Source organism: Rhodococcoides fascians NBRC 12155 = LMG 3623, assembly GCF_001894785.1.
Classification (GTDB): Bacteria; Actinomycetota; Actinomycetes; order Mycobacteriales; family Mycobacteriaceae; genus Rhodococcoides; species Rhodococcoides fascians.
This window is the reverse complement of the sequence record NZ_BCWW01000003.1, coordinates 627231-681378: the sequence shown is the minus strand read 5'-3', so window position 1 is coordinate 681378 and position 54148 is coordinate 627231. Positions and strand designations below refer to the sequence as shown.

The following is a 54148-nucleotide window of genomic DNA, read 5'->3' as shown; positions in this document are numbered from 1 at the left end:
TCTCCGCCGGCGCAGAACGCGCGCGGTGAACTGCTCGTCACCAGAACCGAACCGACGGTGTCGTCGTCCCGCCACGCATCGAGTGCCGCGCGAATGCCGTGGATCATGGCCTCGTTCAACGAGTTCAGGGCCTCCGGCCGGTTCAGGACGATATGCCCGACACCACCGACTACCTCGGCTTCGACTACGGCCACTGCGGACTCCCTTTCACCTGCTTCGATCGACGCGTAACAGTAGCGCTATTCGCGTGATTCGATCGAGCGCGGCCGCGCGTCGGAAGGGATGTCGGCGGGACGGCACTCGCGCTCCTCCGCGGTGAACCACCCGCGATACAGGAACAACTGGCCGAGCACCGGGCTCTTGACTTCGATCTCGATGCGGTGCCGTTCCTCTGCCGCGTCCCACCATTCCCGGCCGATCGTGACCGCAGAGGCCACCTTCGGCAACTTCGGCGCAATGGGACCGAGCAGAAACCGCGGCACCTCGCTCTCGAGCACCAACCCACCGTCGGAGTCGACCGCACACGTGGTGTGCACCACCATGTCCGACGAGAACCCCAGGTAGTCGAGCGCATATGCGTCGGATTCTGCCGACGACACCATCACCGAATTCATCCCCTGCGGACGCGCGGCGAACGCGAAGCGACGCACGAAAGACATTGTCTCGCGGCCCAATTCGTCGACGTACGCATAGTTGGCGATGGTGAAGGGCACATCCTTGCCCACGCCAGCAGGAAACAGGCCTCGCTTACGACCGGCCCACAGCAGCGGCGGAGGAACGAGACGAGAGTGAGTCATCTCCTCCATCACACCGACCCCGAACTGAGCCCGACGATCCGAGGACTGCAAACCGAAACGCCATTGGACCTTGGGATGCAGACGAGCGAAATCCGAACCCATCACTTCTGCGACGACCGATGCCATGACCACAGTATGCGCTGCGCGCATGTGCGCGAAACTTCGTAGCAGGTCACGAGTTACCACTCACATGGCGCAGGCTCTACTCAACCACTCACATGGGCGAAGCCCTCTACTCCAACTCGGCGGCCAATTCCATCCAGCGTTCCTCGGCGACGTCCTTGTCGGCGAGGACCTGCTTGAGTTCGGTGTCGAGGGCCACGAGCTTGTCCGGCGCAGTGGCAGCCTCGGCGAGTTCGGCGTGCAGTTCGGTCTCCCGCTTGGACAGGCGAATGACGAGCTTCTCGAGCTTGCTGAGTTCCTTACGGGCCGCGCGCTCCGAAGCCGCATCACGGGTTGCCTTCCGCGGCACCCCGCCGGTGGTCAACGAGTCCGGCGTCGCGTCGGCGGCGAGGACGGCCCGCCTGCGCAGGTAATCCTCGATGCCGCCGGGCAGGTTGGTGAGCTTGCCGTCACCGAACAGTGCCCACGTCGAGTCACAGATGCGCTCGATCAGGTACCGGTCGTGACTGATGACGACGAGCGTGCCCGCCCAGCCGTCCAGGATGTCCTCGAGCTGTTGCAGGGTGTCGATGTCCAGGTCGTTGGTCGGCTCGTCGAGCAACAGCACGTTCGGCTCGGCCATCAGGACTCGCGTCAACTGCAGGCGACGGCGTTCGCCACCGGACAGATCTCCGACCGGCGTGCGCTGGCGAGCGGGAGTGAAGCCCAGCCTTTCCGCGAGCTGCCCGGCAGAAATCTCCTTGTCGCCCAACGTGATCCGCTCGGCCACCTCCTTGACCGCGTCGAGGACACGCAGCTTCTTGGGTAGGTCGTCCAATTCCTGCTTCAGCCACCCGATCTTGACGGTCTGGCCCTGGATGCGCTTGCCCGAAGCGGGCTGCAGTTCACCGGCGAGCGTACGCAGCATCGTCGTCTTACCCGAGCCGTTGACGCCGACGAGACCGACGCGCTCGCCGGGAGCCAGACGCCACGTGAAGTCCTTGACCAGCTCACGGCCGTCGGGAGTTTCCAGGCGCGCGTCCTCGAGTTCGATGACGACCTTGCCCAGACGGCGCTGCGCAAAGGAGGACAGCGCGACGGAGTCACGAGGCGGCGGTACGTCGGCAATCAATGCCTCGGCGGCCTCGATGCGGTATTTGGGCTTGGACGTTCGCGCGGGAGCACCGCGGCGCAGCCATGCGAGTTCCTTGCGGGCGAGGTTGCGACGCCGCTCCTCGGATGCGTCGGCCTGACGGGAGCGCTCTGCACGCGCGAAGACCCAATCGTTGTAGCCACCCTCGTAGGTTTCGATACCACCCCCGACGACCTCCCACGTCTGATTGGCGACGGTGTCGAGGAACCACCGATCGTGCGTGACGACCAGTAGCGCGCTCCGACGGCTCACCAGGTGCGCGGCCAGCCACTGCACCCCCTCGACGTCGAGGTGGTTGGTGGGCTCGTCGAGCACCAACAGATCCAGATCCTGAACGAGGGCTGCTGCCAAGGCGACTCGTCGACGCTCACCACCGGAGAGGTTGTCGATCGGCGCGTCCAGTCCGGAGCTACCGGCCGGACCCAGGTCGGCAATACCGATGCCGGTCAAAATGTTTCGTACCCGGGAATCACCGGCCCACTCGTGCTCGGCCATCCCGAGCGGATCGAGCACCACCTGACCGACCGTCGACCCGGGCGGCAACACACCACGCTGAGTGACGACGGCCATCCGCAGTCCGTTGACGCGGCTGACGCGTCCCGAATCGGGGGGTTCGATGCCGGCGAGAACCTCGAGGGTGGTGGTCTTGCCACCGCCGTTGAGGCCGACCATGCCGATGCGTTCGCCCTCCTGCACACCGAGGGAGACGCCGTCGAGCAGAGGCTTGACGCCGAAGGACTTACTGACGTTTTCGAGATTGACGAGATTGACCATCAGGAAAAACCATTCGATTCACTAGTGACCACACGAGCACCGGGAACCGGTCCACTCGCAACACGGACGGTGCGGCACACGCCTGCACCGGACAATTCAGCGCTCACCGACACCGCCGCATCGGCGTCGGCGCACAGGAACGCACACGTGGGGCCCGAGCCGGACACGATGCCCGCCAACGCACCCGCAGTGACACCCGCTCTCAGTGTGCGACGCAACTGCGGCATCAGCGAGACCGCAGCGGCTTGCAGATCGTTGCCCAACAGCGGGGCGAGGGCCCGCGCATCACCCGACGCGAGGGCATGCATCAGATCCTCGGTGCCGCCGAGCCTGGGCGGATCGCCCTTGGCCCGCAACTGATCGAGCTCGCCGTACACGGCAGGGGTCTGCAGACCACCCTTCGCCAGAGCCAGAACCCAATGAAAGTTGTTACGCGAGAGCACCGGAAGCAACTTCTCACCGCGGCCGGTACCGACGGCAGTCCCACCGTGCAACGAGAACGGCACATCGCTACCGAGTTCGGCCGCCACCTCGTCGAGCTCGTCACGCGAGAGTTCGAGATGCCACATCGCGTTGAGCGCAACCAACGTCGCGGCAGCATCGGCACTACCGCCCGCCATGCCGCCGGCGACCGGAATGCCCTTGTCGATGGTGATCTCCACCGACGGCTCGCGCCCGACCCGACGGCCCAACAACTCGGCGGCCTTCCAGACCAGGTTCCGCGAATCCGTCGGAACGACCTTCGCGTCGTCGCCGCGCACCCGAACCGACAACGCCTTCGCCGGAACGACCGACAACTCGTCGGAGAGAGACAGCGCCTGGAAAACCGTCGTCAACTCGTGAAAGCCGTCGGGACGCAGGTCACCGACCGAAAGATGCAGATTCACCTTCGACGGGGCCCGAACGACAACGGGCGTGGGAACGACAGACAGCACGTTTAACCACAGTAGTGGAGAAACAGGGGCCGGGTTCACCATCAGGCGGCCCACCTGGGGGTACTCAATGTCACGTTCGGTGGACTTTTCGGGGGTCAATGTCACGTTGAGTGGACTTCGGTGGCGGCAAGAGAGAGTAAAGAGGACCGAAGGTGTCCGCATTCGGTGGCATTGTGTGGATATGAAGGAAACCTCGGCCCGGCTGTTGCGGCTGTTGTCGCTTCTGCAGACCCGGCGCGATTGGGCGGGTGCAGAGCTGGCGGAACGGCTCGACGTGACGCCTCGCACGCTGCGGCGCGATGTCGACAAGTTGCGCGATATCGGTTATCCGGTCAATGCGACGCCGGGCGTCGGCGGCGGCTATCAGTTGGGGCCTGGTGCCGAGATGCCCCCGCTACTGCTCGACGACGACGAGGCGTTGGCGGTGGCGTTCGGTTTGCAGTCGGCGGCCGGTGGGTCGGTGGCGGGGATCGGCGAGGCGTCGTTGCGTGCGTTGACGAAGCTGCGGCAGGTGATGCCGTCGCGCATCCGGCATCGGCTCGACGCCCTCCGTATCGACGTGGTGGAGCACACCCCGCGGTCTGCGGTGGATGCGGCGGTGTTGTCGACGGTGGCTGCGGTGTGCCACGGTCACGAGCGACTGAGATTCGACTACCGCAAGCACGACGGTTCGGAGTCTCGGCGCGAGGTGGAGCCCTACAGCTTGGTTCGGGCGGGAGCGCGGTGGTATCTGCTGGGTTGGGATGTGCTGCGCCAGGATTGGCGATCGTATCGAGTGGATCGCCTGATTCCGAAGATCCCGACGGGTCCTCGGTTTACCCCGCGAGAGTTGCCTGCAGGCGGGGCGGCGGCGTTCGTCTCGAAGGGAATCGATCGCGCGTTCACCCAGGTTCAGGCGCGCATTCGTTTGCATGCGCCGATCGAGACGATCGCCCCGATGGTCGACGAGCACTGGGGAACAATCGAATCCATCGACGACACCTCGTGTGCGGTGGTGCTCTCGGGAGACTCACTGCCGTCGATCGCCCGCTGGCTGGCGGCCTTCGACACCGACTTCACCGTGCTCGACCCGCCGGAACTGAAAGAGGAATGCCGCGTGGTCGCCGCGCGTCATGCGGCCCTCGAACGGCGATACCTCGCCGCGGTTCACCCTCCGGTAACCGACGCGTGAGTCAATGGGTCCATGACGACCCCACTCGGTTTCGACCCGACCTTCCTGGCCGACATCGACGTTCCGCTGCCGGGTCGAGCAGGCCTGGTGGTTCTTCCGTACACGCATTTCTCGGTGTCCATGGATCCTGCCCGACGCCTCGCCGCGGTCACCGGCGTGAACATCGACGGCTCGAGTCTGAAAGACCTGGAGCGAGGCGATGATTGGCGTCTGGACGAGCGGCTTCCGGCAGCGCAGCAGGCGGGGAACGAGTTGTACTCGAACAACGACCTCGACCGTGGGCATCTCGTTCGCCGACGAGATCCGGTGTGGGGCGAGCTGTCGGTCGCGACGCGCGCCAATGCGGATACCTTCCACTACACGGTGTGCGCTCCGCAGACGGCCACTCTGAACCAATCGAAAACTCTGTGGCTGGGGCTCGAGGATTACGTACTGGGCCATGCCGAGCAGTACGGGCAACGACTCTCGGTGTTCAGTGGCTGCATCTTCGCCGACGACGATCCGATCTACCGAGGCATTGCCATTCCGCGTCGCTTCTTCAAGATTGCCGCGTGGTCCCAGGATTTGGCACCGGCGTGCACCGGATACGTGCTCGATCAGTCGCCGTCACTCGACCCGATTCTCGACAAGCCGCTTCGGGTCGAGACCGATCCCTCACCGCTCGGCCCGTACCGCACGTATCAGGTTCCGGTAGCAGACATCGCGTCGGCGACCGGCTTGGAGCTGGGAAGTCTCACCGAGGCCGACCGGTACGCACCTGTTGCAGCGGCACGCGCCGAGGCGTCGAAGTGGACCGAACTGACGCGACTGTCGGACATTCACCTGTAAGGACGAGACGTCAGGCCTCGGTAGCCGCCAGGCGAACGAACGCAGCCGCGTCGATGGTTTCGCCGCGGGCCGTGGGATCGATTCCGGCCTCACGGAGTCTGCGCTCCGCGGCGACGGGTGATCCGGCCCACCCTGCGAGGGCTGCTCGTAAAGTCTTGCGGCGCTGGGCGAATGAGGCGTCGATGACGGCGAATACCGACTTCCGGTGTGCAGTGTCGGTCGGCCACGGCGGCTCGGCGTATCGATCGATGCGCACCAGCCCCGATTCCACTTTGGGAACCGGCCAGAACACCGAACGGCCTACTGCCCCGGCCCGTTTGACGTCACCGAAGAATCGGGCCTTGACGCTGGGAATGCCGTAGATCTTGCTTCCCGGTACCGCGGCGAGGCGATCGGCAACCTCGGCCTGGACCATCACCACGGCCACCCGCAGGCTGGGTAGCTCCGAAAACAGGTGAATGAGCACAGGCACCGCGACGTTGTACGGCAGGTTCGCCACCAATGCCGTCGGGTGTCCGGGAATGTCCTCGGCCCGTACGCGCAACGCGTCGGCTTCGATGACCGTCAACCGTTCGGCGAGGGTGGGGGCGCGGTCGGCCACCGTGATGGGCAGCCGGGTCGCGAGCTTGGGGTCGATCTCGACCGCGACAACGGCGTCGGCCACATCGAGCAGAGCGAGAGTCAACGATCCGAGGCCGGGACCGACTTCGAGGACGGTGTCCTGAGGTCCGACACCGGCGGAAGCGACGATGCGTCGCACGGTGTTGGCGTCGTGCACGAAGTTCTGGCCGAGTTGTTTGGTGGGACGCACGTCGAGCTCGGCAGCGAGAGAGCGGACTTCGGCAGGACCGAGCAGAGCCGCAGCTCCCCTCACATGTTCGGACACGGTGCGAACTCTACGGGCGGGCAGGTGATCAGCGGTAACCCAGACGCGAGGTGCATGCCGGCCATGCGCCCCAGCCCTGCGACTTCTGCGTCACCGATGCGATGGCGATCTGTTCTTCGCGGGTGGCGAGGTCGGCGCGCGGTGCGTATTTGAGGCCGCCCTGGCGTTCCCAGGTGTTCTGGTCGAATTGCACGCCGCCGTAGAAACCGTTGCCGGTGTTGATGGCCCAGTTGCCGGTTGCCTCGCATTGAGCAAGCGCGTCCCAGATCGCACCGTTCTCCACGGGTGGGACCTCGGTGCCGGGCTTGGCTCCGACTCGAACGGTCTTCGGCTGCGCCGGCACCTTGACCACTTCGTCGATCTTCTCGCGTCCGGCCTCGACCCCGTTGACCATGTTGATCTTCCAGGTGATGTCGGAGACGCCGGGAGCGCCGGGGTTCTCGACGACGGTCTTGCTCATGTTCATCGTCGGATCTTCGATGCGCTGTTCCGGGGCATCGGTGTCGGTGGTCTCGGTCTTGGTGACGGTCCGGTCGCGCGTGACGACGATCTCGGCACCGTCGGTGACGGCGGCATCCGGATCCGGCGACACGGTGTCGGCCTCTTCCAATGGCTTGCCCGCTGCTTCGAGGAATTCGCGCACGGTCGGAGCGGCGAGCGTCACCGGCGTTGCCGGACTGCCTCCGTCGACCAGCGAGACCTGCTTGGGCAGGGCCACGTCCAGTTCGGTGCCGTCGAGGGGCAACCGCTCGGAGCGAGACGCCGACACGTGGACGTCCTCGGCGAGGCCCGTCTGCTGCAGAGCTTCCTCGACCGTCAACGCGGTGGTCCAGATCTCCTCCGGCTTGCCGTCGACGTTCAGGGTGATCTCGCGAGCGCGGCGCAGCACGACGGTGTCGCCGTCACTCAGCCCGGAGTCGGGCGCGGGAACGACCAGATCCTTGTCCGACGGCGTGTAGCCGGCATCGACGAGAGCGCTGTTGACGTCGGTCTTCATCGTGCTCAGCGAAATCATGTCGCCGTCGACGTCGATGGTCACGGTTTTGTGACGGCTCACCGCCATCACGCCCCCGGCGACCAGCGTCATCAACAGGGCCGCGATGACCAGGTAGAGCGTGGTCGAACGAGCGGAGTTGAGGCGTCTGATAGTCGACAAGTTTCGTATTCCTGGCGGTTGCAAGCGTGACTTCGGGGTCGAAACGCCCGAGTTCGGTCACGGTACGGTAACGAATTAGTACCTCCGCCGCAACCCAAGGAGCTACAGCCCGTACACCCGCTCGGCATTCGCCGTGGCATGCGCCGCCAGTTCGGCCGGGTCCTGGCCACGAACCTCGGCCAGTGCCCGGGCGGTGTACGGCAGGCAGTACGGCTCGTTGGGTGCACCGCGAAACGGATGCGGCGTGAGAAACGGAGCATCCGTTTCCACCAGCACCAGCTCGTCGGGCACCAGCACTGCGGCCTCACGCAGCGCATGCGCGTTCTTGAAACTGACCGTCCCCGAGAAGCTGAGAACGTAACCGGCGTCGACGCAGGCCTTGGCGGTCTCGGGCCCGCCGGAGAAGCAGTGGAAGATGACCGTCTCCGGAGCGCCCTCGGCGACCAGGACCGCGAGCAGATCCTCGTCGGCCTCGCGGTTGTGGATCATCAGCGGCTTCCCGAGGCGCTTGGCGAGATCGATGTGCCAGCGAAATCCCTCGTGCTGCTCCGCGACCGTCGCACAGTCGTCGAGCTTGCCGGGCCAGTAGTAGTCCAGACCCGTTTCGCCGATAGCGACGACGCGGGGATCGGCCGCGAGTCGTTCGATCTCGGCCTTCGCTGCGTCGTCGAGCACGTTCGCGCGGGTGGGATGGATCGCGACCGCCGCCCACACCCGTGGATCCCAGGATGCAGCGTCGACGGCGAAGCGCGCGGCGTCGAGGTCGTCGGCGATCGTGACAACCCGGGTGACCCCCACCGACTCGGCGCGATCGACGATCGCGGCCACGCTCGCGGCATCGGTCGCTCCGCAGGCATCGAGGTGGGTGTGGGCGTCGACGAGGGTGCCGACGGCATCGGGCAGCGGTGGCGCGGGACGTTCTCTACTCACGCTGGATAGAGTAGGCGCACCATGACTGCGCCAGCTGATGCCTCACGGCCACCCTTCTACGTCACCACGGCAATCGCGTACCCCAACGGAGCACCCCACATCGGGCACGCGTACGAATACATCGCCACCGACACGATCGCGCGCTTTAAGCGCCTCGATGGCTACGACGTGCGTTTTCTGACGGGAACCGACGAGCACGGCCTCAAGATGCAGCAGACCGCGCAGAACGAGGGCATCGACGTCCGCGAGCTCGCGGCGCGCAATTCCGACGCCTTCCAGGCGGCGCACGATCTGCTGCAGAGCTCCTACGGCCGCTTCATCCGCACCACCGATGCCGACCACCATGCCGCCAGCCAGGAACTGTGGCGACGGATGGAGGCGAACGGCGACATCTACCTCGACTCCTACTCCGGCTGGTACTCGGTCCGCGACGAGGCGTTCTACACCGAGGCCGAGACCACCCTGACCGAGGACGGCTCCCGCGTCGCGACCGAGACGAACACGCCCGTCGAGTGGACCGAGGAGTCGTCGTACTTCTTCCGGCTCTCGCAGTACCAGGACAAACTGCTCGAGATGTACGACGCGTCGCCCGATTTCATCGCGCCGAACACGCGCCGCAACGAGATCGTGAACTTCGTCAAGGGCGGTCTGCGCGACCTGTCGATCTCTCGGACCACATTCGACTGGGGTGTGCCGGTACCCGGCGATCCCGCGCACGTGATGTACGTGTGGGTCGACGCGTTGACCAACTACCTCACCGGTGCGGGTTTCCCCGAGACCGACTCGGAGGCGTACCGGAGGTTCTGGCCCGCCGATCTGCACGTCATCGGCAAGGACATCACGAGGTTCCACACCGTCTACTGGCCTGCATTCCTGATGTCCGCAGGCATCGAGCTACCCAAGCGGGTGTTCGTGCACGGGTTCTTGAATGTCAAGGGCGAGAAGATGTCCAAGTCTCTGGGCAACGTGCTGACCCCCGACTCGTTGGTGGAGAACTACGGCCTCGATCCGGTGCGCTTCTTCTTTCTCCGCGAGGTCTCGTTCGGGCAGGACGGCAGCTACAGCCACGAGGCAATCGTCGCCCGCGTCAATGCCGACCTGTCCAACGAACTGGGCAACCTCGCGCAGCGTTCGCTGACGATGGTGGCGAAGAACCTCGAAGGACAGCTCCCGACACCGGGTGCATTCACCGCCGAGGACGAGGCGATGCTGGCCCGCGCGGACGCGCTGCTGGAGATCTGCCGCCGCGAATTCGACGTGCAGGCAATCCATTCCGCACTCGAAGCGATCTGGTCGGTACTCGGCGAGACCAACCGCTACTTCTCGCTGCAGCAGCCATGGGTGCTGCGCAAGACCGACCCCGATCGCATGGCCACCGTGCTGTACGTGACGATCGAGGTGTTGCGCATCGTGAGCATCCTTGCTCAACCCGTCATGCCCGATTCCGCGTCGCGCATCCTCGACCTGCTCGGGGCTTCGAACCGCGAATTCGCCGACATCGCAACACGTTCGGTGCCCGGCACCGCTCTCCCGGCCCCGACGCCGGTGTTCCCCAAGTACGAGGAGAAGTAAGCCCTTGTGAGTGGAACTTCGTAGCCCACTACGAGGTTCCACTCACATGGGGCTACGCCGCCTTTTCGAGCTCCTCCAACGTGTTCTCCAGATGCGTGAGCATCCGCTGCAGGTGCGGCACACTGCGTCGGCAGCCGATGAGCCCGAAGTTCAGCGAATCGCCGTTGCTGGCGACGGTGATGTTGAGCGCCTGCCCGTCGCACACGATGGACGCCGGGTAGATGCCGTCGAGTTTCGCACCGTTCCAGTAGAGGTCTTCTTTGGAACCCGGCACGTTGGAGATGATCACGTTGAACGGCGGCGGGGTGTAGTCGACGAATCCCGGCACCGGCCCGAACAACAACGGGGCCATGGTGATTGCACCGACGGCAAGCGCCTCGAGGGTGTTGAGCTCCCCCATCATCTGCTTGCCTCGGACGGTGGACTCCTTGATGCGTTCGAGGCGAAGCAGTGGATCGGATTCGTCGGTCCCCAGGTTGCACAGAATGGTCGTCACGGAGTTACCGGCGTCCTTGCTGTCACCCTCCTTGCGCAGCGAGACCGGCACCATGGCGATCAGTGGCTCCTCGGGGAGCGCGTTCTGATCGATGAGGTAGGCACGCAACGCTCCGGCGCACATCGCGAGCACCATGTCGTTCAGCGTTGCATCGAGAGCGGTACCGACCTTACGAATACGCTCGATCGACCAGCTCTCCGCCGCGAAGCGTCGAGCGCCGCCGATGGGCACGTTGAACATTGTCCGCGGTGCCCGCAGCGGTAGCTGTGCGCCTTCTTTCTTCAACGCGCGCAACCCTATTCGCGCGGAGGCAGGGGCGAAGTCCACCAGGTCGCCGGCAATCTTGCGTCCCATGGACAGGCCGCTGCCCAGTTGCGCCAGCCGCCCGGGCTCGGCCTTGTCGACCTTCTTTCTGCCGCGACCGAACAACGACGGGTCCCAGGTCGCCACTCCGCTGCGATCCTCGGGGTCCGTCGAGAGTGTGCGCTGCATGAGCTTCAGCGCGCTGACGCCGTCGACCAGCGAGTGATGCACCTTGGTGTACAACGCAACTCGGCCGTCGGCCAGACCCTCGATGATGTGCAGTTCCCACATCGGCCGGTAGCGATCGAGCGGGGCACTGTGATTGAGCGAGAGAAACTGGAACAGCTCGCGGATGCGTCCCGGCGAGGGCAAGACAGCGCGCCTGACGTGGTACTCGAAGTCGACGTCCTGATCGAAAGCCCACGCGAGAGTTCCCATGATCTGCACCGGGCGGGCCGGCCGCTTGCGGAACAGCTCGTGCACTTCACCAGTGGTGAACTTGCGATGCACTTCCTGTGCGAACTCGTGCGGATCGCCGGGCGGTACGAACAACTCCAGTCCGCCCACGTGCATCGGGTGCTCCCGCGATTCGGCGATCAGAAACATCGATTCGGTGATGGGCATGAGTGCCATGAGCTGTCCTTTTTCCATTTGTTTTATGTCACGGTACGGCACCGAATGTGACTCAGAACACGACCTTACGTGCGCTTACGAAATCCCACCCGCTATTGTCCGTTACCAGGGGTTCCAAACAGAACGGGGATCCGACGCACGGCGCACACGCGCCCTGCAACAGCCAACGGGGATGGAGGCGACGGCTATGAATCCGGCGCTCACCGTAGTGAAAACGTCCGACGCGGCAGCCACTGCGCGCCGCCGCGATATCCGCGGAGCAAGCCTGCAGTCGCAGATCCTGTCCAAATACCTGCAGTTCACCGTGCGCCCGTTCCTGACGGTGTGGGCTCAGGCACCGTCGCTGCCGTGGCCGATGGGTTTGGTCGATTACGCGGGTCTGCTCGTCCCCCAGATCAGCGGCACCACCCGCAGTCGCGTCATGCTCTCCGAATGCGAGGCCGAATGGATTCGGGCCGAGGGCAGCGGAACCGATCGTGTCGTTCTGTACATGCACGGCGGCGCCTTCGTGTGCTGTGGACTGCGGACTCATCGGCGGATGACGTCACGCGTCTCCAAGAGCGTCGACGGCGCAGTTCTGTCGGTGAATTACCGCATGATGCCGCGTAACCCGATCGCACACGCCGTCGAGGACGGGGTCGACGCCTACCGCTTCCTCCTCGATTCCGGCTATCGCCCGGACCAGATCATCATGGGCGGGGATTCGGCGGGCGGATATCTCGCTTTCATGGTCACCTTGGCTCTGCGTACCGTCGGCCTTCCGGCACCTGCCGGCATCTTCACGATGTCGCCGCTGACCGACATGGATCCCACCGGCAAGCTGACTCACGAGAACGCCAAGAAGTGTTCGGTGTTTCCGTCCAACGCCGTTCCCGCACTGACCGCCCTCGCCGATCGGGTCGACGCACGGATCGTCATCGAAGGTGAACGCGGCCCTCGGGTCTCACCGGTCGACGGTGATCTCGCCGGCCTGCCGCCGGTGCTGATCCAGGTCGGATCGACCGAAATGGTCTATGCCGACGCCGAACTCATGGCGGAGCGCCTCGCCGTCGCCGGCGTCGACTGCGAACTACAGGTCTTTGAGGATCAGGTGCACGTGTTCCAGGCCGCCGATTTCGTTCCCGAAGCGCGTCGCGCACTACGCGCCATCGGCGAGTTCGCCCGTAACGTCAGCCCCAGTACAGAAAGCTGAGATACCTTCTCCCCATGGCAGTCACAGTGAACAAGTCCGTCGACATCGAGGCGGACGCAGCGAAAATTCTCGACGTCCTCGCCGATGTCGAAGGCATCCCCTCGTGGTCTCCCGTGCACAAGAAGTGCGAGGTGGTCGACCGCTTCGACGACGGTCGGCCGAACCACGTCAAGATGAAGGTCTCGATCATCGGTATCAACGACGAGCAATTGGTCCAGTACACCTGGAGCGAGAACGAGGTGTCGTGGAGCTTGGTGGAGAGCACCCAGCAGAAGGCCCAGGAAGGCCGATACACGTTGACGCCCAAGGGTAACGGGACGCACGTCGAATTCGAGCTGACCGTCGACCCGAAGGCTCCCCTGCCCGGCTTCCTCGTCAAGAAGGGCACCAAGACCATTCTCGAGGCAGCGACCGAAGGGCTACGCCAGCACGTGGTGGGCTGAGCCTCACTGATCCTTGCGGGCAGCGAGAACGGCCTCGTACACCTCGCGCTTGGACACGCCTGCGACGGCCACCTGAGCGCAGGCGTCCTTCAACCGCATGCCCGACGCCACCAGCGATTCCACCTCGGCCACGAGATCCTCGGGTTCCTCGGCGACGGCGACCGCTCCTTCGAGTACGACGGTGATCTCACCGCGCACTCCGTCACGTGCCCAGTCGAGCAGCTCCCCCAGTCCGCCGCGGCGGACCTCCTCGTAGGTCTTGGTGAGCTCTCGGCACACCGCAGCGCGGCGGTCGGGGCCGAGAACGTGCACCGCGTCCTCGAGACACGCGACGAGCCGATGCGGGGCCTCGAAGAAGACGATGGCACGCGGTTCGGCGAGCACCGACTGGAAATACGTGCGCCGCTGTCCCTGCTTGCGCGGGGCGAATCCGTCGAAGCAGAAGCGCTCCACCGGCAGCCCCGACAGTGCGAGGGCGGTCGTGACGGCCGACGGTCCGGGCAGGCAGGTCACCGGCAGGTCGGCGTCGACGCAGGCCGCGACCAACCGGTAGCCCGGATCGCTCACCGACGGCATGCCCGCGTCGGTCACCAGCAGTACGGTCTTTCCCTCGGCGACGGCCTCGACCAGTGCGGGTAGCCGCGCCGTTTCGACCTGGTCGTAGAAACTGACGACCCTGCCCCCGATCGTCACGCCGAGGGAGGACGCCAGTTGTTTGGTGCGTCGGGTGTCTTCGGCGGCCACGACATCGGCACTACCGAGGGCATCACGCAGGCGCTGCGAGGCATCTCCGACGTCTCCCATCGGGGTGGCAGCAAGGATGAGCATGTCTCCAGTGTCTCCCATGCGGTGCAGCGGCCTGCCGCCCACTCCGGAACACCGCCTACGATCGGTACGTGACCTTGCTGACCTCTGAGCGCTCCGGCGACCGGTCGATGGTCAGTCCCGGGCCCACTGTTGCCGCGCGCGACTGGTTCCACGACACCGATGTACGACGCGGCTGGATCGTCACCCTCGTCGTCACCGCCATCTGTGCGATCACCCGCTTCACGATGTTGCGGTACCCCACCGACGCCGGAACGCCGGTGTTCGACGAGAAGCACTACGCACCGCAGGGTTATCAGGTGCTCACCGGCGGCGGGCTCGAGGACAATCCGGCCTACGGACTGGTGGTGCACCCGCCGGTCGGCAAGCAGCTGATCGCCGTCGGCGAGGCGTTGTTCGGCTACAACGGTTGGGGATGGCGTTTTTCGTCCGCGGTCGCCGGAACGCTGTTGGTACTGCTGGTGATTCGCATCGTCCGACGCCTCACCCACTCGACGCTCATCGGTGCGATCGCAGGCATTCTGCTCATCGTCGACGGTGTGACGTTCGTCAGCAGCCGCATCGGCATGCTGGACATCTTTCTGGCCCTGTTCGTCACTGCTGCTCTGGGTTGCCTGGTCGTCGACCGCGACGACGTGCGAAAGAGACTGTGGACGGTCCGAGCCGAGGGCCGCATGGACGTCAGCGATCTCGGCCCTCGAATGGGTGTGCGGTGGTGGCGTTTCGGCGCCGGCGTCATGCTGGGTCTCGCATGTGGCACCAAGTGGTCGGGTCTGTATTTCATCGCGTTCTTCGGCTTGCTGAGCGTGGCGTTCGACCTGGCTGCTCGTCGCTCGTACGGGGTTCGCCGACCGTGGCGGGGAACTGCGGTGCGCGACATCGGACCCGCGCTGTACGCGCTGGTGATCGTTCCGATCGCCGTGTACCTGATGACGTACTGGGCGTGGTTCACCTCCGAGACCGGTGTCGACCGACACGAGGTTGGCAACGGGATCGGATTCGGCGGACCGTTCTCCTTCGTCCCCGGTGCCCTGCGGTCGCTCTGGTACTACAGCGGCAGTGTGCTCGATTTCCATGAGGGACTGACCAATTCGGCAGGTAATCGGCACCCGTGGGAATCCAAGCCGTGGACGTGGCCGATGGGCCTACGCCCCATGCTGTACTACTTCGCCGACGGCGAGAGCGTGTCGGGTTGCTCGGCGTCGTCGTGCGTGAAGGCGATCATGCTGATCGGTACGCCCGCGATGTGGTGGTTGGCTTTGCCGATGCTCGCCTGGACGCTGTGGTCCGTTCTGGTACGACGAGATTGGCGCTACGCCACTGTTCTCGTCGGTTACGGTGCCGCACTGTTGCCCTGGTTCGCGACCCTCGACCGGCAGATGTACTACTTCTATGCGGTGGCGCTCGCGCCGTTCATGGTGATGGGCTTCGCACTGGTACTGGGCGACATCATCGGAAAAGCGAGCGCCTCGGCCGAGAGACGCGGTACCGGACTGCTTCTGGTGTGCCTGTACATCGCGGTGGTGATCGCCAACTTCGTGTGGCTGTGGCCGATCCTCACCGCGATGCCGATCACCCCGCAGATGTGGCAGGAACAATTGTGGTTACCGAGTTGGCGCTGACAGCCCCACCCGGATCGCTACCGACTACTGCAGAATTGCGGTCTTGCCCTTGGTGATTCCGTCGATGCTGATGCGACCGGCACCGAACGCCGCGAGCATCAGTGCGCCGACGCCGAGAGCGACGACGAGCTCGTAGCCGTTCTCGGTGGCGAACACCCCGTGCTCGAAGTGGACGAGGAATGCAGCTCCCAACATGTCGGCGAACAGCAGCAGACCGGCGATCGGGGTGAAGATGCCGAGAACCAATGCGCCGCCGCCGATGAGCTCGACGAACGTTGCGAAGTAGGCAGACGCCGTGGGTACCGGAATGTTCATCGCCTCGAAGCTGGCAGCGGTGCCGTCGAGGCCGAAGGTATTGAGCTTCTGCCACCCGTGGGCGATGAAGACGACTCCCAGGCCGATACGAGCTACGAGGGCGACGGCGTCACGGACGAGTGTTGAGTTCATTGATAGGCATCCTTCTGGCGCGGCTGAATGGGCAGCACCACCCTGACAGAAGGAGGTTGAAGCGTCAACTTACCGGCCGCCTGCCCCTTTCAGAGCAGCTTCGAGGAACGTTCGCGCCTGGTCGTCGTCGAGACCGATAGATCTGACGGCCCGGACGAATTCCGTTGCGGCCCTGGCTGCAATATCTCGTGACGGGTCGCCGCCGGACGCCACGAACGATCCGGACCTACCCCGCGTCTCGATGATTCCCTGCTGTTCGAGCTCCCGGTAGGTCTTCGCCACCGTGTTCGGCGCGATCTTCAGCTCTTCGGCAAGCCCACGTACCGTGGGGATCTTTGTTCCGGCGATGAGATCCCCGGACCGCACCAATCCCAGAATCTGCATCCGCAATTGCTCGAACACCGGGGTCGTGTTCGACGGATCGATGCTTACGCGCACGATCGCCTCATCGAACCGCGTCGACAGCGTCGGCGATGGACGTCGATCCGGATGTGAGCATCAGCGTTTTGCCGATAGCACTGCCGGTGTCGATCAGACGGGCGACGACCGCTGCCACGTCGGCACGGGTCACCTCGCCGGGGTCGAGTGGAGGCTCGGTGAGCGAAACCGAGTCCGTCGCATCCTCGTCGGTCAGCTTGCCGGGGCGAAGAACGGTCCAATCCAAGCCCGTGCGGGACGAAACATCTTCTTCTGCAGCAGTTTTGGCCCGGATGTATGCTTTCCATCCCTCGTCGAGGTCGTCCGCGACCGGCTCACCGGCCCCGAAGGAACTGATCAGCACGTAGCGGCGAACGCCGGCCTTCTCGGCGGCATCGGCCAACAACACCGCACCGGCCCGGTCGACGGTGTCCTTGCGCTCGGGACCGCTGTTGGGACCAGCACCGGCCGCGAACACCACTGCGTCGGCACCGGAGAGAACGTCGGCCAACTCGTCGACGGACGCAGACTCCAGATCGATGACCTGCGGCAGCGCACCGAGGGCCGTGACGGCATCGACGTGATCGCTGTTGCGAATGAGCGACACAGCGCGGTCACCGTGCGCCGTGAGAACCTGCGTGAGATGTTGGGCGATCTGGCCGTGCCCACCTGCAATGACAATGCGCTTGTCGGTCATGCGACTACTCCCGTTCCTGACGTGATCTGTCGCGTTGGCTACCCGCGTGACAGGATTGCAAACATGACCCGGGCCGCAACCATCTATCACAACCCACGCTGCAACACCTCCCGCACCGTTCTGAAGATGATCGAGGATGCGGGCATCGTCCCCCAGGTCGTCAAGTACCTCGAGACGCCGCCGACCGAAGACGAACTCCGCACGCTGCTCGCCGACGCGGGACTCGCACCACGTCAGGCTGTTCGCACCCGCGAGAGCATCTATAAAGAACTCGAACTGGCGGTGGCCGACGACGAGACCTTGATCGCGGCGATGGCGGCGCACCCCATTCTGATCGAACGCCCGATCGTGGTCACCGACAAGGGAACCGTGCTGGCTCGCCCCTCCGACAAGGTCCTTGCCGTCCTGTAGAAACGCCTGTCCGTCAGAGCCTTTCGCGCGACACCGGGCACGACATACACCGAGGGCCACCCCGGCCCGAGCCCAACTCGGACCCGGAGATTCGCAACACCTCGATGCCCGACGCCTCGAGCCGCGCATTGGTCTCGACGTTGCGCTCGTAGGCGACGACCACCCCCGGGGAGATGGCGAGGGTGTTGTTGCCGTCGTCCCATTGCTCGCGTTCGGCGGTCACATGATCGAGTCCGGTGTCGATCAACCGGAGTTTGCCGATTCCCATCGCATCGGCGGCGGCTTCGAGGAACGGGTCGGCACCGCGAATACTGACGCCCGCATCCTCGCGGTGAATCGTGAACGCGGACAACGTGTCCTGAATAGCCGGATACATCACGACCGCGTCGGTGTCGACCATGGTGCAGACGGTGTCCAGATGCATGGACGCACGCTCCTGCGCGATCGGCACCACCAACACGCTGTGCGCCAGATCGTCCTCGAAGAGACTGCGTGCCAACGCTTCTGCGCCCGCAGGGGTGGTGCGCTCCCCCACACCCACCGCGACCACTCCAGGAGCGAGCAGCAACACGTCACCGCCTTCGACCGGAGCGGTACGGGATTCGTACGCACGTCGCACGCCTTTGAACATGGGATGGAATGCGTAGATCAAGTCGGTCAGCGACGTTTCCCGTACTCGCGCAGGCAAGGCCAGGGAGGTGATCGCCACTCGGTTGTCGATCCAGAACGACGAGTCACGGGTGAACAGCAGGTTGGGCAGCGGATCGATGACGAAGTCGCCCCCGTGATGCATGCGGCGAACCAGCGAGGCACCACTGGGCTCGGCCTCACCGGACTCGGCTTCGAGCAACTCGTCGAATGTCATGCCCGCCATCAGGATCTGGGCCAGTTCGGCTGCCGGGATACCGCGCAGGTACTGGGCGAGATCCTCGGCGAGCGCCCGTCCGAGCCGGCGGGCGTCGACGGCAGCCGAGATGCCCTGCATCCGAGCGGCACCGCTGACCGTCATCGCTTCGGTGAGGAGTTCGCCCAGCAGCAGCACCGTCACGCCGCGGCTGCGCAGCAGCTCCGCGAACGCATCGTGCTCGTCCTGTGCCCGGTCCACCCACGGCAATCCGTCGAACAGCAGTTGGTCGTTGTTTCTCGGAGTCAGGCGCCGCAGCTCGTCGCCCGGGCGGTGCAGCATCACAGTGCGGAGCACACCTACCTCGGAATTGGCTCCCAACGGGCCCGCAGCGGAGTCGACGCTCATGAACGAACGGTAAACCCATTCGTCGTTCAGCGCTGGCATCCGGACCTGAAGTAATGTCGAGGTCGTGCCGATGCCCGAGTGGAACGTCCGTGAACTGACTCCAGGCCAGCTGTCGGAGCGCAGCGGCGTCGCCGTGTCCGCGTTGCATTTCTACGAGAAGCAGGGCTTGATCAGCAGTCGACGAACATCGGGCAACCAGCGCAGGTTTCACCGCGAGACTTTGCGCAGAGTGGCGTTCATTCGTATCTCGCAGAAGGTGGGAATCCCTCTCGCGACCATCCGTCAGGCGTTGAGCGAACTTCCGGACGAGCGAACGCCCACCCGCGAGGACTGGGCCAGGCTGTCGACGCGGTGGCATCGCGAACTGGACTCGCGTATCGAGCAGTTGGTTCGCTTACGGGACGATCTGACCGGGTGCATCGGCTGTGGTTGTCTGTCGTTGGCCGGCTGCGCTCTGGCCAACCCGCACGACCGGCTCTCCTACTCCGGCCCCGGTGCCCGCACACTGGACGTCGACTTCGACGCCCCGTCGGTGCGACGCGGCTCGAGCAGTTTGGAGAACTGATCGTTCGCTCGTTGCAGCACGAACTCGTACGGTGGCGCGAACTTTCGCGAGATCCAGTAACCGAAGCGAATGTCGTTGGAGGAGTACACGAGGTACTTGCGTTTGGCGATACCGGCGAGAATCGCATCGGCCACGACCGACGGTTCGACAGCACGCTTCTCGAACCGGTGCTGCAGCTTCTGCACCCGAGGATCGTCTCGATCGATACCGGCGATCTGCAGCGTCTGCACCAGGCCGGTCTTGACCCCACCGGGCACGACGAGGCTGACGCCGATTCCGTGACGTTTGAGGTCGTATCGAAGAACTTCGGACACGCCACGAAGGCCGTACTTGCTGGCGCTGTACGCAGCGTGCCAGGGCAAAGGAATCAATCCCGCCGCGGACGAGACGTTGACCAGATGCCCACCGCGGCCCGCCTCGATCATCGGCGGGAGGAATTTCTCGATGACATGGATGGGACCCATGAGATTGACATCGACCATGGACTTCCAATGCCGATGCTCCAGATTCTCGACGGTGCCCCACGCCGAGATGCCCGCGACGTTCATCACGACGTCGAGGCTGCCGAACTCGGCGTGAATATCGTCCGCGAAGGCGGTGACCGCTTCGAAATCGGAGACGTCGAAGGGCAAGGAGTGGCTGACCGTTCCGCCCGCTCGACCGACCAGGTCCACGGTCTCGGCAAGCCCGGAGGCGTTGATGTCGGTCAGGAACAGTTCAGCTCCCACAGCTGCAGCCGCGATGGCCGTCGCCCGGCCGATTCCGCTGCCCGCTCCCGTGATCAACGTCTTCTTGCCGCGCAGATCGTATGTAGCCATCGAAGCTTGTTCCCCCACCGGTTGCCACGTGTCAGGTCGATTCCGACCCTACGCGGTGACGACCGACAGGGCCGTCACAATCTCTGCGACATCTCGTCTCGGTAATCGGCGACGGTGTTCTCGATACGCGTCGCCTCGTCGTCGGCACCTCGCTTTCGCGCATCGTCCGCGCGGTGCTGCAGAGTGCCGATCGCTTTCCGGAGCTCGTTGTCCGACATCCTGTGTTCCATGTCACACAGTGTGCGCCTCACGTCGGCGTGCAGCAAGCACCCCGGGCGACGAGAACGTCAGACGGTGACCGAGCTCGAATCGATGTTCTCGCGCACGAAGCTCGAGAGGCTGCGAGCTGCGAATTCGCGGAAGTAGGCCAGCTTGTCGGCAGGCACCAACGACGGCAGCACGGTGTTCCACACCTTCTCCATACGCGACGGCGCATCCTCCAGACGCGACTGCGCCTCGGACACCATCAGAACTCCGGCCAGCATTTCGCACACCAGCAGCGCCGCGTTGCCTGCGTCCAGGTGGTCGGCGACGTCGCCGTGCTCGATGGCCCGCTCGAAAAGATGCTCGAAGATGTTGCCCCAGGTGCCGAACACGCTTCCGCGAGCGGTGTCGGACCCGTCGATCTCCATCTGCAACCTGTACATCACACGAACGAGCGGATCCGACGCTGCCAGTTCGAGAACCGAGTACGAGATTCCGATGACGGACTCGAGGGCTGGGCTGCGGCTGTCCACCAGCCCCGCGCAGGCCGTGGACACGCGCTCGTGACCTTCGTCGACGATGGCGCGAGCGAGTTCTTCCTTGGACGCGAAATGGAAGTACAGCGCGCCCTTGGTCACGCCGGACTGCGCCGACACCTGACTCAGCGTGGCATTGGCATGCCCGACGTCGAGGAAGAGATCTGCTGCAGCGCGCAGCGCCGCCGCGCGAGTGGCTTCGGCCCTGAGTTGTCTCACCATGTTGCTACACCCCTGCTCAGTCGATCCTGCGATGACATCGACACCTTGTGGTCCGCGCTGGCTCCCGGGTGCTGAACCCACGAACTCGAATTCACGTTCCCTATACGGGCTTGTCAGCGCTCGCCAATAGTAACCGGTTCGTCGGCGATTTTGTGATTCGAAAGTGACAAATACATGAAGAAGACCTCGTTTACAAAACGATCGAAACGAAAAGTTCCACTTCTCCAGCATTCGTAACGACTTCTACTTCCTCGGCGTAAGCACGGAATAGCGTCCCGGATCGAACGCATTCGTCGACTTGCGCCCAGACGTCTTCGATCGGATCCGCGAGACCACCACTGGGCACGAACACTGCAAACACACCAGTCGGTATGGATACGAACACATCTCCCACAGCGACGTCACTCGGCGAGTCCAGCGGGACACCGACGAGTGCATTGACGGTGCCGTGCGCATCGGGGACATACACGGTGGCCACCTCCGTGGCATCGATGTTCTTCTCGCGCACGCGATCTCGGAGGAATCCCATCCATTCGCTGCAACTGGCCTCGGCACCGGGCTCCACCCGCGGTGCCACCAACCCACCGAACAATTCGGCACTGCGCGCGGTGATCCGAAAGCTCATCACGAACCGCCGGGCTGCGTGATGGCCAAATACAGGTCGACTTTGTAGGCGTGCGGGTAGCACTCGTAATCACCGGTGAACGATCGCACTATCTCCCCGTTCTCCTCGGCGTGATCGATCTGATTCCACAATCGAGTGAGAACGTCGGGAAAATAACCCACCGCGGAGAATCGGGCATATTTTGCAGACGGCACTTTTGCGATCAAATGCCCACGCGTCACCTGCGCGAGCGACGAGCACTGGTAACCGACTATCTGTGTATTGTACGATCCGATTCCAGGGGCGAAGTCCGTGTAGATCGACGCAAGCGGTCCGGCAGTCTCCTGATTGAGCACGGCGGACCACGCCTGGTTGAGGGCAGGATCGTTCAACCGCCCGAGTGCTCGTTTGGGACTGCGAACGGGGAGACCGGCGACCCACGTTTCGGGGAGGTCGACGATCTCGAACGACATTCACACTCCGTATGGAAGTTGCAGGGGCAGATCCAGCGCTCGGATCGTCGGTTCACGATATAACCCGTCAATCTACCGGGCCGACCGGTACGCAGATGATCGTTTGTTCAACAGGATGTGTCACTGGGTCTTGTCCCCGCGCATTGTGACCGACGACGCGACGTCACCGACCGATTGCGTCGAGCACCAATCCCGCCATCGCAGCGCTGCCCAGCGGGGTCGGATGCAAGAACGGTGTCGGACCGAACGTCATCGAGCCCGTGAACCAGCGCTCGGAAATCGGTGCGCATGCGTCGTGGCCGACGGCCGGCCCCGCCACATCGACGAATGTCGCCCCATGCCTGACGGCACTGTCTCGAAGCACGGAATCGAACCGGACGAAGAAGTCCTGCACGAACGCCGCGTCGGCACCGTGCAGATTCGAGTCCGGGAAACAGCCCTGATGGTCGAAGTAACCACCGTGACCGACCAGCACGACGACGGCGAGTGGTGAACGCTGCGTAATGGCGTCGAGGACCCCGTCCAACACCGGCCCCAGCTGCCCGAGCCTCTGATCGATCTCCTGGAGGACCACGGGGTTGTTCCGGCACCGAGGATCTTCCTGCGGCACAGGTTGCAGGCACGGCCCGATCAACTGCGCCCAATTCAGGTCGTTGCCGCCTATCGAGAGGGTCACCAGCGTCGTATGAGGCCGCAGCGCATCGATCTGAACCGGGACACGATGAGGCAGTGGCGTGTACGTGCTCTGCGGCGTGGACACGACGTGTGCGCTCGTCGCCCCGTGCACGCCACGCTGGCGAAGGACACAGGGTGCAGTGCGCTCGCGATCATGGCCGGATACGCCGCGTCGGATCGTCCACAACCGTCTCCGCCGGCATAGGACAACCACGCGGGCCCGGCGGCCCTGGAGTCGCCCAGAGCGACGTAGTGGACGGGGTTGTCGACGACGACGTCCGCCGACGCAGTCCCGACGAGCTGTCCCGTCAGCAGAGACACGGCAAGACCGACGACGAACGTCCGAACATCGAAGCGCACGACACGCCCCCGCCTGCTACACGGCCGCCCGACCGGCCCACCCCGACTCGACTCTCGGATACCCGCGGGTCGAAGAACTACGAGACAGTAACACCGCGTCGGCGATCACGCGGGCCTGTATCGAACCGTGGGGCCGGTTCCGGGGGCGCAGCAGATACAGCGAGTCTATCGGCGCTACCGATCGGACAATCGTCGCGTACCGCTCGAATCAGCCGTGAATTCACTCGGCCGACGCCGTGGTGGCATATTCGCCATCGCGAACAGGTGACGAATATTGTTGCGATGTCACGCCCTCGTTCGAATGCGACACCGGCAGAATTCGCGGCTCGCATCCGGACAAAATTCGAGTCAACGGCCAATGCACGGTATGCAGAATCATGTCCGCGATCAACAGTCGACGCAGCGCCTTGTTCGCCAAATCGTGGTGGGCCCATGTTCGGTAGGAACTGAGCACATAATGACGATATTCGAGGGGCGGAGTCAGCAGCCGCCGACCGGACACCTCGACGCACATCGTTTTGATCAGCGCGATCTGGAGACCGACGCGGTACAGGCACAGCGAGAGATCGATATCCTCGTGCAGGTCGGTACGCAGACTCACGCGGTCGCGGGCGGCTTCCCAAGCGGAGCGGCGAATGGCGAAGTTGTTACCCGAGGCCGCCGAGACCCGTAACTCGTCGGGTTTGCGCTTGGTGGAGTAGTCCACGTACGCGCCGTACGGTGCAGCCCACGGGGAGTCGTACAGGTAGATCGGCCCGGTCACCGCCGCGTAGTCCAGTCTGCGGTCGAAGAAATCCAGAATCGACTCGGCCCAATCCGGAGCTACCCGAGTGTCCGCATCGATACGTCCGATGATGGATCCTTCGGCCCGATCGAAACCGGCGTTGCGCGCATGAACGACGCCTCGCTTCGACTCCCGGACCAGAACTATCTCCGGAAACCGGCGGCTGTAGCTCGCTACCACGCCGGCGGTATCGTCGGTGGAATTGTTGTCCACCACGATTATTTCGTGAATGTGTTCACGTTGCGCCAATAAAGCGTCCAGGCATCCACCCAAATGCGCCTGTTCGTCGAATGCGGGCACAACAACAGAAAGAGTGTTCACAACGCCAACCCCTGACACCTTTTTGGCAATGCGTAGCTCGACAATTTCCGAAGCGAATGCAAAGAGTGCCGAGCCTCTGACGCAGATGATGCTACATCATCAATTCGACGAAATAAGTCGTCCAATTTCGGATCGATAATAGCCTTTTGTCGATATCGACAAGCGCTTTATCGATCGTTCGTCAGAGTATTGCTCTCGAAATCAGGCGTCGCGCCCGCTATGGCTCGCGCGTCGGGTAGATCGTTCAACTCCCGGCGACGAGCGGCTGGACTGCCGACGTACACCGCGTCCGGTTCGCAATCCTTGGTCACCAACGAGTTCGCCCCGATGATGCATCCCTCACCGATGCGGACCCCGGGCATGATCACCACACCGGACCCGATCCACGTGCCTCGCCCGATGGTGACCGACTCGCCCCGCAGCAAGCCTGCCCGTCGCCACGACGGTCCGACGTCATGGGTACTGGTGATGATCCGAACGTGGTCCGCCAGGAACACATCGTCACCGATCACGATGTCGGCAACAGTGTCGAAGTGGCACCCGAAATTCACGAAGACCCCGGTGCCCATCCGTACCGACCCGCGACCCTGGATCATCGCGCCGCCGTATATCAAGCACGGCCCGTCCGTCCGGACTCCCGCCGGCCGCAGCAAGGTCGCCCGCAGTACCGCCGGAACGAACGGCAGGTTCGCCACCGACACGAGGGTTGCCTGACGCATCTGAAAGAGGGCCCACTTGACGTTCGACGAGTCGCTCGCCCAGGTCGGGATCAGGGAGCGCAGGTTCACGCGGCCTCTCGCATCCGTTCGTCGGAGAGCGCACGGTCGTCGACGGGTAGCGCGCGCGAGGGCACCGCCGAGAACATTCTCGAGATGGGCCAGCGCAGCGTGTGCAGGAGCCAATCGATCGCAACGATCCGGGCCAGCTTGGCCGATGCGAGCCCGTGCTCCTTGTAGGAGCGGTAGCCCGCGATCGCGTAGTTCACGTACTTCACCGGAGAGGTAGCCGATCGCCGGCCGGAGACCGCAGCCTTCATACGGCCGTTCTGAGCAAGCGGCAACTTCTTGCCGACCAACGACAAGCACAGATCGATGTCCTCGTGCACGCAGGTCTTGTCGCTGACGACATCCCGAACCTCGTGCCAAGCAGATGCGCGGATTGCGAAATTGTTGCCCGATACCGCCAAGGCGCTGCGCACCGACGGGTCGCGCTGCTCCGCTCGAGCATGTTGCCACGCCAGAGGCCGGGCCCACGGCGACTCGTACAAGTAGGTTCGCCCGCCCGCTGCCGCAACCGTGGAGTGCTCTCCGAAGAATTCGATGATGGAGCGTGCCCACCCGGGCCGGACGCGCGTATCGGCGTCTATGCGGCCGATGATGGACGACTGCACGAGATCGAAGCCTGTGTTCCGGGCATGCACGACGCCCCGATTCGGCTCGTGCACCAACTGCACCTTGTCATTGACCTCGCACAGGGTCTCGACCAGATCGAGCGTCCCGTCGGTCGAGCCGTTGTCCACCACGACGATACGGTCTATGCAGTTTCCCTGATCGAGCAGCAGATTCAAGCATTCGCCGATGTGGTCGACCTCGTCGAGCACCGGAATTACCACACTGAGAGTGTTCATTTCGATCCCCTGATTGAATTCGACACCTACCGAACGCGCAGGCACGCGTATAAAGATACGACATCAGCCACGCGAACACTAAAGTCAGCCGAAGAAGCAGCCCCAGCTCAGAGCGCCGAAAACTGCAGCGTGACGCGATTATCGGCGCTAAGCAATCCAAAAGACCGTTTCGGGTCAATGGTGCTCATAAGACGTTCGAAAGAATTCGATTCCCGTTAATAATCGAATGTTGTTCGAATCCGCCATATTGCCGGAAATGCCTCAGCTCACGCGACGACGTATGAGGCCGATGGATATCGATCGTGCTCGTCGTAAATACGACGCAGCCTGTCGCCAGCGCCGTCGGCGGATCGCCGTGTCTACTGCCGCAACCACACCATCGTCGGTCACGCCTGCCTCTTCCATGGCAGCAAGCCCGTTTCGCAGGTGGTGGCACTGACGGTTCGTCAACGTCAAGGACCTGACCGCATGGAGATCGATGGGTCCTGGAAGGGCAGCACTCTCCGCACCTGCAGCGGCCAACCCGATCTTCGTCCTGATGCACTTGAAGCACACTCCGCAGTTGAATCGACCGTCGCGATTCTCCCAGCACACCCGTAGATGCTTCATCGCCGTCTCGTCCAGGCCTATCCGCCGGAGCTTGCCGAGCCGATTCACCTCCAACTCGTGGTGATCGAACGTGACACTGCTACTCGACCACAGCGGGTCCAGATCGGGATGGGAACCCCACGGCAGCAGATCCCAGCGACTGTTGGACGACGGAATCATGACGGTGCTCACATGCTGCGACAACGCCAGCCCCACGTGAGCCAGGGCGGCTCCGTGAAGGTCGTATCCCCAATCGAGCGGCAATCGGTCTCCGAACGCCGACCTCAACGTGGTCTTGACCTCGATCAGCGGCTTGCCGAGCTCCGCGGCCGCGTCTCGGGCACTGGCCAGTGCCCGAGAGGCCAAATCCTCGTTCCCGGCGGAGATGTCGAAACCGTGAACGAATATCAAATGGGTGATGCGATCGGATTGGGTGATTGCCGAATAGAAGCTGTCCACGCCTCCACTGAAGAAGCAACCCACCCCTCGGCCGTCGGACAGTGCATCGGAAGGTTCAGCCGATACCGATATCCCATGAAACCGTCTGGGATACCAGTCGAGAAACACTTTCTGCGCCTCGGGAGCGCCTCGAAGTGCCGTCGAATCCACCGGGCCGTCGAAAGCGATACTCCACTTCTTTCGCATTCCCGCTACCAGCATCGGAGGAAGCCACGGAGTCGCCGAATGGTCCAACTCGTAATTCGACGCGGTGGTCACCACAGCCTCTTTGCCGAGAGGCGTCACTATCCGGGCCGCAATTCGATGAGCCTCGGTGTGCTCGACATGCACGGTCATCTGGCTGGTCACCGTATGAAGTGTGACACAAGCGCCGGCGACGTAACGCCGCACCGACAACTTACGGAACCGGCTGGTCGGTAGGGTCGGATGTGTGCACACGGTCAGGATCGAGACTGCCCTGTACGACGACGTCGAACTCGTCTATCAGGACGACTCCGTGGCCGGCTACTACCTGTCGACGCCATCCAGCCGCGTCACGTTCGTTCGCACCGGACCGCAGACCGCGGACAGGACTCCCCTAGGCACCCGACGGTCCACAGATATTCGCGCGACGGTCGGCGGTGACCCGATTGCGGTGCACTGGGGTCCGCACGAGTCGTGAAACGCTCGTATCGAGTACGTCTGGCCTACCGAGACCGCGTACTAATGCTTGCCGCGAAAGACCTCGAGTCCAGCGCACTGATCCGCGGCGACACGGACCGCGGCAACGACTCGTTCGGCGACCTCACTCGCGAGTACGACGGCGGAGTGAGCGCGTTCTGGGGCCTACCGTTCACGTTCTTGCGCACGAAGCTCGAACCGCCGACGCCGACGGCGGACGAAGCGTTGGTCGGCATGACCGCCGCAGCGGCATTCGGCACCGGAGGACTGTCCGTCACCACGATCGCAATGAGTGCGCTGAGCTCTGTATTGCCTTGATTCACAACGAAAGCCGCCACTCGAGGTGAGTGGCGGCTTCGTTTCGGGGTGGAGCTGAGGGGAATCGAACCCCTGACCTTCTCGATGCGAACGAGACGCGCTACCAACTGCGCCACAGCCCCGTTTGCCGTCGTCTCGACCGGCTGGGCAACTCTAGCAAAGCCCCTCGGGACCGCTGTTACGCGCCCTGTGCCCGACGGAAATCGCCGTCATCGTCGCGGCGTGCCTGGAACGGCTCCTCGTAATGATCGAGATGCTCGAACTCCGGGTCCTCGTCGTCGATCTCGAGCACCACGGCTCCGGGTCGACGCAGACGCTGCGGCACGAGTTCGAGCTCTTCGTCGGTCTCCGATTCCACACCGAGGCGCGAGCGACCCATGCGGGTGAGTCGTCGTCGACGAATCTCTTCTTCGATCTGCACCTGCCTGCGCAGGTAGTACAGGTATCCGACGAGGACTGCGACGGACAGTCCGCACAGCCACCACACCGTCGGGGAGATGATGAACGCCAGTGCCGCGGTCGTGATGGCGGCGAACACCAGGCCGAGAACCGCGCGCTGACGGAAGGCGTATCGGGCGGCCCGGGCGATGGCGTCGGCCTCGGGATCGAATCCGCCGCGGCCGCGTCGGCGAGGCACGAAGTCGTCGTCGACGACTCCCGGCTCGTGTGCGGGAGAGCTCGCGCGAGGTGCGTCGTGGACCGGTTCGTCGCGTTCGAGGTCGTTTTCTTCTTCTGCGTGAGTGTCCATGGGGTCCTCCGCGGTACCGGGTAGATCGGGTGAGTCCGAACGAATCGACGCGAATTTCGGGCCGAAGATCTCGCTGGCGGGCGCGGAGACCCGCAGGTCGTCCTCCGGCCGCCAGTCGGGATCACTGCGGTGGCCGGTCGCGGGGCCGCGCTGCTTGCGCTTGGTGCCACCCCGATGCAACACGCGCGTGGCGAGTGCTGCGTCCGTGGTCTGCATGATCTGCGGACGCTTGGTCATCAGCATGGGAAGAAGAACGAAGAGCCAGACGGCCACGAGACCGATCCAGATGATCGAGTTCGGCATCGGCGATGTTCTCCTTCCTCAGGCGACAGCGACAGTCGAGACGCCCTCAGGTTATGTGGAGCAGGTGCGAGAACCCCGCAGACGCGCCGACCCGAATTACACTCCTGTCACTTTGACAACATCTGCAACCGAACACCGTGGAGTGAGCGCTATGCCCACGCAGCCCTGCCCGCGCGGACCAATCGATCGACGACCGATCCCTGCACCTCTCCCGAGGTGATCGCGACGAGTTTGTGGTCGCGCCACTCGCCGTCGACGTCGAGGTACTTGTAGAGCAGGCCCTCTTCGCGGAAACCGACGTTGCGCAGCACGGCCTGGCTGGCGAGGTTCTCCGGACGCACCGTTGCCTCGACGCGGTGCAACCCGACCGGTCCGAAACAATGATCGAGTCCGAGCGCCAGCGCCGCGGTGGCGACACCTTTGCCGTTGACTTCCTTGGACACCCAGTACCCGATCCACGCCGACCGGAGCGCGCCCCGCACGATGTTCCCGGTGGTGATCTGCCCGCAGAATTCGCCGTCGACCTCGATCACCATCGGCAGCATGTGCCCCTTGCGTGCCTCGGACTTCAGGCCCGAGCACAGTGTGGGCCACGAGGAGATGTGGTGTCGGGAATTCCAACTGCCCTCACCGCTCGGCTCCCACGGCTCGAGGTGTGCGCGGTCCTGGGTGCGGATTCGACTCCAGGAGGCTGCGTCGCGCATGCGGACGGGCCGAACCGTCACCGTTCCCCCGGCCACTCGCACTGGACCCAATTTCGCCGGCCAACCCGGGTGGCTCGACCACGTTCGCGGCATCAGTCGATCGTATGCGCTGCGCGTGTGAGCGCGTGCGTCAGCCGCGCTGAGCGAGGAACGAGACCTTCACTTCTTCGCCGGTTCGGATCTCGGTGACGTCGGGATCGATGACGACCAGGCAGTTCGCCTCCGCGAGTGTCGCGAGCAGATGAGACGACGAGCCCGGAGCACCGCCGAGAGCCTGGACGAGATATTCGCCGGTGCCCTCGTCGCGCATCAGTTGCCCTCGCAGGAATCCCTTGCGGTCCTCGATCGATGTGATCGGTGCGACGGTCCGCGCGGTGACGGTCCGGCGCAGTGGCTGGCGACGGCCGAGTGCGATGCGAATGAGTGGACGGACCATCACCTCGAACACCACGAGCGCGCTGACGGGGTTGGCAGGCAACAGGAACGTGGGCACCTCGTCGCGTCCGAGCTGGCCGAATCCCTGCACCGAGCCGGGGTGCATGGCAACCCGCTCGACTTCCATGTCCCCGAGTTCGCCCAGCGCCTCACGGACGCCATCGGACGCGCCTCCGCCGACCGCGCCTGCGATGACGACGATCTCGGAGCGGATCAGCTGGCCTTCGACCACTTCACGCAGTCGCTTGGGGTCGGTGCTCACGATGCCGACGCGGTTCACGTCGGCTCCGGCATCGCGTGCTGCAGCAGCGAGGGCGTAGGAGTTGACGTCGTACACCTGGCCGGGCCCGGGGGTCCGATCGGTATCGACCAACTCCCCGCCCACCGAGATGACCGACAACCGCGGACGCGGGTGCACCAGCACCTTGTCGCGTCCGACGGCGGCCAACAGGCCGACCTGCGCGGCACCGATGATCGTTCCCGCCCGCACGGCCACGTCGCCGGGTTGAACGTCGTCGCCGATCTTGCGCACGTAGTCACCCGAGCGAACCGGACGGAACACCTTGACACGGGCGCGGCCGTTGTCGGTGCGATCCAGCGGCAGGACTGCGTCGGCCAACGTGGGCAGCGGCGCGCCGGTATCGACCCGCACGGCCTGACGCGGCTGCAGCCGGATGGGCTGACGCGAACCCGCGGAGACCTCGCCGACGACGGGCAGCGTCAGGTCGATGCGCTCGTCTTCCTCGTTACGCAGGTCGGTACCCGCGGAGGCGACGTCGACACTGCGTACGGCATAACCGTCGATCGCGGCCTGGTCGAAGCCGGGAAGGGGACGCTCGGTGACCACTTCCTCGGCGCAGAGCAGACCCTGCGCTTCCGAGATGGCGACCCGAACAGGCCGTGGAGCCACCGCCGCTGCGGTCACCCTGGTCTGTTGATCTTCGACCGAGCGCATCTGGCCCTTCCTCTATGGCATCGACCCGCGATGCTATTCGTACGTCGTCAGTTCCGGTGCCCAGCTGTCGCTCAAGCGTTCGTTCAGCCATTCACGCAGCGCGGGACCGTAGTCGTCGCGCTGCAAAGCAAAGTCAACCGCAGCGCGTAGGTATCCCCCGGGATTTCCGAGGTCGTGTCTCGATCCACGATGCACCACCACGTGAACGGGATGGCCCTCCTCGATGAGAAGTGCGATGGCGTCGGTCAGCTGCAACTCGCCGCCGGCACCGGGCTCGATGCGTCGCAACGCGTCGAAGATAGCGCGGTCGAGCAGATAGCGGCCCGCGGCAGCCAAGTTGGACGGTGCCTCTTCCTTCTTGGGCTTTTCGACCATGCCGGTGACTTTGAGGACGTTCGGATTGACCGCGTCGGGCACGATTTCGACGGAGAAGACGCCGTAGGACGAGACCTTGTCGTCGGGAACCTCGATGGCGCACAGCACCGAGCCGCCGCGCTTGGCGCGCACCCGGGCCATGACGTCGAGCACACCGCGGGGCATCACCAGATCGTCGGGCAGCAGCACCGCGACCGAATCCTCGTCGTCGTCGAGTGCTTCCTCGGCGCATGCGACGGCGTGACCGAGTCCGAGCGGTTCGTGCTGAATGACCGATTGCACGTCCAGAAGCTTGGGGGCGACGCGTACCTTCTCAAGCATTTCGAGCTTTCCGCTCGCTTCGAGCTTCTTTTCCAGAACGAGGTCCTCGACGAAGTGGGCGACGACGCCGTCCTTGCCGGGAGAGGTGACGATGACCAACCGTTGTGCACCGGAATCTGCCGCTTCTCCGGCGACGAGCTCGATACCGGGAGTGTCGACGACCGGAAGTAGTTCCTTCGGAACGGTTTTCGTGGCCGGCAGGAACCGGGTACCCATGCCTGCGGCGGGGACGATGGCCGTGCGGAAGTGCACAGGCGTGGCGGCGGTCGTCGCTGAAGCGGCTTCTGTCATGGTGCTCACCCTATCCGTGGTTTCTGGAGATTGGCTCGGCGTGTGCCCCGTTCGACCCCCGAGTGCATATCGTTGAACGACAGCACGAGAGGGAGAGTGAACCGTTGTGAGCGTTCCCGAATTTTCGGAGAACACGCCGAAGGATCTGTGGCGGGAGCATGTCCTCGCCGAACGCCGACTGCTCGACGATGCGCAACGCGCGATGGAGTCCTCCGCACTCTGCCATGCCGTCGGCGAATTGGCGGCCGAACACTCGGTCGTGGCGGCGTACGTTCCGATCGGCCGGGAGCCGGGGTCGATCGAGATGCTCGACGCGATGGCCGCGGCCGGAGCCACGGTTCTGCTACCGAGTGCCCATGAGCCGGGGCCGCTGAAGTGGGCGCGTTACGAGGGTCGCGATGCGTTGGTGCGGGCACCGTACGGGCTGCTCGAGCCGTCGGGTCCACTACTCGAGCCCGACGCCGTCGGGCAATGCTCGGTGGTGCTGCTACCTGCGCTGGCCGTCGATCGACGTGGCGTCCGGCTGGGCCGCGGAGCCGGGTTCTACGACCGGACTCTCGACCTGTGCAGTCCCGAGGCCATGCTGGTCGCCATCGTGCGCGACGAGGAGCTGTTCTCCCGGCTACCGGCCGAACCGCACGACCGCCGCGTGACGCACGCGCTGACTCCCGGCGGCGGGCTCGTACGCTTGGGTACGGAATAACGCTACGATTCGATTCGTTGGCACTCCTGACTGTAGAGTGCTAATGCTCTCCCCAGTTTCGACGAACAGACAAGACACCGGCGGTGTTCGGCCTCGGCCAGCAGAGCGCGAACCTCCTCGGTGACCAGCGCGGAGGAAACACGATGCCCACCTACTCATACGCCTGCACCGAGTGCGACAACCGCTTCGACATCGTCCAGTCCTTCACCGACGACACGTTGACGGTATGCCCGGCATGCTCCGGCAAGCTTCGCAAGTTGTTCAATTCGGTCGGCATCGTCTTCAAGGGCAGCGGCTTCTACCGCACCGACAGTCGGGGCAACTCCGGCACCGCCAGCGAAGGCGCGAGCGAGAAGAAGTCCGACGCCGCGGCCACGAAGTCGGAGACCAAGAGCGACTCGAAGCCGGCCGAGAAGAAGTCGTCGGATTCGTCCTCGTCGAGCAGCTCCTCCTCGTCCTCCACCACGAAAGCTGCTGCCAGCCAGTAGTTATCGGATCCATCCACAGGCCGGTCTGTTATCCACAGGCCGGCCTTTTCGGTCTCTTCAGGCCAGTTGGGACCGCTACCGTTCCGGTCATGGCTGCCCGCAAGAACCGACTGGACTCGACGCTGCTCGACCGCTTCGCTCAGCGTCCCGCGTGGGTGGGATCGGTGAAAGTTCGACGCATCGCCGCGGGCATTCTGGTGGCCGTCGCAGTCCTGCTGTTCGTCGACGACGCCGCAGGCGACGATCGCGTCCGCGTCGTCACGGCCGGCCGCGACCTGACGCCGGGAACGATACTGACGCCGGCCGATGTTGCCGTCGCCGAATGGGATTCGGCCACGGTGCCCGACGGCGCAGTGCTCGATTCCGCCGACGTGGACGGACGGACACTGACCGGACCGGTTCGAGCAGGTGAACTGCTCACCGATGTCCGGCTGTTGGGCTCCCGAACCGCCACCGCGGCGCTGGGGGCCGAGGCACGCGTCGTACCGGTGCATCTCGCCGATGCGGGCGTGACCGACCTACTCAGAGAAGGCGATCGGGTGGACGTCCTGACCGTCGAAACTCAGGAGAACTCCGAAGCCCCACCTGCAGCTCGGATACTGGCGTCGGGGGCGATGGTGGTGCTCGTCTCCGCCGAGGCCGGCGGGGGTCGGCAACGAGATCGGGTGGTGCTGCTCGCCCTACCGACCGAGGATGCGACGACGGTGGCAGCCGCGTCGCTGGTGAGCGCTTTGACGGTGACATTGCATTGAGTCGGTGCCCGGGCGATTCACGGGGTCCGAAGTCGATCGATCTGGGTTAACGTCTGGCGAGACCGAAACATACCAAGAGATCGGAGAGCGGCTCATGCTGAAGGGATTCAAGGACTTTCTGTTGCGAGGCAACGTGGTCGACCTCGCGGTCGCAGTCGTCGTCGGCGCAGCATTCACGGCAATCGTCACTGCGTTCACCACGAACATCATCAACCCGTTGGTCGCCGCTGTCGGTGGCAGCAACGAACTCGGGTGGGGAATCAAGATCCTCAGTAGTAACGACGCCACGTTCATCAATATCGGCGCGGTCATCACGGCGATCATCAACTTCATCATCATCGCCGCGGTCGTGTACTTCGTGCTGATTCTGCCGGTGAACACCGCGAAGAAGCGCTTCGTCAGCCAGCCGGAGAAGGAACTGAGCGACGTCGACGTGCTGGTGCAGATCCGCGACATCCTCGCAGGGGGAACCGCTGCAGGACAGAAGCTTTCGACCGCGGCCGACACCACCGGCGGCAGCGGCGAAGCAATCGATTCGCCCTCCCCCGACCTCGGTAAGCACTCGAAGGACTGACACCGGTCTGCTTCGACGAATGAATGCGCCAGTCATGCACTCTGAGTGCATGACTGGCGCATTCATTCGTTGTGGGGCGTGCGACAGGCCGTGAGGGCCCCGTCAGGCGATCAGTTGGTGAATGTCGACAGAGGTAGTGCGTCTAGGGTGATCGTGGTTCCTTCTGTCTCGCACGCCGACGCCACGGCTGCGCCGTTGTCGACGAAGGCCTTGCCCGATTCGCTGCCTGTAGTCGAAAGATCCAGGGTGTCGGCTGGCAACGCGTCAACAAACGTGGTTATCGAACTGGCGACGTCGCCCGACGCAGTGCCGGGAAGCGCAACTAGCTTGTCGACGACGGCCTGCTTGTCGGCGGTCCACTTCTCGATGTTTTCGGCGGACCCCGGCCCGGCACCTACGAGCCCAACCAGTGCATTGTGGTCGGTCGCGAAGTTGGTGCAGGCATCGGCACTCTCACCTGTCGCTGCGGACTCGTCGTTACTGCAGCCGGCGGCAAGTCCGAGCGCCAGCAATGCGCCCGCGGCAGCGGCGGCAAATCGGGCTTTCGAGTACATCGTGGCTTCGCGCCTTTCGTAAGGGACAACTGGTCGGGTCCGAACGTAGTTCAGGCCCGTACGGAGTGATCCGTACGGGCCTGAACTTTTCTCGGTGTATTGCAGGTGAATCTAGGTCACCCTTGTAAAACTGACAGCGAAATCAGTTGAGACGAACCGGAACACCGTAGGTGATGGCCGTGTCGCCCGTGGCGCTGGTCAACGAAACGTACGGACGGATCGTCACGTTGCCGAGGATCTCGGTCGCCGTTCCGTGCAGGTTAGCGACCTGGATCGAGCCACTCGTGCCTGCTGCGTCGCCTTCAGCGGAGGTAATGTCTGCCGAATCGTTCTTAACCGCGTAAGCACTCTCGGACTGAACAACGCCGGGGCCGTTGGTCAGGGCAATGGTGCCGGTTGCCTGCGGGAGAAGGTCGACTCCGACGTCGAGGCCGGACGTGCTCTCGCCGACACCCTCGATGGCGGCACCAGCCACGAATGCACCGAGTCCGCCGGGCGAAAGCAGCTGACCGGCGGTCGAAGTGCCCGTGACGGTGCTCGTGTTCGAGGAACCGATTCCGAGCTTTGCGGTGGGCGATGCCCACGAAACCGTGACGCCTCCGCCGAGGCTCATCGGGTAACCGATCTGGTAGCCGATCTTGAGGGTGCCTTCGAAGTCGTCAGCCGAAGGGCCCTGGACGTCGTAAGAAGCCTTGCCGTTGGCGAACCACTCACGGGTAAGCGGGCTGCCGTCGAGGGGAGCGACACCGTTGATGAAGGTGTCGGACAGCGTCACCGTGATGGTGTTTCCATCAGCGTCGACGACCGAGTTGGAGCTGTCGACAGCGGCGGAAGCGGTTCCGGTACCGAGTACCAGGCCGACTACCGAAGCGCTGGCAGCAACTGCGACGCTCATGGACTTGAGTCCCCGGCTGCGCCGCGACTTCTGGATCTCCGTCATTTATTCCTCATCATGTTCAGTCCCAGCGCGGTGTCGCACGGGGAAGCTTGTGGCTTTCACCCTCGAACTGAATCGCACGCGTCAGTGTGTGCGAGCCCGAGCCGGATGGAGCCTGAAGGCCACATCCTCGATTGTTCAGTTCCGAGATGAAGGGCGCGGCACCGGTTGGTCCCACGCCCTGATCCCTTGGAAGCTGAGGGGAACATTAGAGGAGATGCCTGACCGTGACAATCCCTACGATCGACGCCCAAACGTTGCCATCTCGTGATGTGTTTCGTCGGCGTGAACATCTTTCACACCCGTGTTAGCGATAACCTGCGTCACAGCATCTCCCGAGAAGTGGAAACCGTTACAGGAGCCGATCAGGAGTAAAACGACCCTGATATGGGAAGACGCAGCGGGAGTCCTGTCCGGATTGCACGATTGGACCGTTCCACACCCCGCCTGTGGTGTCCGTTTTCGGCGGCTTCGCCCGGCACTACCGCCGGGTAGGTCGCTAACGACAGGTAAACGACTAACTAACAGAGCTGTCATTCCAGCCAGTAAAATGTGTTGTGGATCACACTAAAAGTAATGGGGTGGTCGCTGCTGCTTCAACCAATCGACCGACAAAGAGTCGCCATCGGGCCCGTCGGCCCGGTCGTCTCCCGTGGTCTCCGGCAGCACGTCACCGAAGATACGAGCGAGCCGGGCCCGTTCTGCTCGGGCCCGGCTCGCTTCGTCGTCCGGTCGATTCTCGATCGGCTCGTCGTTCATCGCAGTGACTACGCGTCCAATCCCGACAGCTCGGCGATGACCTGACTCGCCAGTGGCGTCAATGTCGCCATACCGTCACGGATGGCGGCACGGGACGACGCAAGGTTGACCACCAGCGTGCTGCCCGATACTCCGACCAGTCCCCGCGACAGGCCTGCGTCCAACGATCCGGCTGCCAAACCGGAAGAACGCAGCGCCTCACTGATTCCCGGTATCTCGCGATCGAGCACCTCGGCCGTGACGTCGGGAGTCACGTCGCGAGGCGAGACACCCGTGCCGCCGACGGACACCACCAGGTCGACACCGCCGATCACCGCAGTGTTCAGCGCATTCCGCACGTCCACTTCGTCGGCCGTCACTGCCACCACACCGTCGACCAAGAAACCGGCCTCGGTCAACAGTTCGGTCACCAGCGGACCCGTCGAATCCTTCTCGTTGCTGTGAGCTGTCCGGTCGTCCACGATGACGACCAACGCGCGGCCGGCCAAAGGTGCGTCGAGTTCCATACCGCTCACCGTAGTAGTAAGGCCCGTACCCGGCTCACGCTGTGCGTAAATAGTTGCAATGGTTCCGTGCCTGCCGGCTTCCCTGAGCATCAGCGACCGCCCGGGAACGACGGGATCTGAAGTGAAGGAACCTGCGCAGCGGGTGCCGCAGCCGGCTCGGCCGTGCCCAGCGTCACGTCGACTGTCTTCTCACTGCCGCCGTCCGTGTACGTGATCTTCACCGAATCGCCGGGTGCGTGCGAACGCACGGCGGCGATCAACGCGTCACCACTGGCAACGATCCGATCGTCGACCTTGGTGATGACCGCGCCCTTCGGAATGCCGGCCGCCGCAGCCGGGCCACCCTCGGTGACCTCGACGACGGTTGCACCGTTGGCATCGTCCTTGGACGGCACCTGCACACCGATCATCGCTTGGGTGGCCTTGCCGGTGGTGGTCAGCTCGTCGGCGATCCGCTTGGCCTGATCGACCGGGATCGCGAATCCGAGACCGATCGATCCGCTCTGCGCGCCGGAACCCTCACTGCCGCCGAGCGTGGCGATGGCGGTGTTGATGCCGATCAACTGGCCATCGGTGTTGACCAGAGCGCCGCCGGAGTTACCGGGGTTGATGGCAGCGTCGGTCTGAATGGCGTCGATCACCGAGTTCTGGTTGCCGGACTCACCGGACGTCGATACCGGGCGGTTGAGCGAGGAAACGATGCCGGTGGTGACGGTGCCGGCCAGGCCCAGAGGCGAACCGATGGCGACGACCTGCTGGCCGACCTCGAGGTTGGACGAGCTGCCCAACTCGATCGGCGTCAGATTCGTCTTTCCTTCGGCCTTGATGACGGCCATGTCCGAGACGGAGTCCGCACCGACGATGGTGGCGTCGGCCACCGACCCGTCGGCGAACGCGACGGTCAGTTTGCCGTTGGCTCCTGCGCCGGTGGCGACGTGGTTGTTCGTCAGGATCAGGCCGTCACTGCTGAGGATGACGCCGGAGCCCTCACCTTCCTGCTGCGAGCCCTTCACCTGAATCTGCACGACACTCGGCAGCACCTTGTTCGCGACGGCCTGAACGGAACCGTCGGGGAAGTTGGCGGCCGGCTGAGCGGCGGTGATCGGTGAGTTCAGCGAATTGGTGACACCGGCGTTGTTGCCGTTGGCGTTGTTGGTCGCGATGGCACCGACAGCGCCGCCGATTCCGCCGCCCACGAGGACAAGGGCAATCGCTCCGGCCACGAGGGCTGACCGACCCGGACGAGTCTTCACGGCGCCGGATGCCGAATGAGGCTGCGGCGCAACCTGTTGGGGCTGCGCATGCTGGCCGGGGTTGTGCTGACCGGCCTGCGAGTCACCGTGCTGACCGTAGGGGCCGTAGCCGGGCTGGTACTGATTCTGCCCGTAGCCCGCGTACTGCTGCGGGTAGCTCTGCTGGGGATGCGCCTGCTGGGGCGGGAACTGCTGCGTGGGATTCTGCTGGCTTGGCTGCTGCTGGGTGGGCTGGTGCTGAGTCGAGGGATCGTGCTCGCCGCCGTGTAAAGCCCGGTCCGCAGGATGATGCTGTGCACCGGCATCCCGTCCGGGCTGTTCTGGTTCGTTACGGTCGTCGCTCATCGCTGTTGCTTCCTTCGATAGAGACCTCGGCTTCGAGGTCGCCCGCCTTCTTGCTACTCACTGTGCAGGGCGGTACTGAGAGCGCGCTGAGACTCGCCTATCAGTTTGCCGAGAGTGTCTCGTGGTCCGCGGCACCCTCACCGGGCAACACGATTCGGATGAGAGCTCCACCCCGCTCGGACACCTCGACGGCAATAGTGCCGCCGTGTTTGACGACCACCTGTCGCACGATGGCAAGTCCCAGACCGGATCCGGGCATCGAACGCGATGCCGTCGAGCGATAGAAGCGCTCGAAGACGAGTTCGCGGTCTTCCTCCGGAATGCCAGGGCCCGCGTCGTCCACTGTCAGCTCGAGCAGGCCGTCACCGATCTGCCGCATGGCAATTCGTACTTCTCCGCCGCTGGGGCTCCATTTGGCCGCGTTGTCGAGCACATTGAGCACTGCCCGCGACAGGCCCGCCTGATCTCCGTAGACGAACCACGGCATGAGCGTGGCATCGAAGTCGATCTCGTTGCGACGCCTGCGAGCTCGTTCGAGGCTGCGCTCGACGGCATCGGCCAGGTCGACCCGCTCGAACACCGTCTCGGGTGCATCCTCGCGTGCAAGGTCCACCAGATCACCCACCAGCGTGGACAATTCCTGGATTTGCGCCACCACGTCGGTTCGCAGCTCGGCCATGTCCTCATCGGGAATGGACGGTGCGCCCGGACGCCCGGCCGCGATCAACAGTTCCATGTTGGTGCGCAGCGACGTCAACGGCGTCCGAAGTTCGTGCCCGGCGTCGGCGACCAATCTGCTCTGCCTGCCCCGAGATTCGGCCAGTGCGCGGAGCATCGTGTTGAAACTCTCGGTCAACCGGGCCAATTCGTCGTCGCCCGTCACCGGGATAGGCGTCAGATCGTCGGTACGCGCCACTCGCTCTGCGGCCGCCGTCAATCGTGCGATAGGCCGTAAACCGGTGCGCGCCACCGCCATGCCCGCGCCCGCCGCCAGCACGACACCACAGGCTCCCACGATCAGCAGAACCCACGCCAAACGATCCAGCACTTCTCCGGTGGGCAGCAGTCGCTGCGCCACGATCAGGGTGCTGCCGTCCTTGGTACGCAGTGCGAGCACCCGCTGATCGTCGAGTGTGCGCAGCGACGAAGCCTGCTCTCCGCGCACCACAGCAAGTTCCGAATCGCCGACGGGCACCTTAGGCCCGGGCGGGTTGTAGCTGGTCATGTCGGGGTAGATCAACGCCACACTGACGTCGGTGCTGTACAACGTGGCACCGGCCACGAACCGTGGGTCGTAGGACACCAGGTCCGATTCAGCCAATGCAGATGCGCGAGAACGCAACTGCGTGTCCACGTCGCCGTACAGCGCGCGCGAGACCACGGTGTAGGCCGCAATGGCCATGACAGCCACCGCGATCGCCACGACGGACGCAGCCAACAGCGTCACCCGCCACCGTAACGACACCGATCTCGTCAACGGCGTCGGTGGCCGCATCGGCGGAGGCGGAACTGCGACACCGTCGGGCGTCTTGCGCCCGAACGAACTGCCTATCACGGGGGCGTCTCGCGCAGGACGTATCCGACACCGCGAACGGTATGGATCAGTCGCGACTCCCCTTCGGCCTCGGTCTTGCGCCGCAGATACCCGACGTACACCTCGAGCGCGTTGCCGGAGGTCGGGAAGTCGTAGCCCCAGACCTCTTCGAGAATGCGACTTCTGGTGAGCACTCGGCGCGGATTGGTCATGAGCATCTCGAGCAACGAGAACTCGGTTCTGGTGAGACTGATCGAACGCTCGCCGCGCGAGACCTCACGGGTGACCGGGTCCAACGACAGGTCCGCGAACGTCATGGTCTCCGAGTCGATGCCGGCTTCCATCGCTGTGCGCCGCAACAGTGCCCGCAGCCGAGCCAGGAGCTCCTCGAGCGCGAACGGCTTGGGCAGGTAGTCGTCTGCACCCGCGTCGAGACCGGCTACGCGCTCGGACACCGAATCACGCGCAGTCAGCACCAGGATCGGTAGGTCGTCGCCCACGCTGCGCAATCGCCGACACACCTCGAGGCCGTCGAGACGCGGCATCATCACATCGAGCACCAACGCATCGGGACGCGCCGCAGCTACCTGTTCCAGGGCATCGAGGCCGTCGACCGCCAGGTCCACGGTGTACCCGTTGAACGTGAGCGACCTGCGCAGCGATTCGCGCACCGCTCGATCGTCGTCGACCACCAGTATCCGCATCGGTACAGTTTGTCCTGGTCGACTGAGACACGGCTGAGAGGGGTGGTCGGTCGGTACGCGCTCCGGCAGTCGGAGCTCACAGCGTGGGTAGATTCCGAGCCTGCGGCAGATTCCATTTACGCCACAGAGCGAGCAATCTCAGGCCGGTCGCCAGTATCGTCCCCGCGACCAACCCGACGTTCTCCGGCAGAGTGAGCGCCTCGGCCACCACGACGGCCGTCGCACCGAGCAGGGCAGGTAGGGCGTACAGGTCGCGGTGCAGCAGCAGGGGAACGTCGTTGACGAGGACGTCCCGGATGACGCCACCGGCCACGGCCGTCGTCGTCCCGATCAGCGCTCCCGACAGGGCGCTACCGCCGACACCGAGTGCGATCGTCGCGCCGGTCGACGCGAACAGGCCCATCCCGAACGCGTCGAGCACGAGCACGCCCCGGCGCACCTTGCCCATCTGCCGATGCGCGACGAACACCACCAGCGAGGCGAAGAACCCGACGGTGACGTTCGGCCAGGTATCCAGCGACGTCGGCGGATGGATGCCGAGCAGCAGATCGCGAACGATGCCGCCCCCGATACCCGTCGTGATTCCGACGACGCAGACCCCGAACAGGTCGAGTCGTCGATGTACCCCGACCAATGCGCCGGACGCCGCGAAGACTGCGATGCCGATGTATCCGAGGAGGTCGAGAAGCACCGAACGAGCATGTCATGCGACTGACAGCAGTCCCAATTTCCGCCGACCCGTCCTCGAAGCGGCGGCTAAGTCAGCCGAACCGTTCCGTCGTCGTCGACGCTCCAACCGGGGTTGTGGCAGATTTCCCAGATGACTCCGTTGGGGTCGGCGATGTGGGCGTGATAGCCACCGAACGATGTCCGCTCCGGTGCCTTGATCGGTGTCGCGCCCGCCGCGAGAGTGGCCGCGAACATCGCGTCGACGGCCGCTGCGTCGTCGACGTTGTGCGCCAACGTGACCGAGCCGAGATCGTGTTCGCGCGGCGGCCGTCCCAGATCCCCGTCGAACGCGGTGGCGTCGTACAGACCGAGCACCGCACCCGGCCCGATCTGGAAGAACAGAATCTCGCCAGGAACGTCGAGCAACGGCGTCCACCCCAGCCCGCCGCAATAGAACGACCGGGCGGCGTCGAGATCCGCAGTGGCCAGAGTGGTGAAATGAACTTGCTGCTGCATCGCCCCATTGTTTCAGGCGATAGTCTCGGTCGGGTGCCGTCCGGCACATTCGAAGTTCTCGAACCGAGGTGACCCGAAGTGCCGATCGTCGACAATGCCGTCTATGTCGAGGGAAAGCGGACCGCGAATCCGGAGAGTCTCGACATCACGTTCGAGTGCATGCGTGACCGCCACGGTATGGCGTGGATCGGCCTGTACCGTCCCGAGATCAGCGAAATCAACGCAGTAGCAACGGAATTTGGGCTGCACCGACTCGCCGTCGAGGATGCCATCGCGGCGCATCAGCGCCCGAAGCTCGAACGCTACGCCGAGCAATTGTTCGTTGTTCTGCGACCCGCGCGGTACATAGACGAGACCGAAAAGGTCGAATTCGGTGAATTGCACATTTTTCTCGGAGCCGATTTCGTCGTCACGATCCGCCACGCCGAATCACCCGAACTCGGTCTCGTCCGACATCGACTGGAGGAATCTCCCGAGTTGCTCGCGCTCGGACCCGAGGCCATCCTGTACGGAATCCTCGACCAAGTGGTCGACGAGTACGTCCCCGTGGTGAAGGGACTGCAGACCGACATCGACGAAATAGAGGATCAGCTGTTCACCGGCGATCCCAGCGTATCGCGGCGTATCTACTCACTGCTGCGTGAGGTATCCGAATTCGACCGTGCGGCAAAGCCTCTGGTGGAGATGATCGAATCCCTCAAGCGCGGGTCCGACAAGTATCACGTCGACGTCGAACTGCAGCGAAACCTTCGTGACGTGTTGGACCACGCAATCCGCATCTCCGACCGCATCGAATCGTTTCGATCCAACCTGCAGAACGCGATGACGGTGCACTCCACCATGGTGGCGCAGCAGCAGAACGAAGAGATGCGGAACATGACGCAGGTCAGCCTCGAGCAGAACGAACAGGTCAAACGAATCTCGTCCTGGGGCGCAATCCTGTTCGCGCCGTCGCTCATCGCCGCGATCTACGGCATGAACTTCGAGGACATGCCGGAACTGAAGTGGCACTTGGGTTATCCACTGGCGCTGGTCGCCATGGTGATCTGCTCCAGCGCGCTCTACGTGGTGTTCAAACGTCAGAAGTGGCTGTAGAGCGGCTGCGCCGCACGTGAGTGGAAGTTCGTAGCAGGGGTCGAAGTTCCACTCACATGGGCACTCAGGAGGAACCGAAGATCGGGCCCACCGGGATGTCGCGCTCGAAGGTGAGGCGATCGAATTCGTTGCCGTATTCGTCGATCGCTCCGATGGACATCGTGCTGGCCTTGATGCCCGGAATACCCGGCACCACATCGACTCTGACGAACGAGTAGTTCAGGAATCTCACTCGCGACCAGGTGATCGATTCCGCCGACTTGGTGCCGTCGGGTGCCCAGACATAGCTGTTCGGAACAGCCGTGTCCGGCAGTTCGTGGCCACGGTAGCTGACGCCCTCGCCGTCCTGGAACGTGTAACGCGGACGACCACCCCCGCCGACGGTGTAATACACGGTGCCGTCGGTCTTTCCGCGAACCGTGGCGTTGTCGCCGGCGACCCGCGTCGCACGGTTGGAGCGGATCGGATCGGTGCGCTCGAACACGTGGTTGTGCGCCTGGAGCACCACGTCGACCTCGTACTTGTCGAACAGCGATACCCACGCGTCACGTACGCCGCCGTCGCTCGCGTGCGTCGAGGTGGTCGAGTAGGCGCAGTGATGGAAGAAGCAGACGATGAAGTCGATGTTCGGGTCTGCCCGATACTTGGCGAGAGTCTGCTCCACCCAGGTGTTCTGGGCTCCGCCGCTGTAGCCGGTGTTGGCCTTGATCTCGTAACTGACGTCGTTGGCGTCGAGCGAGAGCACCGCGGTGTTGCCGTACACGAACGAATATGCCGACGGGCACCCCTTCGGGCCAGTGCTGGGCTGATCGAGACGTGCCGCGTGGCCGCCGTATCCGTTGGGGCTGTACAGCGCCTCCATGTCGTGATTGCCGGTGGCGAACAACCACGGTGCCGTCGACGCGCTTCCCTCGATCGCTTGGAAGTAGCCATCCCAGACGAAGGGATTGAACTTGTCGAACCCCTTCGGCGGCGTCTTGCCGTGGCCGGCGAACTGCGGTGGCAGACCGGCACCCGACGGATCCGCGTAGGCGATATCGCCGGCAAGAATGTGGAAGTCCGGACGCGACGCCTCGATCTGACGATTGATGTTGCGCGCGTGCTTGACCGACGGTTCGTTATCGGGCTTGTAGTACAGGTCATCGTAGTCGCCGGCCATCAGACCCGCTGGCTGCGAGGGTGTTTCATCGACGCCCTGGTCCCCCATCATGGTGAACCGGAACGGAGCAATGCGTCCGGTCGGCAGCGCGGGAGATGCGCTGCGAATGTCGCTGACGAAACCGTCCGCGGTACGCCATCGGTAGTAATGCGGCAGCTTTGGCGTCAGATTGTCGACGGGCACGTGCACGTAGTACTGCTCGGCCGACAGAATGCCGCCATCGGTCTGCGGAACTTGGCTGACGAGGTTGCGCACCTCGGCGGAGGTCGTGGCTCCCAGTGCAGGCGTTGGGCCGTGATCGAGAAAGACACCGGTGATGCCGGGATTACGGGAAAGCTGAGCGGAGAATCGCAACTGTGTCGCCGGGTCGTTGCCGAAGCCCATGTGTCGACCGGCCACCGCCAGCGGGGCGTCCTGCGCATAGGCGGTGCGCGTGAACGCCGAATTACCGACGCCCACCGCGGCTGCCGTCGCTGCGGCACCGACCAGGAAGTTGCGTCGACTCACCGGGTGTCGCCGCAGGAACGACCGATGCCAGTCGTGCTGCTCGGCCATCGTCATGTTCTCGGCGAGCGTCCCCGGAATACCGGTCGCGACGGTCTCGCCTGCGGGATTGAGCGTCATGAATCGATGGTGACCGTGAAGGCCCCTCGGGCGCTGAACGGAACGAAGCACTTCAGGTGAACAAGTGTTGAACACCGATGCACAACGGGACGAACGTGGACAATCCCGTCGTGCACGGAACTTCGTAACCCACTACGAATTTCCATGCACGACGGGAGGTCGATTCAGGTCCCCTTGACGTTGAGAATCTGGCGTAGCTCGTGCTCGACGCTGACCAGATCTCGCGCGTCCTCCATCACGACATCGATGGGCTTGTAGGCGTCCGGGATCTCGTCGATGAAGTCTGCGCTGTCCCTGAACTCGATTCCCTCCATTCGCGCCTGCAGGTTCTCGTGGGTGAACCGCCTTCTGGCCTCGGTCCGAGAGAACTGTCGACCGGCACCGTGGGGTGCCGAGCACAGGCCGGCCTTCGAACCCTTTCCGACCACCACGTACGAGCGCGTTCCCATCGATCCGGGAATGATCGCCTTCACACCCTCGTGTGCATCGACTGCACCCTTACGGGTGAGCCAGACGTCCTTGCCGAAGTGCGTTTCCTTCACCGTGTAATTGTGATGGCAATTGATCCGCTCGACCTCGCGATGGTCGTCCGTTCCCATCCACTCGGCGAACACCGCGCCGAACCGGTCCATCATCTCGGCCCGGTTCAGGTAGGCGAACCGCTGCGCCCACTTCAGATCTCTGATGTACTGCCCGAATTCACGGGAGCTCTCGGGCAGGTACGCCAAGTCCTTGTTCGGCAACGAGATCCACCACTGCGCACACAGACGCTGCGCAATCCCGATGTGCTTCTTCGCGATCTTGTTGCCGACGCCCCTCGACCCACTGTGCAGAAACAGCCAAACTCGATCGGTTTCGTCGAGGCACAACTCGATAAAGTGGTTGCCGCCTCCTAACGAACCGAGCTGCTGCCGCCACTGTGGCGAGTGACTCAGCTCGACCTCGTCTCTGGCCGCCAGCTCCTCGAGCTCCGACAATTTCGGCGCGGTGAAATCCCACCCATCGATGCCGACGTTGTAGTTACCCGGAGACAGCGGGATGCTGGCCTCGATCGCCAGACGTAAATCCGTCAGGTTGCGTCCGCCTAAATCATCAGATGTGAATTCCGTCCGGACACCGATCATTCCGCAGCCGATATCGACACCGACGGCGGCGGGAATCACGGCACCCAACGTCGGAATGACCGTTCCCACAGCACTTCCCATCCCGGCGTGCGCGTCGGGCATGAGAGCGACGTGCGGATGCACGAACGGCATCGATGCTGTTTCGCGGGCCTGCTCGAGTGTCTTGTCCTCGAGTTGTGACGCCCAGTTGAGCAGCCGTAAGCCCACCTTGTTCGGGGGCATGATGTTCCTTTCCGCCCCCTCCACGAGAGAGAGCTATTCGATGGGTCGCGTCACGAACTGTGCGTGTTTGCCACTGAGGGCAGTGCGCAGTTCGGGCGAATATGCGCGCAACACAATGCTCAGACCGGCTCTCGCGTAGAGAGCGGCACAAGGCAGACAAGTGGCGCGCATGGCGACGACCCTATCGAGCGAAAAGACTCCGACGCGAACTAATTAATTCGAACGCGAGGATGGAGGGGAAGCGGAACCTACACTCCCCCACCGAATGCGAGTCCCAGTAGATACGTCGCCCCGGCCGCGCCGTATCCGATGGCGAGTTGTCGCAGTGCGCGTTTGACGGGCGGACCGCCGCTGAGCAGTCCGACGATCAGGCCCGTACAGATCAATGCCAGTCCGACCAGTACTGCGGCAACGGCAAGGGCCACATAGCCTTCGAGACCGAACAGGTACGGCAACACCGGGATGACGGCACCGGAGGCGAAGAAACAGAAGCTCGCTGCGGCGGCACCGAGTCCGGTTCCGATGGATTCGTGCTCGTCGATGTCGGTGGCCGGTTCTTCGACGGCGGGGAGCAGTCGGATGACGTCCGCGGCTTTCGCATCGGCTTCCTCGTGGGTCATTCCGCGAGCGCGGTAGACGAGGGCGAGTTCGTTGGCGTCGACGTCGAGGTGTTGAACGGCCTCATTCGCTGCGCTGTCGGGCGACGATGCCTCGAGCAGTTCGCGTTGCGAGCGCACCGAGACGTATTCGCCTGCTCCCATCGACAGCGCGCCGGCGAGCAGGCCGGCGAGTCCGGTGACCAACACGATCTGGTTGGACACTCCGGATCCGCTGATGCCGAGCACCAGGGCGAGGTTGCTGACCAATCCGTCGTTGGCACCGAACACCGCGGCCCGGAAGGTTCCCGAGAGTCGATTACGGCCGCGGGCAGCCAATGCCCGGATGACCTCGGCGTGAATTTGCTCGTCGGCCGTCATCGCGTCGGTGGCATCCGCGTCGGTCGCGTAGGGCGATCGGGTCTCGGCGCGTTGCGCGAGGGCGAGCACGAACACCGATCCGAAGCGGCGCGCCAGCACGCCGAGGATCCGGGTACGAATGTCGCCTTTGAGCGGCATCCCGACGCGATCGCCGAGCAGATTGCGCCAATGCTGTTCGTGGCGACCTTCCGCGTCGGCCAACTCGAGCAGAATGTCGCGTTCCTCGCCGTTGCGCCTACCCGCCAGGTCGCGATAGACGGCGGCCTCGGCCCGCTCGTCGGCGAGGTACTGCCGCCATCGCTTGACGTCCTTCGACGAAGGTTCCGTTCCGTCCATCGAGCAAACGTACCGGGCTCCGCCCTCGTGCGCGTTGTGCGTGCCTGGAAGGGCGCACAACGCGCACGAGCGGGGGTCAGCTCGGGTCGTACACCCCGGCCTGGACCGCTTTGACCAACCTGCGCGGCACTCTGAACTCGCGGCCCTGAAAACGCACCGTCACCAGATCCGGGGCGACGGCTTTCCACTGTGCCCGTCGGCTACGCGTGTTGGAACGCGACATCTTTCTCTTCGGAACAGCCATGTCTCACGCCTCCTTTCGGCTTCGACGGCCGTAGCGCTTCTCGAACTTCTCGACGCGTCCCTGGGTGTCCATGACGCGTGTCGCCCCGGTCCAGAAGGGATGCGATTCGGACGAGACGTCGACGACGATCAGGGGGTAGGTGTTGCCGTCTTCCCACTCGGTCTCGCGGGCGGACGTGACGGTGGATCGAGTGAGGAACTTGTTCCCGGTGCTCGAGTCCTGGAACACCACCGGGTGGTAATCGGGGTGGATGCCTGGCTTCATTCTGTTGCCTCTCGTGACTGGTCTGCGTACGGGGATTCGCTGCTCTCGCAGGGGTCTTCGTGCCATTGGCCGAACGGGTCGGTCCACGTGGCCCACTGAGCGGGATCGGTCATCTCGTCGTCGGACACCAACGCCCACTGCAGAGTTCGGTCGATCTCGGTGGGGTCGGCCTGATGTACCAAAATCACCAAGGACGTGTCTCGATCGCCGAAGTTCTCGTCCCACCGCAGCGCAGCCATCGCTCGCCTGGTGGTGTCGACGCGATCCTGTTCCACCGGAGTCATTGCCGCAAGCCACTTTCCGGCGCTCGCCACCCGTAGTCCGCCGCCGGCCGATTCGATCCACAGCGCTTCGTCGGGTTGCGTAGCGACCCATGCCCGTCCGCGAGCGGTGACGACGCCGTCGAGCAACACGTCGATGGCCTCGTGCAGTCGTTCGGGATGGAACGGCCGAGTTGCAGTGAACTCCACTAGTGCGACTCCGCAGTCGACGGACAAGGGCGGCTGGCCGCGCAGCAGCGGCGAGTGGGCGTCGGTGATCTCACCGCGCCGGGCATCGAAGGGAACGGACGCGAGAACTGCTGGGCCGTCGACCATCGAGTCCTGAGAAACCCAGACGACGGGTGCGTTCGGTGCCAACCGCGCGAGGACAGCCGCGAGCCGGGCGCGCTCCCACGCGTCGACATCGGGACCTGCGGTGACAACGAGCGCGTCGGAGTAGTCCACCTGGCCTACTACCAACTGCGCGACGGTTCGATCGTCGTCGCCGCTGGCGACGATGCCGCGGTCGGCCAAGGTGTCGTCGCCGGTGGCGTCGGCCAACCAGGTTGCGGCGTCGAGGCAGCCGATCACGGCCTCGATACGTACGTCCCTCGAGGCCGGTCCGTCGATCTGCCCCACCACGTCGGCGACGATGACGTTGTCCACCGCCCAGCACAACGCCTCGGGCTCGAGTGCGGGGTCCAGAACGAGCACGATGCGATCGACACTGCTGCGACTCGACAGTGCGCGTAGCAGCGGCAGCAGGTCCTCGCGCAGCGTGCAGGAGACACAGCCGTGCGCCAGTTCCAAGATCGTCTCGCGCGGGTTCTCACCCAGGACGAACAACGTTCGGCGTACGACGCCCTCGGTGACGCGGCTCAGGTCGTGGCGGACTGCGACAGTTCCCGGCGCGAGCAGCGATGTCACGACAGCGTCCATGGCTCCGGTCCAGCCGGAGACGAGGACCATCGGGGTTCGATCGTCCGGTGATGTGTTCACGAGCGCCTTTCTTCTCGACAACGATTGTCATTCTCTGAGGATGCACGCTACATTCGCTTGAACGCTTTGTCGAAAACGATTGTCATAACGGCAAGAAAGGAGTGCTCATGTCAGCGCACTGCCAAGTCACCGGCCGCACCCCCAGCTTCGGAAAGTCGGTCTCGCACTCCCACGTGCGCACCAGCCGCAGGTGGGATCCCAACATCCAGCGCAAGACCTACTACGCCCCCAGCCTCGGACGCCGCGTCACCCTCACGCTCTCGGCCAAGGGCATCAAGACCATCGACCGCGACGGAATCGACGCCGTGGTGGCCAAGATCCGCGCACGTGGGGAGAAGATCTGATGGGCAAGAGCACCGACGTCCGCCCCATCGTCAAACTCAAGTCGACCGCGGGTACCGGCTACACCTACGTCACCCGCAAGAACCGCCGGAACGATCCCGACCGACTCGTGATGAAGAAGTACGACCCGGTCGTCCGCAAGCACGTCGATTTCCGAGAGGAGCGCTGACCGGTGGCCAAGAAATCGAAGATCGCGAAGAACGAGCAACGCAAGGTCGTCGTCGCCCGCTGGACAACGCGTCGCGCCGAGCTCAAAGAGATCATTCGCAAGCCCTCGAGCAGCGATTCCGAGCGCGCGAAGGCCCAGGCGGCACTGCAGCGTCTGCCACGCGATTCGAGTCCGGTACGATTGCGCAATCGTGACGCTGCGGATGGACGTCCGCGCGGTTACCTACGGAAATTCGGGCTGTCCCGCGTGAAGATGCGCGAGATGGCTCACCGCGGGGAGCTGCCAGGCGTCCACAAGTCGAGCTGGTAAGGGAAAAGGTAGAGATGGCAGTCAAGAGAGCACCGTCGAAGAAGGTCCGCGCAGAGGCGGGTCGTCGACCGAAGAAGAACCCGTTGAATGCCGCCAAGGTCACCACGGTGGACTACAAGGACATCAACCTTCTTCGTCAGTTCATTTCCGACCGCGGCAAGATCCGTAGCCGCCGGGTCACCGGGCTCACCCCGCAGCAGCAGCGCCAGGTCGCTGTTGCAGTGAAGAACGCTCGTGAAATGGCATTGCTGCCGTTCACCAGCCGCTGAATCAGCTTTCGAGAAAGGCCACGTAGCCCTGGGGCTACGTGGCCTTTCTGTCGTTCCCAGCAAGAAACGAGCAGTTCTACGATGTCCGGCGTTCTCGAAGGCTTCACCGTCATCTTCGTCGTCATCGCACTGGGCTACCTGCTCGCCCATCTGAAAGTCCTCGGCGAACACGGCCAGTTCGTTCTGAGCCGTTTGGTCTTCTTCGTGGCGACACCGTCGCTGCTGTTCGTCACGTTGGCCAATTCGGACCTGTCGGTCATCCTGTCCCCCGTTCTTGCCGTCGCCGGTTCCACAGCGCTGCTCGTCGGGGCCATCTACTTCGTCATCGCGAAGCTCGCGCTGAAACGCGCCGTGCCCGACGCGACCGTCGGCGCCCTCGCGAGCTCCTACGTCAATGCCGCGAACCTCGGTATCCCGATCGCCGTGTTCGTTCTGGGCGACGCCAACTTCGTCGCTCCCCTGCTGCTGTTCCAGATCATGATCTACACGCCGATCGCGGTGACCGTCCTCGACATCTCCACCAAAATCGACGAGGTCTCTCTGTTCAAGACGGTCACGACGCCGTTCCGAAACCCGATCGTGCTGGCCGGGGCCGCGGGTCTCGTACTGTCGATCACCGGATTCGAGCTCCCCGAGGCGCTCATGCAGCCGTTCCAACTCGTCGGCAACCTGTCCGTTCCGGGTGCACTGCTCGCGTTCGGACTGTCGCTGTACGGCGCGCGGGTACTGCAGAAGGGCATCAGCCCGCGACGAGACGTGGCTCTGGCGACCCTGTTCAAGATGGCGCTGCAGCCCCTGCTCGGGTATCTGATGGCCCGATTCGTCTTCGGCCTCGACGGGCACGACCTGTTCGCCATCGTCGTTGTCTCGGCACTGCCCACGGCGCAGAACGTCTTCGTCTTCGCGAGCCGCTACCAGCGAGGGGTCGTTCTGGCCCGCGACACGGCATTCGTCACGACCCTGGTCTCGATTCCCGTCATCGCACTCGTCACGGTGCTGCTGGCATGAGACGAACACAAAGGTTCTCCTCAGCTCCCAGCGCTACTTTGGGTTCATGAGGTTTCTCGCTGCAGGTGTCATGCTGTGCCTGCTCTTGGCCGGCTGCAGCACCGCCGCCGGTGACGACGACGAGACGACACCGACAACGAACTCCACCACCCCCATCGGGTTCGTCCAGCAACCCAGCGCGCCGCCCGTCCCCCACGAGGTTCCCGTCGGCGACGTCGGCACGATGTTCGAGTCGACCCCGGATCTGATCCGTGCGACGACCACTCCGTTCGAGTCGTGGAGCCAGGTGTCCCCCAACACCATCGCGGTGCACTTCGTCACCGGCACGCCCGAGTGCTACGGAGCCGACGCGACGGTGACCGAGACCGATACGGCCGTCACGATCGAACTGCGTACCGGGACCAGACCGGACGCCGAGGACAAGTCCTGCATCATGGTTGCCGTCTACGCCACCATGCAGATCACGCTGGCGTCGCCGCTGGGTCATCGCGCAATCCTGAATGCGGCCTGACCCGGTCGCCGGTAATGTCCGACCGGTGAGCGACCAACTACCCGACCGAAATCGAAGTACGGTGCGCGCTGCCGATGCCGATCGCAACCTCGTGGCGCAGCTGCTGAGCGACGCGTTCGCCAACGGTCAACTGACCGTCACCGAGTACGACGAGCGGACGGCCGCGGCGTACCGAGCGAAGACCTACGGCGACTTGGACCTGTTGACCGACGATCTGGCCCTCACCCCACCTCCGCAGACGACGCAGACCGGTGCGCCCCAGACCGATCGGGCCATCGCGATCATGAGCGGCTCGGTTCGCAAAGGCGAATGGACCGTCGCCGCACGCATCGACGCGCTCGCCTTCTGGGGCGGAGTGGAACTCGACCTACGCCGAGCGACGTTCTCGGCCCAGGAAACCACGATCAACTGCGTCGCGATCATGGGCGGCATCGAGATCACAGTGCCGCCCGGCATCGGCGTCGAGGTCCGCGGCACCGGGATCATGGGCGGATTCGAGCACGTCAGCGCCACGCACCCCGGTGCGCCCCGGGTGGTCATCACCGGACTCGCCTTCTGGGGCGGAGTCTCGGTGGACATCAAGGCAGCAGAGAAGTGACTACGACCGTCGACGCTTGAGGTAGTCGCTCACCACTGCAGCACCCAATCCGTCCAGATCCGGCGCGATGACCCTGCCGCCGACCCGTTCGGCCATCTTGTCCACCACCCGGGCCAGACCGGGATCGTCACCGAGACGGAAAATCGTCACCTGCGCACCGAGTTTCGCGACGGTATCGAGCTCACGCACCGTCAACCCCAACGTCTTCGACGACGGCGGGTAATCGAAATACGCATGGCCGTCCGGCTCCAGATGAGCCGTCGGCTCACCGTCGGTGACGATCAAGACCACCGGCTGCGCATTGGGATGCCGACGCAGATGCCGCACTGCGAGCATCAACGCGTGATGCAGATTGGTGCCCTGATCGTAGGCACCGTCCAGGCCGGCCAGCTCCGACGCCGTCAAAGTCTGTGCGTGCCTGCCGAATCCGATCAGCTGCAGATCGTCACCGCGAAAACGAGTACTCACCAGATGATTCAGAGCCAGTGCGGTGCGCTTCATCGGCACCCAGCGGCCGTCCATCACCATCGAGAACGACGTGTCGACCAACAACGCCACCGCAGCCTGCGTCCGGGTTTCGGTCTCGCTGATCTCCACATCTGTCACCTGTAGCTGCACCGGAAAGCCCGATCCCTGTGCAGCCGTACGCAGGACGGCATTGTTGACCGTGCGGGTCACGTCCCACGGTTCGGTGTCGCCGAATTCCCAGGTGCGCGACGCTCCCGTCGGCTCACCCATCGCGCCGGCCTTGCGAGTATCTCGCTCGCCGCTGCGTCGGGAAATGGTGCCCGCAACATCTTTGAGCGCCGACTGCCCCAGCTGACGCATCGCCTTGGGCGACAGACGCCACTGACCGTCGGCACCCTTGTCCATGAAACCTTGCTGCTGCAGCGCCTTTTCGAGCTCGGAGAGCATCCGGGCATCGGCCGCAGCCTCCGGTCCGAGTTGCTTCAGCA

At 64.1% G+C, this 54148-nt stretch carries 66 protein-coding genes and 1 tRNA gene (2 of these 67 only partly in view); 22 read left to right on the top strand and 45 right to left on the bottom strand.

What is annotated here, in order from left to right; all coding sequences use genetic code 11:
* The 4 genes from RFA01S_RS11035 to RFA01S_RS11020 form a co-directional block, all read right to left on the bottom strand.
* On the bottom strand, positions 1-194 hold the beginning of the coding sequence (locus tag RFA01S_RS11035; RefSeq protein ID WP_032373028.1) for an enoyl-CoA hydratase/isomerase family protein. Its footprint begins 805 nt before the window's first position; 194 of the gene's 999 nt are visible here — the first part of the coding sequence; the start codon lies at positions 192-194; its stop codon lies beyond the left edge, outside the window.
* Positions 195-239: 45 nt separating this feature from the next.
* A complete protein-coding gene (locus RFA01S_RS11030; protein ID WP_032407703.1) occupies positions 240-923 on the bottom strand; it encodes a DUF4166 domain-containing protein in 684 nt (227 codons plus the stop codon).
* A gap of 106 nt (positions 924-1029) precedes the next feature.
* Positions 1030-2826: an ABC-F family ATP-binding cassette domain-containing protein gene (locus RFA01S_RS11025; RefSeq protein ID WP_032401069.1), complete on the bottom strand. Its 1797-nt coding sequence runs from the start codon at positions 2824-2826 to the stop codon at positions 1030-1032.
* Entirely contained in the window at positions 2826-3761 is a 936-nt protein-coding gene (locus RFA01S_RS11020) for a 4-(cytidine 5'-diphospho)-2-C-methyl-D-erythritol kinase (protein ID WP_032371216.1), read from the bottom strand. Before RFA01S_RS11020 ends, RFA01S_RS11025 begins: the two co-directional genes overlap by 1 nt.
* Positions 3762-3942: 181 nt before the next feature.
* Between RFA01S_RS11020 and RFA01S_RS11015 the strand changes: the two genes are divergently transcribed.
* On the top strand, positions 3943-4932 hold the full coding sequence (locus tag RFA01S_RS11015; RefSeq protein ID WP_032407568.1) for a helix-turn-helix transcriptional regulator: 990 nt from the start codon (positions 3943-3945) through the stop codon (positions 4930-4932).
* A 12-nt stretch (positions 4933-4944) separates the two neighbouring features.
* Positions 4945-5760, top strand: coding sequence for a DNA/RNA non-specific endonuclease (locus RFA01S_RS11010; protein ID WP_032407569.1), 816 nt, complete (start codon positions 4945-4947; stop codon positions 5758-5760).
* A 10-nt stretch (positions 5761-5770) separates the two neighbouring features.
* On the opposite strand, the gene rsmA is transcribed toward RFA01S_RS11010, so the two are convergent.
* The 3 genes from rsmA to RFA01S_RS10995 form a co-directional block, all read right to left on the bottom strand.
* Positions 5771-6646: a 16S rRNA (adenine(1518)-N(6)/adenine(1519)-N(6))-dimethyltransferase RsmA gene (gene rsmA, locus RFA01S_RS11005; protein WP_032407570.1), complete on the bottom strand. Its 876-nt coding sequence runs from the start codon at positions 6644-6646 to the stop codon at positions 5771-5773.
* Positions 6647-6674: 28 nt separating this feature from the next.
* Positions 6675-7802, bottom strand: a complete 1128-nt coding sequence (locus tag RFA01S_RS11000) for a resuscitation-promoting factor (RefSeq protein ID WP_027496073.1) — start codon at positions 7800-7802, stop codon at positions 6675-6677.
* 102 nt (positions 7803-7904) lie between these two features.
* Positions 7905-8732 carry a TatD family hydrolase gene (locus RFA01S_RS10995; protein WP_032371220.1) on the bottom strand — a complete coding sequence of 276 codons (828 nt, stop codon included), beginning with the start codon at positions 8730-8732 and terminating at the stop codon, positions 7905-7907.
* Between the two features lie 21 nt (positions 8733-8753).
* Here RFA01S_RS10995 and metG point away from each other — a divergent pair, with 21 nt between their 5' ends.
* A complete protein-coding gene (metG, locus tag RFA01S_RS10990; RefSeq protein WP_032407571.1) occupies positions 8754-10304 on the top strand; it encodes a methionine--tRNA ligase in 1551 nt (516 codons plus the stop codon).
* 52 nt (positions 10305-10356) lie between these two features.
* On the opposite strand, the gene RFA01S_RS10985 is transcribed toward metG, so the two are convergent.
* The gene (locus RFA01S_RS10985; RefSeq protein WP_027496070.1) at positions 10357-11736 is read right to left on the bottom strand and encodes a WS/DGAT/MGAT family O-acyltransferase; all 1380 of its coding nucleotides are present in this window, start codon (positions 11734-11736) and stop codon (positions 10357-10359) included.
* A 187-nt stretch (positions 11737-11923) separates the two neighbouring features.
* Here RFA01S_RS10985 and RFA01S_RS10980 point away from each other — a divergent pair, with 187 nt between their 5' ends.
* Both RFA01S_RS10980 and RFA01S_RS10975 read left to right on the top strand, forming a co-directional pair.
* A complete protein-coding gene (locus tag RFA01S_RS10980) occupies positions 11924-12928 on the top strand; it encodes an alpha/beta hydrolase (protein WP_048319455.1) in 1005 nt (334 codons plus the stop codon).
* Positions 12929-12942: 14 nt separating this feature from the next.
* Positions 12943-13371, top strand: coding sequence for an SRPBCC family protein (locus RFA01S_RS10975; protein WP_032407572.1), 429 nt, complete (start codon positions 12943-12945; stop codon positions 13369-13371).
* A 3-nt stretch (positions 13372-13374) separates the two neighbouring features.
* Here the strand turns inward: RFA01S_RS10975 and rsmI are convergent, their stop codons facing one another.
* A complete protein-coding gene (rsmI, locus tag RFA01S_RS10970) occupies positions 13375-14199 on the bottom strand; it encodes a 16S rRNA (cytidine(1402)-2'-O)-methyltransferase (protein ID WP_027496067.1) in 825 nt (274 codons plus the stop codon).
* 107 nt (positions 14200-14306) lie between these two features.
* Here rsmI and RFA01S_RS10965 point away from each other — a divergent pair, with 107 nt between their 5' ends.
* Positions 14307-15818 carry a dolichyl-phosphate-mannose--protein mannosyltransferase gene (locus RFA01S_RS10965; protein ID WP_032364169.1) on the top strand — a complete coding sequence of 504 codons (1512 nt, stop codon included), beginning with the start codon at positions 14307-14309 and terminating at the stop codon, positions 15816-15818.
* A 24-nt stretch (positions 15819-15842) separates the two neighbouring features.
* Here the strand turns inward: RFA01S_RS10965 and RFA01S_RS10960 are convergent, their stop codons facing one another.
* The 3 genes from RFA01S_RS10960 to RFA01S_RS10950 form a co-directional block, all read right to left on the bottom strand.
* The gene (locus RFA01S_RS10960; RefSeq protein WP_032407573.1) at positions 15843-16265 is read right to left on the bottom strand and encodes a DoxX family protein; all 423 of its coding nucleotides are present in this window, start codon (positions 16263-16265) and stop codon (positions 15843-15845) included.
* Positions 16266-16334: 69 nt separating this feature from the next.
* The gene (locus tag RFA01S_RS10955; protein ID WP_027496064.1) at positions 16335-16703 is read right to left on the bottom strand and encodes a GntR family transcriptional regulator; all 369 of its coding nucleotides are present in this window, start codon (positions 16701-16703) and stop codon (positions 16335-16337) included.
* A 7-nt stretch (positions 16704-16710) separates the two neighbouring features.
* On the bottom strand, positions 16711-17379 hold the full coding sequence (locus RFA01S_RS10950) for an SDR family oxidoreductase (protein ID WP_032385673.1): 669 nt from the start codon (positions 17377-17379) through the stop codon (positions 16711-16713).
* A gap of 63 nt (positions 17380-17442) precedes the next feature.
* Between RFA01S_RS10950 and arsC the strand changes: the two genes are divergently transcribed.
* A complete protein-coding gene (arsC, locus tag RFA01S_RS10945) occupies positions 17443-17790 on the top strand; it encodes an arsenate reductase (glutaredoxin) (RefSeq protein ID WP_032407574.1) in 348 nt (115 codons plus the stop codon).
* Between the two features lie 13 nt (positions 17791-17803).
* Here the strand turns inward: arsC and RFA01S_RS10940 are convergent, their stop codons facing one another.
* Positions 17804-19042: an arginine deiminase gene (locus RFA01S_RS10940; RefSeq protein WP_027496061.1), complete on the bottom strand. Its 1239-nt coding sequence runs from the start codon at positions 19040-19042 to the stop codon at positions 17804-17806.
* 64 nt (positions 19043-19106) lie between these two features.
* Between RFA01S_RS10940 and soxR the strand changes: the two genes are divergently transcribed.
* Positions 19107-19607 carry a redox-sensitive transcriptional activator SoxR gene (gene soxR / locus RFA01S_RS10935; RefSeq protein ID WP_027496060.1) on the top strand — a complete coding sequence of 167 codons (501 nt, stop codon included), beginning with the start codon at positions 19107-19109 and terminating at the stop codon, positions 19605-19607.
* Here soxR and RFA01S_RS10930 read toward each other — a convergent pair.
* The 11 genes from RFA01S_RS10930 to RFA01S_RS10890 all read right to left on the bottom strand — a co-directional run bounded on the left by RFA01S_RS10930 (position 19523) and on the right by RFA01S_RS10890 (position 27626).
* Complete coding sequence (locus RFA01S_RS10930; RefSeq protein ID WP_032407705.1) at positions 19523-20425, bottom strand: SDR family oxidoreductase; 903 nt, start codon at positions 20423-20425, stop codon at positions 19523-19525. The two genes, soxR and RFA01S_RS10930, sit on opposite strands and share 85 nt — an antisense overlap.
* A 74-nt stretch (positions 20426-20499) precedes the next feature.
* Positions 20500-20655 carry a hypothetical protein gene (locus tag RFA01S_RS27735; protein ID WP_167329154.1) on the bottom strand — a complete coding sequence of 52 codons (156 nt, stop codon included), beginning with the start codon at positions 20653-20655 and terminating at the stop codon, positions 20500-20502.
* A 57-nt stretch (positions 20656-20712) separates the two neighbouring features.
* On the bottom strand, positions 20713-21387 hold the full coding sequence (locus tag RFA01S_RS10925; protein ID WP_027496059.1) for a ScbR family autoregulator-binding transcription factor: 675 nt from the start codon (positions 21385-21387) through the stop codon (positions 20713-20715).
* Positions 21388-21577: 190 nt separating this feature from the next.
* A complete protein-coding gene (locus RFA01S_RS10920) occupies positions 21578-21895 on the bottom strand; it encodes a GyrI-like domain-containing protein (protein WP_230597453.1) in 318 nt (105 codons plus the stop codon).
* Positions 21896-22011: 116 nt separating this feature from the next.
* The gene (locus tag RFA01S_RS10915) at positions 22012-22464 is read right to left on the bottom strand and encodes a GyrI-like domain-containing protein (RefSeq protein ID WP_032407575.1); all 453 of its coding nucleotides are present in this window, start codon (positions 22462-22464) and stop codon (positions 22012-22014) included.
* Positions 22465-22627: 163 nt separating this feature from the next.
* A complete protein-coding gene (locus RFA01S_RS10910) occupies positions 22628-23224 on the bottom strand; it encodes an SGNH/GDSL hydrolase family protein (RefSeq protein WP_238325132.1) in 597 nt (198 codons plus the stop codon).
* A complete protein-coding gene (locus RFA01S_RS27730) occupies positions 23137-23499 on the bottom strand; it encodes a hypothetical protein (RefSeq protein ID WP_052060761.1) in 363 nt (120 codons plus the stop codon). The genes RFA01S_RS10910 and RFA01S_RS27730 overlap by 88 nt, the downstream gene beginning before the upstream one ends.
* Before the next feature lie 220 nt (positions 23500-23719).
* Positions 23720-24604, bottom strand: coding sequence for a glycosyltransferase family 2 protein (locus RFA01S_RS10905; RefSeq protein WP_162182895.1), 885 nt, complete (start codon positions 24602-24604; stop codon positions 23720-23722).
* Between the two features lie 167 nt (positions 24605-24771).
* Complete coding sequence (locus tag RFA01S_RS10900; RefSeq protein ID WP_235580006.1) at positions 24772-25392, bottom strand: acyltransferase; 621 nt, start codon at positions 25390-25392, stop codon at positions 24772-24774.
* Positions 25389-26231: a glycosyltransferase family 2 protein gene (locus RFA01S_RS10895; RefSeq protein ID WP_094714916.1), complete on the bottom strand. Its 843-nt coding sequence runs from the start codon at positions 26229-26231 to the stop codon at positions 25389-25391. Before RFA01S_RS10895 ends, RFA01S_RS10900 begins: the two co-directional genes overlap by 4 nt.
* A 261-nt stretch (positions 26232-26492) precedes the next feature.
* Positions 26493-27626: a hypothetical protein gene (locus RFA01S_RS10890; protein ID WP_174557237.1), complete on the bottom strand. Its 1134-nt coding sequence runs from the start codon at positions 27624-27626 to the stop codon at positions 26493-26495.
* Between the two features lie 82 nt (positions 27627-27708).
* Here RFA01S_RS10890 and RFA01S_RS10885 point away from each other — a divergent pair, with 82 nt between their 5' ends.
* Both RFA01S_RS10885 and RFA01S_RS10880 read left to right on the top strand, forming a co-directional pair.
* A complete protein-coding gene (locus RFA01S_RS10885) occupies positions 27709-27939 on the top strand; it encodes a hypothetical protein (protein WP_032407577.1) in 231 nt (76 codons plus the stop codon).
* A complete protein-coding gene (locus tag RFA01S_RS10880; protein WP_139278429.1) occupies positions 27936-28256 on the top strand; it encodes a hypothetical protein in 321 nt (106 codons plus the stop codon). The genes RFA01S_RS10885 and RFA01S_RS10880 overlap by 4 nt, the downstream gene beginning before the upstream one ends.
* A 49-nt stretch (positions 28257-28305) precedes the next feature.
* On the opposite strand, the gene RFA01S_RS10875 is transcribed toward RFA01S_RS10880, so the two are convergent.
* From RFA01S_RS10875 to RFA01S_RS10855, 5 genes are all read right to left on the bottom strand, one after another.
* Positions 28306-28378, bottom strand: a tRNA-Ala gene (locus RFA01S_RS10875).
* Positions 28379-28434: 56 nt separating this feature from the next.
* Positions 28435-29307 carry a divisome protein SepX/GlpR gene (sepX, locus tag RFA01S_RS10870; protein WP_032371228.1) on the bottom strand — a complete coding sequence of 291 codons (873 nt, stop codon included), beginning with the start codon at positions 29305-29307 and terminating at the stop codon, positions 28435-28437.
* A gap of 149 nt (positions 29308-29456) precedes the next feature.
* The gene (locus RFA01S_RS10865; RefSeq protein WP_032364078.1) at positions 29457-30104 is read right to left on the bottom strand and encodes a GNAT family N-acetyltransferase; all 648 of its coding nucleotides are present in this window, start codon (positions 30102-30104) and stop codon (positions 29457-29459) included.
* Positions 30105-30141: 37 nt separating this feature from the next.
* Entirely contained in the window at positions 30142-31401 is a 1260-nt protein-coding gene (gene glp, locus RFA01S_RS10860) for a molybdotransferase-like divisome protein Glp (RefSeq protein ID WP_027496053.1), read from the bottom strand.
* 33 nt (positions 31402-31434) lie between these two features.
* A complete protein-coding gene (locus RFA01S_RS10855; protein ID WP_027496052.1) occupies positions 31435-32388 on the bottom strand; it encodes a UTP--glucose-1-phosphate uridylyltransferase in 954 nt (317 codons plus the stop codon).
* A gap of 106 nt (positions 32389-32494) precedes the next feature.
* Here RFA01S_RS10855 and RFA01S_RS10850 point away from each other — a divergent pair, with 106 nt between their 5' ends.
* From RFA01S_RS10850 to mscL, 4 genes are all read left to right on the top strand, one after another.
* A complete protein-coding gene (locus RFA01S_RS10850; RefSeq protein ID WP_052060763.1) occupies positions 32495-33091 on the top strand; it encodes a 5-formyltetrahydrofolate cyclo-ligase in 597 nt (198 codons plus the stop codon).
* A gap of 143 nt (positions 33092-33234) precedes the next feature.
* A complete protein-coding gene (locus tag RFA01S_RS10845; protein WP_027496050.1) occupies positions 33235-33579 on the top strand; it encodes an FmdB family zinc ribbon protein in 345 nt (114 codons plus the stop codon).
* An 89-nt stretch (positions 33580-33668) separates the two neighbouring features.
* On the top strand, positions 33669-34331 hold the full coding sequence (locus RFA01S_RS10840; RefSeq protein ID WP_032407579.1) for an RcpC/CpaB family pilus assembly protein: 663 nt from the start codon (positions 33669-33671) through the stop codon (positions 34329-34331).
* A 94-nt stretch (positions 34332-34425) separates the two neighbouring features.
* Positions 34426-34905 (top strand): large conductance mechanosensitive channel protein MscL, encoded by a 480-nt coding sequence (gene mscL, locus RFA01S_RS10835; protein WP_027496048.1) that lies wholly within the window; start codon positions 34426-34428, stop codon positions 34903-34905.
* A 110-nt stretch (positions 34906-35015) separates the two neighbouring features.
* Here mscL and RFA01S_RS10830 read toward each other — a convergent pair whose 3' ends face one another.
* The 9 genes from RFA01S_RS10830 to RFA01S_RS10790 form a co-directional block, all read right to left on the bottom strand.
* Positions 35016-35459: a hypothetical protein gene (locus tag RFA01S_RS10830; protein ID WP_032407580.1), complete on the bottom strand. Its 444-nt coding sequence runs from the start codon at positions 35457-35459 to the stop codon at positions 35016-35018.
* Positions 35460-35601: 142 nt separating this feature from the next.
* On the bottom strand, positions 35602-36399 hold the full coding sequence (locus tag RFA01S_RS10825) for an MspA family porin (RefSeq protein ID WP_032388586.1): 798 nt from the start codon (positions 36397-36399) through the stop codon (positions 35602-35604).
* Between the two features lie 564 nt (positions 36400-36963).
* Positions 36964-37155 (bottom strand): hypothetical protein, encoded by a 192-nt coding sequence (locus tag RFA01S_RS10820; protein ID WP_027496045.1) that lies wholly within the window; start codon positions 37153-37155, stop codon positions 36964-36966.
* Positions 37156-37163: 8 nt separating this feature from the next.
* Complete coding sequence (locus RFA01S_RS10815) at positions 37164-37661, bottom strand: MogA/MoaB family molybdenum cofactor biosynthesis protein (RefSeq protein ID WP_197077495.1); 498 nt, start codon at positions 37659-37661, stop codon at positions 37164-37166.
* 89 nt (positions 37662-37750) lie between these two features.
* Positions 37751-39259: a trypsin-like peptidase domain-containing protein gene (locus RFA01S_RS10810; protein WP_072692064.1), complete on the bottom strand. Its 1509-nt coding sequence runs from the start codon at positions 39257-39259 to the stop codon at positions 37751-37753.
* Positions 39260-39359: 100 nt separating this feature from the next.
* Positions 39360-40754, bottom strand: a complete 1395-nt coding sequence (locus RFA01S_RS10805) for a HAMP domain-containing sensor histidine kinase (protein ID WP_094621741.1) — start codon at positions 40752-40754, stop codon at positions 39360-39362.
* A gap of 56 nt (positions 40755-40810) precedes the next feature.
* Positions 40811-41497 carry a response regulator transcription factor gene (locus RFA01S_RS10800; RefSeq protein WP_027496041.1) on the bottom strand — a complete coding sequence of 229 codons (687 nt, stop codon included), beginning with the start codon at positions 41495-41497 and terminating at the stop codon, positions 40811-40813.
* A gap of 76 nt (positions 41498-41573) precedes the next feature.
* A complete protein-coding gene (locus RFA01S_RS10795) occupies positions 41574-42188 on the bottom strand; it encodes a trimeric intracellular cation channel family protein (RefSeq protein WP_032407582.1) in 615 nt (204 codons plus the stop codon).
* A 65-nt stretch (positions 42189-42253) separates the two neighbouring features.
* Complete coding sequence (locus RFA01S_RS10790; RefSeq protein WP_032407583.1) at positions 42254-42682, bottom strand: VOC family protein; 429 nt, start codon at positions 42680-42682, stop codon at positions 42254-42256.
* A 78-nt stretch (positions 42683-42760) separates the two neighbouring features.
* On the opposite strand from RFA01S_RS10790, the gene RFA01S_RS10785 reads away from it, so the two are divergent.
* Complete coding sequence (locus RFA01S_RS10785; protein ID WP_027496037.1) at positions 42761-43777, top strand: magnesium and cobalt transport protein CorA; 1017 nt, start codon at positions 42761-42763, stop codon at positions 43775-43777.
* A gap of 64 nt (positions 43778-43841) precedes the next feature.
* On the opposite strand, the gene RFA01S_RS10780 is transcribed toward RFA01S_RS10785, so the two are convergent.
* The 6 genes from RFA01S_RS10780 to mrf all read right to left on the bottom strand — a co-directional run bounded on the left by RFA01S_RS10780 (position 43842) and on the right by mrf (position 49956).
* Positions 43842-45560, bottom strand: coding sequence for a metallophosphoesterase family protein (locus RFA01S_RS10780; RefSeq protein ID WP_032407584.1), 1719 nt, complete (start codon positions 45558-45560; stop codon positions 43842-43844).
* Positions 45561-45724: 164 nt separating this feature from the next.
* Entirely contained in the window at positions 45725-46906 is a 1182-nt protein-coding gene (locus tag RFA01S_RS10775; RefSeq protein ID WP_032388659.1) for an RtcB family protein, read from the bottom strand.
* Positions 46907-47154: 248 nt separating this feature from the next.
* Complete coding sequence (locus RFA01S_RS10770; protein ID WP_032371240.1) at positions 47155-48219, bottom strand: VIT1/CCC1 transporter family protein; 1065 nt, start codon at positions 48217-48219, stop codon at positions 47155-47157.
* 76 nt (positions 48220-48295) lie between these two features.
* Positions 48296-48463 (bottom strand): 50S ribosomal protein L32, encoded by a 168-nt coding sequence (rpmF, locus tag RFA01S_RS10765; protein WP_027496033.1) that lies wholly within the window; start codon positions 48461-48463, stop codon positions 48296-48298.
* Between the two features lie 3 nt (positions 48464-48466).
* Complete coding sequence (locus tag RFA01S_RS10760; RefSeq protein ID WP_032365913.1) at positions 48467-48727, bottom strand: type B 50S ribosomal protein L31; 261 nt, start codon at positions 48725-48727, stop codon at positions 48467-48469.
* Positions 48724-49956 (bottom strand): ribosome hibernation factor-recruiting GTPase MRF, encoded by a 1233-nt coding sequence (mrf, locus tag RFA01S_RS10755; RefSeq protein ID WP_032407585.1) that lies wholly within the window; start codon positions 49954-49956, stop codon positions 48724-48726. The genes RFA01S_RS10760 and mrf overlap by 4 nt, the downstream gene beginning before the upstream one ends.
* A gap of 137 nt (positions 49957-50093) precedes the next feature.
* Here mrf and rpmB point away from each other — a divergent pair, with 137 nt between their 5' ends.
* The 7 genes from rpmB to RFA01S_RS10720 all read left to right on the top strand — a co-directional run bounded on the left by rpmB (position 50094) and on the right by RFA01S_RS10720 (position 53192).
* Entirely contained in the window at positions 50094-50330 is a 237-nt protein-coding gene (gene rpmB, locus RFA01S_RS10750; RefSeq protein ID WP_032365915.1) for a 50S ribosomal protein L28, read from the top strand.
* Complete coding sequence (gene rpmG / locus RFA01S_RS10745; RefSeq protein ID WP_170944568.1) at positions 50327-50497, top strand: 50S ribosomal protein L33; 171 nt, start codon at positions 50327-50329, stop codon at positions 50495-50497. Before rpmB ends, rpmG begins: the two co-directional genes overlap by 4 nt.
* Positions 50498-50500: 3 nt before the next feature.
* Positions 50501-50806 (top strand): 30S ribosomal protein S14, encoded by a 306-nt coding sequence (rpsN, locus tag RFA01S_RS10740; RefSeq protein WP_032407586.1) that lies wholly within the window; start codon positions 50501-50503, stop codon positions 50804-50806.
* A gap of 14 nt (positions 50807-50820) precedes the next feature.
* The gene (rpsR, locus tag RFA01S_RS10735; RefSeq protein WP_008719028.1) at positions 50821-51075 is read left to right on the top strand and encodes a 30S ribosomal protein S18; all 255 of its coding nucleotides are present in this window, start codon (positions 50821-50823) and stop codon (positions 51073-51075) included.
* An 81-nt stretch (positions 51076-51156) separates the two neighbouring features.
* Complete coding sequence (locus RFA01S_RS10730; protein ID WP_032365917.1) at positions 51157-52083, top strand: AEC family transporter; 927 nt, start codon at positions 51157-51159, stop codon at positions 52081-52083.
* Positions 52084-52129: 46 nt separating this feature from the next.
* The gene (locus RFA01S_RS10725) at positions 52130-52594 is read left to right on the top strand and encodes a hypothetical protein (protein WP_027496026.1); all 465 of its coding nucleotides are present in this window, start codon (positions 52130-52132) and stop codon (positions 52592-52594) included.
* A gap of 25 nt (positions 52595-52619) precedes the next feature.
* Positions 52620-53192 carry a DUF1707 SHOCT-like domain-containing protein gene (locus RFA01S_RS10720; RefSeq protein WP_032407587.1) on the top strand — a complete coding sequence of 191 codons (573 nt, stop codon included), beginning with the start codon at positions 52620-52622 and terminating at the stop codon, positions 53190-53192.
* Here the strand turns inward: RFA01S_RS10720 and RFA01S_RS10715 are convergent, their stop codons facing one another.
* Positions 53193-54148 carry the 3' end of a vWA domain-containing protein gene (locus tag RFA01S_RS10715; RefSeq protein ID WP_032407588.1) on the bottom strand. It continues 991 nt past the right edge of the window, so the window shows 956 of its 1947 coding nt (coding positions 992-1947); its start codon lies off the right edge, out of view; the stop codon is at positions 53193-53195.

Excerpts from the sequence above, each read along its gene's own strand:
- RFA01S_RS11030 (WP_032407703.1), bottom strand. The coding sequence starts at position 923 with ATGGCATCGGTCGTCGCAGAAGTGATGGGTTCGGATTTCGCTCGTCTG.
- RFA01S_RS11025 (WP_032401069.1), bottom strand. The coding sequence starts at position 2,826 with ATGGTCAATCTCGTCAATCTCGAAAACGTCAGTAAGTCCTTCGGCGTC.
- RFA01S_RS11015 (WP_032407568.1), top strand. The coding sequence starts at position 3,943 with ATGAAGGAAACCTCGGCCCGGCTGTTGCGGCTGTTGTCGCTTCTGCAG.
- RFA01S_RS11010 (WP_032407569.1), top strand. The coding sequence starts at position 4,945 with ATGACGACCCCACTCGGTTTCGACCCGACCTTCCTGGCCGACATCGAC.
- metG (WP_032407571.1), top strand. The coding sequence starts at position 8,754 with ATGACTGCGCCAGCTGATGCCTCACGGCCACCCTTCTACGTCACCACG.
- RFA01S_RS10985 (WP_027496070.1), bottom strand. The coding sequence starts at position 11,736 with ATGGCACTCATGCCCATCACCGAATCGATGTTTCTGATCGCCGAATCG.
- RFA01S_RS10980 (WP_048319455.1), top strand. The coding sequence starts at position 11,924 with ATGAATCCGGCGCTCACCGTAGTGAAAACGTCCGACGCGGCAGCCACT.
- RFA01S_RS10975 (WP_032407572.1), top strand. The coding sequence starts at position 12,943 with ATGGCAGTCACAGTGAACAAGTCCGTCGACATCGAGGCGGACGCAGCG.
- rsmI (WP_027496067.1), bottom strand. The coding sequence starts at position 14,199 with ATGCTCATCCTTGCTGCCACCCCGATGGGAGACGTCGGAGATGCCTCG.
- RFA01S_RS10965 (WP_032364169.1), top strand. The coding sequence starts at position 14,307 with ATGGTCAGTCCCGGGCCCACTGTTGCCGCGCGCGACTGGTTCCACGAC.
- RFA01S_RS10960 (WP_032407573.1), bottom strand. The coding sequence starts at position 16,265 with ATGAACTCAACACTCGTCCGTGACGCCGTCGCCCTCGTAGCTCGTATC.
- RFA01S_RS10950 (WP_032385673.1), bottom strand. The coding sequence starts at position 17,379 with ATGACCGACAAGCGCATTGTCATTGCAGGTGGGCACGGCCAGATCGCC.
- arsC (WP_032407574.1), top strand. The coding sequence starts at position 17,443 with ATGACCCGGGCCGCAACCATCTATCACAACCCACGCTGCAACACCTCC.
- RFA01S_RS10940 (WP_027496061.1), bottom strand. The coding sequence starts at position 19,042 with ATGAGCGTCGACTCCGCTGCGGGCCCGTTGGGAGCCAATTCCGAGGTA.
- RFA01S_RS10930 (WP_032407705.1), bottom strand. The coding sequence starts at position 20,425 with ATGGCTACATACGATCTGCGCGGCAAGAAGACGTTGATCACGGGAGCG.
- RFA01S_RS27735 (WP_167329154.1), bottom strand. The coding sequence starts at position 20,655 with ATGGAACACAGGATGTCGGACAACGAGCTCCGGAAAGCGATCGGCACT.
- RFA01S_RS10925 (WP_027496059.1), bottom strand. The coding sequence starts at position 21,387 with ATGGTGAGACAACTCAGGGCCGAAGCCACTCGCGCGGCGGCGCTGCGC.
- RFA01S_RS10915 (WP_032407575.1), bottom strand. The coding sequence starts at position 22,464 with ATGTCGTTCGAGATCGTCGACCTCCCCGAAACGTGGGTCGCCGGTCTC.
- RFA01S_RS10895 (WP_094714916.1), bottom strand. The coding sequence starts at position 26,231 with ATGAACACTCTCAGTGTGGTAATTCCGGTGCTCGACGAGGTCGACCAC.
- sepX (WP_032371228.1), bottom strand. The coding sequence starts at position 29,307 with ATGCCGAACTCGATCATCTGGATCGGTCTCGTGGCCGTCTGGCTCTTC.
- RFA01S_RS10865 (WP_032364078.1), bottom strand. The coding sequence starts at position 30,104 with ATGCCGCGAACGTGGTCGAGCCACCCGGGTTGGCCGGCGAAATTGGGT.
- glp (WP_027496053.1), bottom strand. The coding sequence starts at position 31,401 with ATGCGCTCGGTCGAAGATCAACAGACCAGGGTGACCGCAGCGGCGGTG.
- RFA01S_RS10855 (WP_027496052.1), bottom strand. The coding sequence starts at position 32,388 with ATGACAGAAGCCGCTTCAGCGACGACCGCCGCCACGCCTGTGCACTTC.
- RFA01S_RS10845 (WP_027496050.1), top strand. The coding sequence starts at position 33,235 with ATGCCCACCTACTCATACGCCTGCACCGAGTGCGACAACCGCTTCGAC.
- RFA01S_RS10840 (WP_032407579.1), top strand. The coding sequence starts at position 33,669 with ATGGCTGCCCGCAAGAACCGACTGGACTCGACGCTGCTCGACCGCTTC.
- mscL (WP_027496048.1), top strand. The coding sequence starts at position 34,426 with ATGCTGAAGGGATTCAAGGACTTTCTGTTGCGAGGCAACGTGGTCGAC.
- RFA01S_RS10830 (WP_032407580.1), bottom strand. The coding sequence starts at position 35,459 with ATGTACTCGAAAGCCCGATTTGCCGCCGCTGCCGCGGGCGCATTGCTG.
- RFA01S_RS10825 (WP_032388586.1), bottom strand. The coding sequence starts at position 36,399 with ATGACGGAGATCCAGAAGTCGCGGCGCAGCCGGGGACTCAAGTCCATG.
- RFA01S_RS10820 (WP_027496045.1), bottom strand. The coding sequence starts at position 37,155 with ATGAACGACGAGCCGATCGAGAATCGACCGGACGACGAAGCGAGCCGG.
- RFA01S_RS10815 (WP_197077495.1), bottom strand. The coding sequence starts at position 37,661 with ATGGAACTCGACGCACCTTTGGCCGGCCGCGCGTTGGTCGTCATCGTG.
- RFA01S_RS10810 (WP_072692064.1), bottom strand. The coding sequence starts at position 39,259 with ATGAGCGACGACCGTAACGAACCAGAACAGCCCGGACGGGATGCCGGT.
- RFA01S_RS10805 (WP_094621741.1), bottom strand. The coding sequence starts at position 40,754 with ATGCGGCCACCGACGCCGTTGACGAGATCGGTGTCGTTACGGTGGCGG.
- RFA01S_RS10800 (WP_027496041.1), bottom strand. The coding sequence starts at position 41,497 with ATGCGGATACTGGTGGTCGACGACGATCGAGCGGTGCGCGAATCGCTG.
- RFA01S_RS10790 (WP_032407583.1), bottom strand. The coding sequence starts at position 42,682 with ATGCAGCAGCAAGTTCATTTCACCACTCTGGCCACTGCGGATCTCGAC.
- RFA01S_RS10780 (WP_032407584.1), bottom strand. The coding sequence starts at position 45,560 with ATGACGCTCAATCCCGCAGGCGAGACCGTCGCGACCGGTATTCCGGGG.
- RFA01S_RS10775 (WP_032388659.1), bottom strand. The coding sequence starts at position 46,906 with ATGCCCCCGAACAAGGTGGGCTTACGGCTGCTCAACTGGGCGTCACAA.
- RFA01S_RS10770 (WP_032371240.1), bottom strand. The coding sequence starts at position 48,219 with ATGGACGGAACGGAACCTTCGTCGAAGGACGTCAAGCGATGGCGGCAG.
- rpmF (WP_027496033.1), bottom strand. The coding sequence starts at position 48,463 with ATGGCTGTTCCGAAGAGAAAGATGTCGCGTTCCAACACGCGTAGCCGA.
- RFA01S_RS10760 (WP_032365913.1), bottom strand. The coding sequence starts at position 48,727 with ATGAAGCCAGGCATCCACCCCGATTACCACCCGGTGGTGTTCCAGGAC.
- mrf (WP_032407585.1), bottom strand. The coding sequence starts at position 49,956 with ATGGTCCTCGTCTCCGGCTGGACCGGAGCCATGGACGCTGTCGTGACA.
- rpmB (WP_032365915.1), top strand. The coding sequence starts at position 50,094 with ATGTCAGCGCACTGCCAAGTCACCGGCCGCACCCCCAGCTTCGGAAAG.
- rpsR (WP_008719028.1), top strand. The coding sequence starts at position 50,821 with ATGGCAGTCAAGAGAGCACCGTCGAAGAAGGTCCGCGCAGAGGCGGGT.
- RFA01S_RS10730 (WP_032365917.1), top strand. The coding sequence starts at position 51,157 with ATGTCCGGCGTTCTCGAAGGCTTCACCGTCATCTTCGTCGTCATCGCA.
- RFA01S_RS10725 (WP_027496026.1), top strand. The coding sequence starts at position 52,130 with ATGAGGTTTCTCGCTGCAGGTGTCATGCTGTGCCTGCTCTTGGCCGGC.